The 45,617-nt window shown below is 61.8% G+C and carries 41 protein-coding genes, 1 tRNA gene and 1 pseudogene; 22 read left to right on the top strand and 21 right to left on the bottom strand.

The features are described 5' to 3' along the window. The coding region (gene coaD / locus ACE04I_RS09940; RefSeq protein WP_487207006.1) for a pantetheine-phosphate adenylyltransferase at positions 1 to 423 on the bottom strand (423 nt) is incomplete at its 3' end. Between the two features lie 169 nt (positions 424 to 592). Here coaD and ACE04I_RS09945 point away from each other — a divergent pair. The 3 genes from ACE04I_RS09945 (at position 593) to ACE04I_RS09955 (ending at position 1,160) form a co-directional block, all read left to right on the top strand. Continuing rightward, positions 593 to 745, top strand: coding sequence for a hypothetical protein (locus ACE04I_RS09945; RefSeq protein WP_156176906.1), 153 nt, complete (start codon positions 593 to 595; stop codon positions 743 to 745). A 70-nt stretch (positions 746 to 815) separates the two neighbouring features. Then, positions 816 to 1,004, top strand: coding sequence for a hypothetical protein (locus ACE04I_RS09950; RefSeq protein WP_046792289.1), 189 nt, complete (start codon positions 816 to 818; stop codon positions 1,002 to 1,004). Between the two features lie 21 nt (positions 1,005 to 1,025). Further along, entirely contained in the window at positions 1,026 to 1,160 is a 135-nt protein-coding gene (locus ACE04I_RS09955) for a hypothetical protein (protein WP_280950033.1), read from the top strand. 120 nt (positions 1,161 to 1,280) lie between these two features. Here the strand turns inward: ACE04I_RS09955 and gyrA are convergent, their stop codons facing one another. Beyond that, entirely contained in the window at positions 1,281 to 4,094 is a 2,814-nt protein-coding gene (gyrA, locus tag ACE04I_RS09960; RefSeq protein ID WP_046792290.1) for a DNA gyrase subunit A, read from the bottom strand. Positions 4,095 to 4,322: 228 nt separating this feature from the next. Here gyrA and ACE04I_RS09965 point away from each other — a divergent pair, with 228 nt between their 5' ends. After that, positions 4,323 to 4,952, top strand: coding sequence for a MarC family protein (locus ACE04I_RS09965; RefSeq protein ID WP_046792291.1), 630 nt, complete (start codon positions 4,323 to 4,325; stop codon positions 4,950 to 4,952). Between the two features lie 94 nt (positions 4,953 to 5,046). Continuing rightward, positions 5,047 to 6,261, top strand: coding sequence for an HPP family protein (locus ACE04I_RS09970; protein ID WP_487207007.1), 1,215 nt, complete (start codon positions 5,047 to 5,049; stop codon positions 6,259 to 6,261). A gap of 102 nt (positions 6,262 to 6,363) precedes the next feature. On the opposite strand, the gene ACE04I_RS09975 is transcribed toward ACE04I_RS09970, so the two are convergent. Next, complete coding sequence (locus ACE04I_RS09975) at positions 6,364 to 6,906, bottom strand: single-stranded DNA-binding protein (protein ID WP_046792973.1); 543 nt, start codon at positions 6,904 to 6,906, stop codon at positions 6,364 to 6,366. 250 nt (positions 6,907 to 7,156) lie between these two features. Between ACE04I_RS09975 and uvrA the strand changes: the two genes are divergently transcribed. After that, positions 7,157 to 10,078: an excinuclease ABC subunit UvrA gene (uvrA, locus tag ACE04I_RS09980; RefSeq protein WP_487207008.1), complete on the top strand. Its 2,922-nt coding sequence runs from the start codon at positions 7,157 to 7,159 to the stop codon at positions 10,076 to 10,078. A gap of 23 nt (positions 10,079 to 10,101) precedes the next feature. After that, positions 10,102 to 10,908, top strand: a complete 807-nt coding sequence (locus ACE04I_RS09985) for a DUF72 domain-containing protein (protein ID WP_046792293.1) — start codon at positions 10,102 to 10,104, stop codon at positions 10,906 to 10,908. Between the two features lie 3 nt (positions 10,909 to 10,911). On the opposite strand, the gene ACE04I_RS09990 is transcribed toward ACE04I_RS09985, so the two are convergent. Then, positions 10,912 to 12,390: an NAD(P)H-hydrate dehydratase gene (locus tag ACE04I_RS09990; protein ID WP_046792975.1), complete on the bottom strand. Its 1,479-nt coding sequence runs from the start codon at positions 12,388 to 12,390 to the stop codon at positions 10,912 to 10,914. Between the two features lie 344 nt (positions 12,391 to 12,734). On the opposite strand from ACE04I_RS09990, the gene ACE04I_RS09995 reads away from it, so the two are divergent. Both ACE04I_RS09995 and glnA read left to right on the top strand, forming a co-directional pair. Then, the gene (locus tag ACE04I_RS09995; RefSeq protein WP_011975544.1) at positions 12,735 to 13,073 is read left to right on the top strand and encodes a P-II family nitrogen regulator; all 339 of its coding nucleotides are present in this window, start codon (positions 12,735 to 12,737) and stop codon (positions 13,071 to 13,073) included. A gap of 71 nt (positions 13,074 to 13,144) precedes the next feature. Next, entirely contained in the window at positions 13,145 to 14,554 is a 1,410-nt protein-coding gene (gene glnA / locus ACE04I_RS10000; protein ID WP_046792294.1) for a type I glutamate--ammonia ligase, read from the top strand. 130 nt (positions 14,555 to 14,684) lie between these two features. Here glnA and ACE04I_RS10005 read toward each other — a convergent pair whose 3' ends face one another. Continuing rightward, entirely contained in the window at positions 14,685 to 15,185 is a 501-nt protein-coding gene (locus ACE04I_RS10005; RefSeq protein WP_046792295.1) for a lysozyme inhibitor LprI family protein, read from the bottom strand. A 248-nt stretch (positions 15,186 to 15,433) separates the two neighbouring features. Here ACE04I_RS10005 and hspQ point away from each other — a divergent pair, with 248 nt between their 5' ends. Continuing rightward, entirely contained in the window at positions 15,434 to 15,763 is a 330-nt protein-coding gene (gene hspQ, locus ACE04I_RS10010; RefSeq protein ID WP_046792296.1) for a heat shock protein HspQ, read from the top strand. Between the two features lie 117 nt (positions 15,764 to 15,880). Here hspQ and ACE04I_RS10015 read toward each other — a convergent pair whose 3' ends face one another. Next, positions 15,881 to 16,525: an invasion associated locus B family protein gene (locus ACE04I_RS10015; RefSeq protein WP_046792297.1), complete on the bottom strand. Its 645-nt coding sequence runs from the start codon at positions 16,523 to 16,525 to the stop codon at positions 15,881 to 15,883. A 280-nt stretch (positions 16,526 to 16,805) separates the two neighbouring features. Here ACE04I_RS10015 and ACE04I_RS10020 point away from each other — a divergent pair, with 280 nt between their 5' ends. Genes ACE04I_RS10020 through ACE04I_RS10030 form a run of 3 tightly spaced genes read left to right on the top strand, consistent with a single transcriptional unit; the run spans position 16,806 to position 20,284 of the window. Further along, a complete protein-coding gene (locus tag ACE04I_RS10020; protein WP_046792298.1) occupies positions 16,806 to 18,611 on the top strand; it encodes an extracellular solute-binding protein in 1,806 nt (601 codons plus the stop codon). A 50-nt stretch (positions 18,612 to 18,661) separates the two neighbouring features. Continuing rightward, positions 18,662 to 19,333, top strand: coding sequence for a DsbA family oxidoreductase (locus tag ACE04I_RS10025; RefSeq protein WP_046792299.1), 672 nt, complete (start codon positions 18,662 to 18,664; stop codon positions 19,331 to 19,333). A gap of 12 nt (positions 19,334 to 19,345) precedes the next feature. Next, entirely contained in the window at positions 19,346 to 20,284 is a 939-nt protein-coding gene (locus ACE04I_RS10030) for a DMT family transporter (protein WP_046792300.1), read from the top strand. On the opposite strand, the gene mfd is transcribed toward ACE04I_RS10030, so the two are convergent. After that, the gene (mfd, locus tag ACE04I_RS10035; RefSeq protein ID WP_487207029.1) at positions 20,285 to 23,794 is read right to left on the bottom strand and encodes a transcription-repair coupling factor; all 3,510 of its coding nucleotides are present in this window, start codon (positions 23,792 to 23,794) and stop codon (positions 20,285 to 20,287) included. An 11-nt stretch (positions 23,795 to 23,805) separates the two neighbouring features. After that, positions 23,806 to 24,135 (bottom strand): FAD assembly factor SdhE, encoded by a 330-nt coding sequence (locus ACE04I_RS10040; RefSeq protein WP_046792301.1) that lies wholly within the window; start codon positions 24,133 to 24,135, stop codon positions 23,806 to 23,808. A gap of 88 nt (positions 24,136 to 24,223) precedes the next feature. Here ACE04I_RS10040 and recG point away from each other — a divergent pair, with 88 nt between their 5' ends. Beyond that, the gene (gene recG / locus ACE04I_RS10045) at positions 24,224 to 26,329 is read left to right on the top strand and encodes an ATP-dependent DNA helicase RecG (protein WP_046792977.1); all 2,106 of its coding nucleotides are present in this window, start codon (positions 24,224 to 24,226) and stop codon (positions 26,327 to 26,329) included. Positions 26,330 to 26,346: 17 nt separating this feature from the next. On the opposite strand, the gene ACE04I_RS10050 is transcribed toward recG, so the two are convergent. Genes ACE04I_RS10050 through glmS form a run of 3 tightly spaced genes read right to left on the bottom strand, consistent with a single transcriptional unit; the run spans position 26,347 to position 29,390 of the window. Continuing rightward, positions 26,347 to 27,048, bottom strand: coding sequence for a DUF502 domain-containing protein (locus ACE04I_RS10050; RefSeq protein ID WP_046792302.1), 702 nt, complete (start codon positions 27,046 to 27,048; stop codon positions 26,347 to 26,349). Between the two features lie 15 nt (positions 27,049 to 27,063). Next, positions 27,064 to 27,567: a GNAT family N-acetyltransferase gene (locus ACE04I_RS10055; RefSeq protein WP_046792303.1), complete on the bottom strand. Its 504-nt coding sequence runs from the start codon at positions 27,565 to 27,567 to the stop codon at positions 27,064 to 27,066. Further along, positions 27,564 to 29,390, bottom strand: a complete 1,827-nt coding sequence (gene glmS, locus ACE04I_RS10060) for a glutamine--fructose-6-phosphate transaminase (isomerizing) (protein ID WP_046792304.1) — start codon at positions 29,388 to 29,390, stop codon at positions 27,564 to 27,566. Before glmS ends, ACE04I_RS10055 begins: the two co-directional genes overlap by 4 nt. A 213-nt stretch (positions 29,391 to 29,603) precedes the next feature. Between glmS and ACE04I_RS10065 the strand changes: the two genes are divergently transcribed. Further along, the gene (locus ACE04I_RS10065) at positions 29,604 to 29,771 is read left to right on the top strand and encodes a hypothetical protein (protein WP_156176908.1); all 168 of its coding nucleotides are present in this window, start codon (positions 29,604 to 29,606) and stop codon (positions 29,769 to 29,771) included. Here ACE04I_RS10065 and glmU read toward each other — a convergent pair. From glmU to pcsA, 6 genes and pseudogenes are all read right to left on the bottom strand, one after another. Then, positions 29,768 to 31,129, bottom strand: a complete 1,362-nt coding sequence (gene glmU, locus ACE04I_RS10070) for a bifunctional UDP-N-acetylglucosamine diphosphorylase/glucosamine-1-phosphate N-acetyltransferase GlmU (protein ID WP_046792305.1) — start codon at positions 31,127 to 31,129, stop codon at positions 29,768 to 29,770. The two genes, ACE04I_RS10065 and glmU, sit on opposite strands and share 4 nt — an antisense overlap. A 143-nt stretch (positions 31,130 to 31,272) precedes the next feature. After that, complete coding sequence (locus ACE04I_RS10075; protein ID WP_046792306.1) at positions 31,273 to 32,346, bottom strand: BMP family ABC transporter substrate-binding protein; 1,074 nt, start codon at positions 32,344 to 32,346, stop codon at positions 31,273 to 31,275. 43 nt (positions 32,347 to 32,389) lie between these two features. Further along, positions 32,390 to 33,304, bottom strand: a complete 915-nt coding sequence (locus tag ACE04I_RS10080) for an ABC transporter permease (RefSeq protein WP_046792307.1) — start codon at positions 33,302 to 33,304, stop codon at positions 32,390 to 32,392. A gap of 1 nt (position 33,305) precedes the next feature. Beyond that, positions 33,306 to 34,394: an ABC transporter permease gene (locus tag ACE04I_RS10085; RefSeq protein ID WP_487207009.1), complete on the bottom strand. Its 1,089-nt coding sequence runs from the start codon at positions 34,392 to 34,394 to the stop codon at positions 33,306 to 33,308. Continuing rightward, a pseudogene (locus ACE04I_RS10090) lies at positions 34,384 to 35,960 on the bottom strand (ABC transporter ATP-binding protein). Before ACE04I_RS10090 ends, ACE04I_RS10085 begins: the two are co-directional and overlap by 11 nt. A gap of 162 nt (positions 35,961 to 36,122) precedes the next feature. Next, a complete protein-coding gene (gene pcsA, locus ACE04I_RS10095) occupies positions 36,123 to 36,851 on the bottom strand; it encodes a phosphatidylcholine synthase (RefSeq protein WP_170986293.1) in 729 nt (242 codons plus the stop codon). A gap of 220 nt (positions 36,852 to 37,071) precedes the next feature. Between pcsA and ACE04I_RS10100 the strand changes: the two genes are divergently transcribed. Further along, a complete protein-coding gene (locus tag ACE04I_RS10100) occupies positions 37,072 to 38,274 on the top strand; it encodes a UbiH/UbiF family hydroxylase (RefSeq protein ID WP_487207030.1) in 1,203 nt (400 codons plus the stop codon). On the opposite strand, the gene ACE04I_RS10105 is transcribed toward ACE04I_RS10100, so the two are convergent. Continuing rightward, entirely contained in the window at positions 38,251 to 39,210 is a 960-nt protein-coding gene (locus ACE04I_RS10105) for an AEC family transporter (RefSeq protein WP_487207010.1), read from the bottom strand. The two genes, ACE04I_RS10100 and ACE04I_RS10105, sit on opposite strands and share 24 nt — an antisense overlap. 46 nt (positions 39,211 to 39,256) lie before the next feature. Beyond that, positions 39,257 to 40,006 carry a cytochrome c biogenesis CcdA family protein gene (locus tag ACE04I_RS10110; RefSeq protein WP_046792980.1) on the bottom strand — a complete coding sequence of 250 codons (750 nt, stop codon included), beginning with the start codon at positions 40,004 to 40,006 and terminating at the stop codon, positions 39,257 to 39,259. A gap of 202 nt (positions 40,007 to 40,208) precedes the next feature. Here ACE04I_RS10110 and ACE04I_RS10115 point away from each other — a divergent pair. Beyond that, positions 40,209 to 40,284: transfer RNA gene (locus tag ACE04I_RS10115), tRNA-Lys, on the top strand. A 51-nt stretch (positions 40,285 to 40,335) separates the two neighbouring features. On the opposite strand, the gene ACE04I_RS10120 is transcribed toward ACE04I_RS10115, so the two are convergent. Beyond that, positions 40,336 to 40,587: a hypothetical protein gene (locus ACE04I_RS10120; protein ID WP_137326616.1), complete on the bottom strand. Its 252-nt coding sequence runs from the start codon at positions 40,585 to 40,587 to the stop codon at positions 40,336 to 40,338. Positions 40,588 to 40,699: 112 nt separating this feature from the next. On the opposite strand from ACE04I_RS10120, the gene ACE04I_RS10125 reads away from it, so the two are divergent. Both ACE04I_RS10125 and ACE04I_RS10130 read left to right on the top strand, forming a co-directional pair. Further along, positions 40,700 to 40,855, top strand: a complete 156-nt coding sequence (locus ACE04I_RS10125; RefSeq protein ID WP_156176910.1) for a hypothetical protein — start codon at positions 40,700 to 40,702, stop codon at positions 40,853 to 40,855. Positions 40,856 to 41,035: 180 nt separating this feature from the next. After that, the gene (locus ACE04I_RS10130) at positions 41,036 to 41,218 is read left to right on the top strand and encodes a hypothetical protein (protein WP_046792311.1); all 183 of its coding nucleotides are present in this window, start codon (positions 41,036 to 41,038) and stop codon (positions 41,216 to 41,218) included. A gap of 273 nt (positions 41,219 to 41,491) precedes the next feature. Here ACE04I_RS10130 and ACE04I_RS10135 read toward each other — a convergent pair whose 3' ends face one another. Continuing rightward, positions 41,492 to 42,025, bottom strand: a complete 534-nt coding sequence (locus ACE04I_RS10135) for a PAS domain-containing protein (RefSeq protein ID WP_052760317.1) — start codon at positions 42,023 to 42,025, stop codon at positions 41,492 to 41,494. Between the two features lie 316 nt (positions 42,026 to 42,341). Here ACE04I_RS10135 and ACE04I_RS10140 point away from each other — a divergent pair, with 316 nt between their 5' ends. From ACE04I_RS10140 to ACE04I_RS10150, 3 genes are read left to right on the top strand one after another with little or no spacing between them, the layout of a single operon-like run. Continuing rightward, positions 42,342 to 43,637: an efflux RND transporter periplasmic adaptor subunit gene (locus ACE04I_RS10140; RefSeq protein WP_487207011.1), complete on the top strand. Its 1,296-nt coding sequence runs from the start codon at positions 42,342 to 42,344 to the stop codon at positions 43,635 to 43,637. 10 nt (positions 43,638 to 43,647) lie between these two features. After that, positions 43,648 to 44,364, top strand: coding sequence for an ABC transporter ATP-binding protein (locus ACE04I_RS10145; protein WP_046792312.1), 717 nt, complete (start codon positions 43,648 to 43,650; stop codon positions 44,362 to 44,364). Next, the gene (locus ACE04I_RS10150) at positions 44,354 to 45,556 is read left to right on the top strand and encodes an ABC transporter permease (RefSeq protein ID WP_046792313.1); all 1,203 of its coding nucleotides are present in this window, start codon (positions 44,354 to 44,356) and stop codon (positions 45,554 to 45,556) included. The genes ACE04I_RS10145 and ACE04I_RS10150 overlap by 11 nt, the downstream gene beginning before the upstream one ends. Positions 45,557 to 45,617: the final 61 nt, after the last annotated feature.

Below are 45,617 nucleotides of genomic sequence, written 5' to 3' on the forward strand. Positions count from 1 at the left end.
GGCGGCGATCTGCCGGACCAATGTGGCCGTAATGGGCCGGGACGCGGTGCCTGCAGGCAGAAAGACGGTCTGAATATCCGGGGCCATCTGACGGTTCATTCCGGCCATCTGCATTTCATAATCGAGGTCGGTGCCGTCACGCAGGCCACGCACCAGAAGGCTCGCGCCGTGGGCGCGCGCGGCATCCACCACGAGTTTATCGAACGAGACGACCGAAATGTCCTTCGCCTTCTGCGGCAGGACTTCCGTCAGTGAGGCAAGGATCAGTTCCGCCCTCTCCTCGAAGCTGAACATCGGCGCCTTGCCGGGATGAATGCCTATTCCGACGATGACCGTGTCCGCGACGTTCAACGCCTGCACCAGCACATCGAGATGCCCATGGGTCATCGGATCGAAAGACCCGGGATAGAAAGCAGTCGTCATATGCAAGTCCAGGCTGGGTCAGCGATGAATTCCTGGGCCTTTTGTCACGGATGTTCCGGCACTGCAAGCATGAACGGCGGATGAATGGCGCGTTCAAGGGCGTTTCAGACCCGATATGTTTTCATGACCCCATAGCGAGCAACAAGACTCGCGATCACAGGAGAGAAAGATGCTGGCCGTTCTGGTGGCGATCGCCGTGGTTCTGTCGTTTGCCCTCGAGGCCGCACTTTCCCTTCTCGCCGAAGTCGAGGCCCTGGGCGATTCGAATCATGAACGCCAGATGAACGGGCCATTCAAAGACGCTTCAGCGCGGATGGGTTAATTCTCTCTCAAAATGCGGTGGAACCTGTGCGTGCACCCGCGCGTTCAGGCAAACGAGAAGGACAACGGAGATGCTCGCGAAAAGGAAAACGATCGCGCTCGACAAGATCACGATGATCAATGTGGTTTGGACGGCAATGATCGCAGCCATGCTGACAGCAACGGTGACCCTTTATCAAGACAATTCCGGGCAGGCAGACCTGAACTATCCGCAGCTGACCGGCCGTTACAACGACACGAATTATTATAACGGCGGATAACGCAAACAAGAAAGGATAGCCATGTTCGTGACACTGACTGTACTTGCAGGTTTGATCAGCATCATGTTCGTGGCATCCGTGGCCTCCACCATTGGAGCACTTCGTCGCGAAAACGAAGACATGAAGGATTTTGCCCGGCGTCACACCACGTTCTGAGGCATTCGAGTAGTGGAACTGCCTACGAGACTCTCCCGTCGCGTCGCAGTTCAAACAAAAGCCGGAGGATGAAAATCCTCCGGCTTTTTATGTTCACGAGACTTGAGGAGTAAGGCGCGACTATTCCGTCGCGCCTTCGCCGGTATCGCCGTTCTCCGGTGCGGCAGCGCCGAGATCGCCGGTCTCGGCATCGATCTCTTCCGGCAGGCCATTGCCGTTTTCCTCGTCGCCTTCCGGTTCGCTGATGCGCTCGACCGAAACCACCTTTTCGTCCTTGGCGGTCGAGAAGATCGTCACGCCCTTGGTGGCGCGGCTCGCGATGCGAATGCCGCCAACCGGCACGCGGATCAGGACGCCGCCATCGGACACCAGCATGATCTGGTCGTTGTCCTCGACGGGGAAGGCTGCGACGAGTTCGCCGATTTCCGCCGTCTTCGACGTATCCGTCGCGCGGATGCCCTTGCCGCCGCGGCCGGATGTACGGAAATCGTAGGAGGACGAGCGCTTGCCGAAGCCCTTTTCCGAAACCGTCAGCACGAATTGCTCGCGTACCTTCAGCTCTTCGTAGCGTTCGTCGGAAAGCTGTCCCTCCTCGGTGACTTCCTCGCCGACGAGAGCGATATCCTCTTCATCTACGCCTGCCGCGCGGCGCTCGGCAGCCGAGCGCTTGAGGTAGGCCGCACGCTCCCAAGGCTCCGCATCGACGTGGCCGACGATCGTCATGGAGATGATGCGGTCGCCGTCTCCCAGCGAGATGCCGCGAACGCCGATCGAATTACGGCCGGCGAAGACACGGACATCGTCCACCGAGAAGCGGATGCACTGGCCGAGTGCCGTCGTCAGCAGCACGTCGTCGCGATCGGTGCAGGTTTCGACGGAAAGGATCTCGTCTCCCTCATCGAGCTTCATGGCAATCTTGCCGTTGCGGTTCACCTGCACGAAGTCCGACAGCTTGTTGCGGCGAACCGTGCCGCGCGTCGTCGAGAACATCACGTCGAGGTTATCCCAGCTCGCCTCGTCCTCGGGCAGCGGCATGATCGTGGTTATGCGTTCGCCGGGCTCCAGCGGCAGCATGTTAATCAGCGCCTTGCCGCGGGACTGCGGGGTGCCGATCGGCAGGCGCCAGACCTTCTCCTTATAAACGATGCCGCGCGACGAGAAGAACAGCACCGGCGTATGGGTGTTCGCCACGAAGAGGCGCGTGACGAAATCCTCGTCGCGGGTGGCCATGCCGGAACGGCCCTTGCCGCCGCGGCGCTGCGCCCGATAGGTGCCGAGCGGCACGCGCTTGATATAGCCGAGATGCGAGACGGTAACGACCATGTCTTCGCGGGCGATGAGGTCCTCATCGTCCATGTCGAGGCCGGCATCGAGGATCTGCGTGCGGCGTGGCGTACCGAATTCGTCGCGAACAACGGCGAGTTCGTCCTTGACGATCGACTGGATGCGCAGGCGCGAAGACAGGATATCGAGATAGTCGCTGATTTCCGCGCCGATCTTGTTCAGCTCGTCCGCGATTTCGTCGCGGCCAAGGGCCGTGAGGCGGGCAAGACGCAGTTCGAGGATGGCGCGGGCCTGCTCTTCGGAAAGATTGTAGGTCGCGTCCTCGTTGATCTTGTGCCGCGGATCGTCGATCAGACGGATCAGCGCCTCGACGTCATGCGCCGGCCAGCGGCGGGTCATCAGCTGCTCTCGCGCCGTCTGCGGATCGGGCGCACGGCGAATGAGGGCGATGACTTCGTCGATGTTTGCAACGGCAATGGCGAGACCGACCAAGACGTGGGCGCGCTCGCGCGCCTTGCGCAGAAGATACTTCGTACGCCGGCTAACCACTTCCTCGCGGAACGAGACGAAGGCGCGCAGCATGTCGAGCAGCGTCAGCTGTTCCGGCTTGCCACCGTTCAGCGCCACCATGTTGCAGCCGAAGGAGGTCTGCAGCGGCGTGTAACGATAAAGCTGGTTGAGGATGACATCGGCATTGGCATCGCGCTTCAGCTCGATGACCACGCGATAGCCTTCGCGGTCGGACTCGTCGCGCAGGTCGGAAATACCCTCGATGCGCTTTTCCTTGACCAGTTCGGCCATCTTTTCGATCATCGTCGCCTTGTTCACCTGATAGGGAACTTCGGTGATGATGATCTGCTCGCGGTCACCGCGCATCGGCTCGACGGTGGCGACGCCACGCATCATCACCGAGCCGCGGCCGGTCTCGTAAGCCGATCGAATGCCGTGGCGGCCGAGAATCATCGCGCCGGTCGGGAAATCCGGACCAGGAATGATTTCCATCATTTCGGGCAGTTCGATTGCCGGATTGTCGATCAAGGCAATGCAGCCGTTGATGACCTCGACGAGATTGTGCGGCGGAATGTTGGTGGCCATGCCGACGGCGATGCCGCCCGCGCCGTTGACCAGCAGGTTCGGGAATTTTGCCGGAACCACGACAGGCTCCGACAACGTGCCGTCGTAGTTGTCGCGAAAATCGACCGTTTCCTTGTCGAGATCGTCGAGAAGCGAATGCGCCGCCTTCTCCAGCCGGCATTCCGTGTAGCGTTCGGCAGCCGGTGGGTCTCCGTCGATCGAGCCGAAATTGCCCTGGCCGTCGATCAGCGGCAGGCGGAGCGACCAGTCCTGCGCCATGCGGGCAAGCGCATCGTAAATCGCCGTATTGCCGTGGGGATGGTATTTACCCATCACATCCCCGGTAACGCGGGCGCATTTGACGTATTTCTTGTTCCAGTCGATGCCGAGTTCCGACATGCCGTAGAGGATGCGCCGGTGGACCGGCTTCAATCCATCACGGACATCGGGAAGCGCGCGGCTCACGATCACGCTCATCGCGTAATCGAGATAGGACCGCTGCATCTCTTCCATAATGGAAATGGGCTCGATGCCGGGGGGCAGCTTTCCGCCGCCGGGTGTGCTTTGCTCAGTCAAATCGGATCAGATCTCTGTTCGGAATCAGTTGCTTTGTCTATATCGGAAAGCGCTGCGAAGCGCCAATTTCCGGCAGGGTTTTGAACAGCTTTTGCGGCCTTTGCGAGGCGGTGGGACAGCGTGCGGAGCGCCTTCGACAGGAAAGCGTTACGGCAGGCTTTGCCTTCCCTGCCCGTCTGTCCTAACAATCTTCGCCATCACCCGCAAGGACTGCCGGCCGGAGGTTATATGGCGACGCCCGACATGCTGATCAACGCCCTGACGACCATGCTGGTCACGCTCGACCCGCCCGGTCTGGCACCGGTTTTCCTGGGGCTTACCGTGGGCATGACGGCGCTTCAGCGGCGGCAGGTCGCTTTCCGGGGTTCGCTGATCGGATTCGGCCTTCTGGCCGCTTTCGCGATATTCGGATCGGGGATACTCGGGCTGCTTGGGATTTCCATCGGCGCATTCCGCATCGCAGGCGGGCTGCTGCTCTTCTGGATATCCTTCGAAATGGTCTTCGAGAAACGCCAGGAGCGCAAGGAGAAGACCTCGCAGGCCGCGATAACCATCGACCACATCCACAATATCGCGGTCTTCCCGCTAGCCATTCCGCTTATCGCCGGGCCGGGAGCCATTTCCGCGACGGTACTTCTGGCCGGCACCTTTACCGGCGCCCTGGACCGGGTCCTGCTGATCGCGGTCATCGCGCTGATCATGCTGCTGGTCTATGCGACCTTGCTCATCGCGGAACGGCTGGATCGCTTTCTCGGCGTCACGGGGCGGGCGATCCTCACACGGCTGCTCGGCGTGATCCTCGCCGCCCTTTCCGTCCAGTTCGTGGTCGACGGGGTGCGCTCGGCCTTCAATCTTTGATTTTTTGACGCATCGGAGACTGTCGTTTTTCGAAGGGATGCGCTAAAGAGCCACCGCCTCAATCATCCCCCATCGAAATCGAAAGCTCGGATAAATGAGACGCTTGCTGCGGCGGTTCCTGCCGGAAGCCATCCTCATCAGCCAGAAGGAGCGGATACGCTCCGCGATCGGCGCACTGACAGGGATCCTGATTACCGGCCTGATCGGCGGGCTAGTCTTCAAGTCGGACCCGATGCTGCCGGCACTGATCGCACCGATGGGTGCGTCCGCCGTGCTGCTCTTTGCCGTGCCTTCGAGCCCGCTTGCCCAGCCATGGTCGGTGCTCGGCGGCAACATGCTCGCCGCAACGATCGGGGTCACGGTCGCGCTGCTCGTGCAGGATCCGCTGCTGGCGTCGGCACTGGCGATCGGCGTGGCGATCGCGGCGATGATGGCGTTGCGCTGCCTTCATCCGCCCGCCGGGGCGATCGCGCTGACCGCCGTGCTCGGCGGCCCGGCCATTCACGAGCTCGGTTATGGTTTCGTCATCTGGCCGGTCGCCGGCAATTCGCTGGCTATGGTTCTGCTGGCACTCGCTTTCAACAATCTTACCGGCCGCGCCTATCCGCATGCAATGAAGCCGCAGCAGACCGATCACGGCACGTCCGACCCGGCGCCGATCGAACGCATCGGCTTCCGCTCGGAGGATCTGGACGAGGTGCTGAAGGAATATGACCAGGTTCTCGACATCGACCGTGACGATCTCGAAACCATTCTCAGAAGGACGGAGCTGCGCTCCTACCGCAGGCGGGCCAGCGATCTGGTCTGCGCGAGCATCATGTCACGCGACGTGATCGCGGTAGCGCCGGACAACTCGCTGAAGGAAGCGCGAGATCTCATGCGGGCCCATCACATCAAGGCCCTGCCCGTCACCAACGACAGCGCCGAAGTCGTGGGCATCGTGACCCAGACCGATTTCCTCGACAAGACGAATTGGGTGAAGGGCCGGGCCACGATAGGCTTTGCCCAGAGGCTGCGCCTTGCCCTCAAGGGCGCGACCGCGCCGAACGATACCGTGAAGGATATCATGACGAGCCCGGTGACGACGGTCGGCCCCGACACGCCGGTTTCCGAGGCTATCGTGATCTTCGCGGAAGCGGGGCTGCATTACCTGCCGGTCACGCGGCAGAACGGCAAGCTCGTCGGCATCATCTCGCAATTCGACCTGCTCGTCGCCATGTTGGCCGACAAGGCCGAGACTGCCACCGGCCCGCTTTCCGCTCAAACAGAGCCGAAGGCTGAAAAATCAGCCATGCTGGTGGAAGCCTGACGCCCTCGTCTGCTCGTCTTCAAGCGCTGGAAATAAGAACGCCTCCCGCTCGCTGACGAACGGGAGGCGTGGAATGCTTTGGCTGCCGATCGGCAGGCCTGATCAAAACGGGATATCGTCGTCCAGATCGCGCGAGAAATTACCGCCGGACGATGCGCCGCGGCTCTGGCTGCCGCCGGCGGGGCGACGATCATAGTCATCCCCACCAGAGCCGCCGCCGAAATCACCTCCGCCGAAATCGCTGCCGCCCTTGTTGCCGCCGCCGAAGCCGCCACGATCGCCACCGCCCTCGCCGCGACCGTCCAGCATGGTCAGCGTCGAGTTGAACCCCTGCAGGACCACTTCGGTCGAGTAACGATCGTTACCGGTCTGGTCCTGCCACTTGCGGGTCTGGAGCTGCCCTTCGATGTAGAGCTTGGCGCCCTTCTTCACATACTGCTCGACGACCTTGCAGAGGCCTTCGTTGAAGACGACAACCGTATGCCATTCGGTCTTCTCGCGCCGCTCTCCGGAATTGCGGTCGCGCCAGCTTTCCGAAGTGGCAATGCGGAGGTTTGCAATGGGCCGGCCGTCCTGGGTCCGGCGGATCTCCGGATCGGCTCCCACATTCCCGACCAGGATGACCTTGTTTACGCTACCAGCCATAACTCTCACCTTGTCCGCCGCAACGAAAGCGGCCTTGAAATCCAATGCGGCACTTTAACCTATCGGCCCTTTCGATGGGGCCATGGCAAAGTTTAATCCACAAGCAAATTTGTTCTTTATTTGTTCTAGTTAATCCATATAGTGCTGTCAACCGACTCGGGAACGGCCCCTGCATAGCCGCAGTTTCGTCTCGACAGGCGCTGATCAATCACTACATAAGGACCTTCGATCCTCCCCGAAGAGCATGAAGATGAGCGAACTGAAGACCATATCCATCCGCGGCGCGCGCGAGCACAATTTGAAGGGCATAGATCTCGATCTGCCGCGCAATTCGCTGATCGTCATGACCGGCCTTTCCGGCTCCGGCAAGTCGTCGCTGGCATTCGACACCATCTATGCCGAGGGACAGCGGCGCTATGTCGAGAGCCTTTCAGCTTATGCGCGGCAGTTCCTCGAAATGATGCAGAAGCCGGACGTCGATCAGATCGACGGGCTTTCGCCGGCAATCTCGATCGAGCAGAAGACGACTTCGCGAAACCCGCGCTCCACGGTGGGCACCGTTACCGAAATCTACGACTATATGCGCCTGCTCTTCGCGCGCGTAGGTGTTCCATATTCACCGGCGACGGGCCTGCCGATCGAAAGCCAGACCGTCAGCCAGATGGTCGACCGCATCCTCGCCTTCGAGGAGGGAACGCGTCTTTATATATTGGCGCCGATGATCCGTGGCCGCAAGGGCGAGTACAAGAAGGAACTCGCCGACCTCATGAAGAAGGGGTTTCAGCGCGTAAAGGTCGACGGCCAGTTCTACGAGATCGCCGACGTGCCGGCGCTCGACAAGAAGTACAAGCACGACATCGACGTGGTGGTGGACCGCCTGGTCGTGCGGTCCGATATCGGCGCGCGCCTGGCAGACAGCCTCGAAACCTCGCTGAAGCTCGCGGATGGGCTGGCGGTCGCCGAATTCGCCGACAAGCCCCTGCCCGCCGAGGAGACGGCCGCCGGCGGATCCGCCAACAAGTCCCTCAACGAGACCCATGAGCGCGTACTCTTCTCGGAGAAGTTCGCCTGCCCAGTCTCAGGCTTCACCATTCCGGAAATCGAGCCGCGGCTCTTCTCCTTCAACAATCCGTTCGGAGCGTGTCCGACCTGCGACGGCCTCGGCTCGCAGCAGAAGGTGGATGCCGCCCTGATCGTGCCCGAGCCCGCGCGCACGCTGCGCGACGGCGCGATCGCGCCTTGGGCGAAATCGACGTCTCCTTACTACAACCAGACGCTCGAAGCGCTCGGCAAGGCGTTCGATTTCAAGCTCTCCAGCCGCTGGAACGAACTTTCCGAGGCGGCGCAGAACGCCATTCTCAACGGGACCGAGGAAAAGATCGAGTTCCACTATGCCGACGGCGCGCGCTCCTACAAGACGGTGAAGACCTTCGAAGGCATCGTTCCCAACCTCGAGCGACGCTGGAAGGAGACCGATTCGGCCTGGGCGCGCGAGGAGATCGAGCGCTACATGTCGGCAGCCCCCTGCCCGGCCTGCGCCGGCTATCGTTTGAAGCCGGAAGCGCTGGCGGTGAAGATCAACAAGCTGCATATCGGCGAAGTCACCAACATGTCGATCAAGCTGGCGCGCGATTGGTTCGAGGTTCTGCCCGAGGCGCTGAACGCCAAGCAGAACGAAATCGCGGTGCGCATCCTCAAGGAAATCCGCGAGCGGCTGCGATTCCTCAACGACGTGGGACTGGATTATCTCAGCCTGTCCCGGAATTCCGGCACGCTTTCGGGCGGTGAAAGTCAGCGCATCCGCCTTGCCTCACAGATCGGCTCCGGCCTGACGGGCGTGCTTTACGTGCTCGACGAACCTTCGATCGGCCTTCATCAGCGCGATAACGCGCGCCTTCTCGATACGCTGAAACACCTGCGCGACATCGGCAATACCGTGATCGTGGTGGAGCATGACGAAGACGCGATCCTGACGGCCGATTACGTGGTCGATATTGGCCCGGCCGCCGGCATCCATGGCGGCGAGGTGGTGGCGCAAGGCGCGCCTTCCGACATCATGGCCAACTCGAAGTCGCTCACCGGAAAATATCTTGCCGGCGAACTCGGCGTTCCGGTTCCGGCCGAGCGCCGCAAACCGAAGAAGGGCAAGGAGATCAAGGTCGTCGGCGCCAGGGGCCACAACCTCAAGAATGTCACGGCTTCCGTTCCGCTTGGCGTATTCACCGCGGTAACCGGCGTTTCGGGCGGCGGGAAGTCGACCTTCCTCATCGAAACGCTCTACAAAGCCGCTGCCCGACGCGTCATGGGCGCGCGCGAAATCCCAGCCGAGCACGACCGGATCGACGGATTCGAGTTCATCGACAAGGTGATCGATATCGATCAGTCGCCGATCGGCCGCACGCCGCGCTCCAACCCGGCGACCTATACGGGGGCGTTTACGCCGATCCGCGACTGGTTCGCTGGCCTGCCGGAGGCGAAGGCCCGCGGCTATGCGCCGGGCCGCTTCTCCTTCAACGTCAAGGGCGGGCGCTGCGAGGCCTGCCAGGGCGACGGCGTCATCAAGATCGAGATGCACTTCCTGCCGGACGTCTACGTCACCTGCGACGTCTGCCACGGCAAGCGCTACAATCGCGAGACGCTCGACGTGCATTTCAAGGGCAAGTCGATCGCCGATGTGCTGGACATGACGGTCGAGGAAGGCGTCGAATTCTTCTCGGCGGTGCCCGCCGTGCGCGACAAGCTGCAGGCGCTCTTCGATGTCGGCCTCGGCTATATCAAGGTCGGTCAGCAGGCCAATACGCTTTCGGGTGGCGAGGCGCAGCGCGTCAAGCTAGCCAAGGAACTGTCGAAGCGCTCGACCGGACGCACGCTCTACATTCTGGACGAACCGACGACGGGACTGCATTTCCATGACGTCGCCAAGCTTCTGGAAATGCTGCAGGAACTGGTGAACCAGGGCAACTCCGTGGTGGTGATCGAGCACAATCTCGAAGTCATCAAGACGGCCGACTGGATCATCGACATCGGCCCGGAAGGCGGAACCGGCGGCGGCGAAATCGTCGCGTCGGGTACGCCAGAGCAGGTCGTCCAGGAAAGGCGCTCCTATACCGGCCATTTCCTGAAGGAGCTTCTGGATCGGCGTCCGGCGAAGAAGGTGGAAGCGGCGGAATAGATCGCCATTTCAGGGAGGAATTGATGACGAAATCCGGCACGATCCGCACGGGCATTGGAGGCTGGACCTTCGAGCCGTGGGAAGGCACGTTCTATCCCGACAAGCTGCCGAAGAAGAAGCAGCTCGAATATGCCGCGAGCAAGCTGAAGGTCATCGAGGTCAACGGCACCTATTACGGCTCGCAGAAGCCGGAAACTTTCGCCAAATGGGCGTCCGAAGTGCCGGACGGGTTCATATTCTCGCTGAAGGCGAGCCGCTTCACCACCAACCGCAAGGTTCTGGCCGAGGCCGGGGAATCGATCGAGAAGTTTCTCGGTCAGGGGCTGACGGAGCTTGGAGATCATCTCGGTCCCCTGCTCTGGCAGTTCGCACCGACGAAGAAGTTCGAGCCGGAGGATTTCGAAGCCTTCCTGAAGCTTTTGCCGAACAAGCTGGATGGATTGAAGCTGACGCATGTAGTCGAGGTCCGGCACGACAGTTTCAAGGTGCCGGAGTTCGTCGCCCTGCTTGAGAAATACAACATCGCGCCCGTCTGCGCCGAGCATTTCGACTATCCGATGATTGCGGACGTGACCGCCGATTTCGTCTATGCGCGCCTGCAGAAGGGCTCGGACGACATCAAGACCTGCTATTCGGAAAAGGACTTGAAGGCCTGGGCGAAACGGCTGCAGACCTGGGCCGAGGGCGGCGTGCCGGACGATCTGCCGCTGATCGACGAGAAGCGCGAGGTCAAGAAACAGCCGCGTGACGTCTTCGCCTTCTTCATCCACGAAGGCAAAGTGAACGCGCCTTATGGCGCCATGGCGATGACAGAGATGCTGGAGCGTTAAAAGCTAGAGGGCTAAACTGCCGACATGGGTTATGAGGTCTTCGGCTGTCATTCCCCTGCCCGCCTGCTTGGCGGCTTCGCCGTGCTGGTAGACCGCGGCCGCTGCAGCTTCGAAGGCCGGCATGCCCTGCGCAAGCAATGCGCCGATCATGCCTGCCAGCACATCCCCCGAGCCGGCTGTCGCAAGCCAGGGCGGCGCATTGGTGTTGATGGCGGCGCGCCCGTCCGGGGCGGCGATCACCGTATCGGCTCCCTTGTAGACGATGGCGGCATGAGCGCGCCCGGCTGCTTTAATCGCCTTTTCCACCTTGCTGAGGTTCTCGTCGTCCGCCAGGTCCGGGAAAAGTCTCGCGAATTCTCCTTCGTGCGGCGTAAGCACGAGGCGGGTCTCGCCTGCTGCAAAGGCCTCGAAGAGCAGAGCGGGATCGTCCTTGAAGGAGGTGATGCCGTCGGCATCGAGCACGAGCGGCCGATCCTTGAGCGCGAGGACGAATTGGCGGCCCTTTTCTCCAACACCGAAACCGGGGCCGAGCACGAAGGCGGACAACTTGGCCGAATTCAGCCAATCGTTCAGATCGTCGACTGTTTCCACCTCGTGCAGCATGACCGCAGTCAGCGAAGCCGCGTTCACCGCCATGGCATCCCGCGGCGAAGCCACGGTGACCAACCCTGCCCCGTTCCGAAGACCTGCGGCCGCGGAAAGGCGGGCCGCGCCCGTCCTGCTCCCCTCGCCGGAGAAGACCGCGAGATGCCCGCGGCGGTATTTGTGCGCATTCGGGCCGGGTTGCGGCAGATGCTCCCGCCAGAGTTCCGGCCGGTTCTCGCTGATCTTTCCGGCGATGCTTTTCAGGATACGTTTCGGAATTCCGATATCGAAAACCTCGATGTCACCGCAAAGTGACCGTCCAGGCATCAGCAGATGTCCCGGCTTCCGCGACATGAAGGTGACGGTGAGTTCGGCTTGAAACGCCGCACCCAGCGGCTTGCCGCGCCGTCCGCAAAGGCCGGAGGGCAGATCCACGGCAACGACAGGAAGGCCGGTGGCCTCCACCTTGCGGATCACCTGAATCACGTCTTCCGTCAAGGCGCGGGCCAGCCCCGCCCCGAAGAGAGCATCGATGACCACATCGTTCGCCTCGGGCTCGTAAGCCTTCAGTAGCGCGCCCGCGACAGGACAAAGATCGAAGGCGCGGCGCGCATCACCTTTCAATTTCGCCGGATCGGAAAGATGGAAAACCGCGACCGTGGCGCCAGCCTCCAGAAGCGCCCTGGCGGCGACATAGCCATCGCCGCCATTGTTACCGGGACCGCAAAGCACGACGAAACGATGCGCCTGGGGAAACCGCTTCAGCGCTGCCGCAGCCACCGCCTGGCCGGCCCGCTCCATCAGGCCGAAGGATAGGATGCCGGAACGGGCGGCCTCGGCATCTGCCGCGGCCATTTCTTCGGGCGTGAGAAGCATGGTTTCGGTGCCGGAGGTCATGGTCCCCATTGAAAGGAATCGTGCACAGAAAACAAGCCGTCAATTAGAATCGCAATCGCCTATATACTAGGCATTTGATTGATAATTAATCACTTGTGTGACTTGAAAGCTGATCATCTCACATGTGGAAAATCGATGAAATTTTTCCGAAATGAACTCTTCATCGTCGCATTTTGCGGAATTCCTGGTCGGTTTTACCCTGAAACCAGGCCATTCGACACGTTCGCACCTGCAAAATGCGAGTTTTCTGCAAATTCGGCTTTCCAGACTGGCACGATATCTGCATTAAGTAGGCCAAGCGGGTCATGTCCCGCTTCAAGGGAGAAGCGGAGAGATATTTTCTCATGAAAAAGATCGAAGCGATCATCAAGCCTTTCAAGCTGGATGAAGTGAAGGAAGCCCTGCAGGAGGTCGGTCTTCAGGGCATCACCGTAACCGAAGCGAAGGGCTTCGGGCGGCAGAAGGGGCATACCGAGCTCTATCGCGGCGCCGAATACGTCGTCGATTTCCTGCCGAAGGTGAAAGTCGAAGTCGTGCTGGCGGACGAGAATGCGGAAGCGGTCATCGAGGCCATCCGCAATGCCGCCCAGACCGGCCGCATCGGCGACGGAAAGATTTTCGTCTCCAATGTGGAGGAGGTCATCCGCATCCGCACCGGCGAAACCGGCATCGACGCCATCTGATCGACACCTTTAATCGACTGGCCGCTCGGGTCAGGGTTCAACTCGTCATCTTGCAATCGAGGAAACGTTAAATGACGACCGCAAGCGAAATCATGAAACAGATCAAGGAAAACGACGTGAAGTTCGTGGACCTGCGCTTCACCGATCCCCGGGGAAAGCTGCAGCACGTCACCATGGACATTTCCGCCGTTGACGAAGACATGTTCGCCGATGGCGTCATGTTCGACGGCTCCTCGATCGCCGGCTGGAAGGCAATCAACGAGTCCGACATGGTGCTGATGCCCGACCCGGCAACGGTCCACATGGACCCCTTCTTCGCCCAGTCGACCATGGTCATCTTCTGCGACATCCTCGATCCGATCTCCGGCGAGGCTTACAACCGCGATCCGCGTGGCACGGCCAAGAAGGCCGAAGCCTATCTGAAGGCGTCGGGCATCGGCGATACGGTCTTCGTGGGTCCCGAGCCGGAATTCTTCGTCTTCGACGACGTCAAGTACAAGGCCGACCCCTACAACACCGGCTTCAAGCTCGATTCTTCCGAGCTGCCGTCGAACGACGACACGGATTACGAGACCGGCAACCTCGGCCACCGCCCGCGTGTCAAGGGCGGCTACTTCCCGGTTCCGCCGGTCGACAGCCTGCAGGACATGCGCTCCGAAATGCTGACCGTGCTCACCGAAATGGGCGTCGTCGTCGAAAAGCACCACCACGAAGTGGCCTCGGCCCAGCATGAGCTCGGCGTCAAGTTCGACACCCTGGTGCGCAACGCCGACAAGATGCAGATCTACAAATACGTCGTGCATCAGGTCGCGAATGCCTATGGCAAGACCGCAACCTTCATGCCGAAGCCGGTCTTCGGCGACAACGGCTCCGGCATGCACGTTCACCAGTCGATCTGGAAGGATGGCAAGCCGACCTTCGCCGGTGACGAATATGCGGGTCTTTCCGAGAGCTGCCTCTATTACATCGGCGGCATCATCAAGCATGCCAAGGCCATCAACGCCTTCACCAACCCGACGACGAACTCCTATAAGCGCCTCGTTCCGGGTTACGAAGCGCCGGTGCTGCTCGCCTATTCGGCCCGCAACCGCTCGGCTTCGTGCCGCATTCCGTTCGGCTCCTCGCCGAAGGCAAAGCGTGTCGAAGTCCGCTTCCCGGACCCGGCGCAGAACCCCTATCTCGGCTTTGCTGCCATGCTGATGGCCGGCCTCGACGGCATCAAGAACAAGATCCATCCCGGCAAGGCCATGGACAAGGATCTCTACGACCTCCCCCCGAAGGAGCTCAAGAAGATCCCAACGGTTTGCGGCTCTCTTCGCGAAGCTCTGGAAAGCCTCGACAAGGACCGCAAGTTCCTGACCGCCGGCGGAGTCTTCGATGACGACCAGATCGACGCCTATATCGAACTCAAGATGACCGAGGTCATGCGCTTCGAAATGACGCCGCACCCGGTCGAGTTCGACATGTACTATTCGGCGTAACGGCCGGATTCGCTTGACTTCAACGACAAAACGGCGGGCTTTGGCCCGCCGTTTTCCTTTTTATGCATCTCTTCCGCGCGGCAAACAGGCGAGCCCCTCGCCTGTTCCGCTCCTGGCTGAACGCGCCGAACTACCGGTAGTCGCGGCAGAACGAAGGTCCGCCAGTTCCCAATATCCTGCAGGACCTCTTGATTTCCGAGGTGATGAGTTCGCACGAGTTCTGCACATTGCAGGGCGGCCGCGTTGCCGTCGTGACGGCCATGCACTTGCGGACCATCTCGGCAGCGACTTTCCGGCCCGCGACGGATTCGCAGCTCGCAGATGCCCCGTCACTCCCGGCGTCGGCAAGCCAATCCAATTGCTGCGAGAGGTCTTTTGCTCTTTCTCGCGTGAGAGCTCTTTGACAATCGGAAGCCGAGGTCATGCTGGGAAAATTCGCCTGTCGATAACGGCATTCCGCATCGCGATACCGCTCCCACGCCCGCTGGGCTTCAAGCAGTTGGCGCTTGCCGCTTTCCTGTAGGCCGGAAGCAATCCTCGACTTCATGACGTCGACGTCCTTGATGGTTTGGGCAGTCGAAATCGATGCACTCGATATCAGAAGAAGGGCGATGGTAGCTAAGCGTTTCATGATCCGTCACCGGTTGTTTGAACTGGTTCGGAATGTAGCCGATTTTCGCCACCTTGCGGCAGGAGATGGTCCCAAACCGGAGGCATTCTCACAGGTCTGAAAGGGAAGGCTATGCCCCTGATCTTCCGAGAGGCAGAACGACCTTCAATCGCCCGAGAGCATATGGAACGATATTTGCTTCGTCGCATTGCAACTCTTGATGCGGAATGAATTCATTCCCACATCAGGATGCGAAAGGACATCGCACCATGAAACAACGCCACGCAAAATTCAGGATCGGAGAAGTGGTTCGCCACAAGGTGTTTCCGTTCCGGGGCGTCGTGTTCGACGTGGACCCGGAATACTCCAACACCGAGGAATGGTGGAATGCCATCCCCGCGGAGATCCGCCCCAACAAGGACCAGCCCTTCTATCATCTGCTGGCCGAAAATGACGAGACGGAATATGTCGCCTATGTCTCGGAACAGAACCTCGAGCACGACGAGAGCGACACACCGCTGAGAAATCCGCAAGTTGCTCAGATCTTCGACCGCGGTCCGTCCGGGCAGTTGAAGCCGAAGGTGATTCTGGCGCACTGACTTCCGATAGATATTCGAGAATCGAAGGCGCCGGGCCTCCCACCGGCGCCTTTTTGATTCCGGAATCAAAAAGCCCGGCGCGAGGCCGGGCTTTTGAAACTTCAAGAACTTGAGAGCTTAGTTGCCCTGCTTTGCAGCGTTCTGGGCGTCTTCCAGCTTCTTGCGGGCTTCTTCGGCCTTGCGCTGCATTCCCTCTTCGAGATTGCGCTGGCTTTCGGCGAGCTGCGCCTGCGGCATGGCCGGACCGTCGAAGGCGCCGGTGAAGCCCTGCAGCGAAATGCGGATCGGGTTCGGCGCACGGCGGAAGTTGATCGAGGTGAAGGTCACTTCGCCGCCCTTCTTGAGGCTTGCGATCATGGGATCGGTGAGCGGCACTTCGGCGGTGCACTTGTCGGGCAGGCAGACGGCATAGTCGAGCTTCTGGCCCTTGCCGCCGTCGATCTGCATGACGATGCCCGGCGGGATGAGGCGCGCGGTGGGCACCGAAACCTGCAGGATCTTGCGGTTCACCTTGCCTTCCACTGTGATCAGGCCTACGGCGGTGATGAGCTGGCCGTTCTGTGCGAGAAGCACGTTCTGCACGACACAGAGATCGCTATCGTCCTGCTTGGTGCAGGTCTTGAACCAGCCGAGCGGCGGGGCGCCCGGAGCGCCGGCAGCCGGGGCCTGTGCGGCGGCCGTGATGGGCAGCGCGCTCGCGCCGATCGAAAGAGCGAGAGCGGACATCGCCGTCCGCATAACCTTGGTTGCCTTGAGCTTCATAACGAAATCCGTCTCCTGAAATCCGTTCGGGGCGACGTCCGCCGCCTCCCTCGGGGTGTCCTATTGCCTTTCACCTGTCGGTCAAATGAGGCAATTGAATGACCCGCCGTCCGGCCACCCTGTTACATCGCAGCCGCTCCGATATCCAGCCCTCATCACGTATTTTTTGGCGATTACCAGGGCTTTCAGGCCCATCTTTCCACCTAGTCGCGGTTGGTCACCCCATCTCGATCAGGTATTTTGCAGCGAATCAGAGACTATTTCCATTGTAGGATGGACCATGCGCCGCATCGTTCCGCTCATCGCCGCACTTGCCCTTGCCGGACAGGCTTTCAGCCAACCTCTGCACGGGATCGCCATGCATGGTGAGCCGGCGCTCCCCGCCGACTACAAGTATTTCGACTATGTCGATCCGAACGTGAAGAAGGGCGGACGCGTGCGGTACGGCGTCGTCGGCACTTTCGACAGCCTCAACCCGTTCAACCTGAAGAGTATACGCACGACCGCTCGCGGCATCTGGGACAATATCTTCGGCAATCTCATCTACGAACCGCTGATGCAGCGCTCCGGCGACGAACCCTTTTCGCTTTACGGCTTGCTTGCCGAAACGGTGGAGTGGGACGAGGAGCGCAGTTTCATCCAGTTCAACCTCAACCCCAAGGCAAGGTGGTCGGACGGGCTGCCGGTAACGCCGGAAGACGTGATCTTCACTTTCGAGGTGCTGCGGGACAGAGGCAGGATTCCCTTCTCCAACCGTCTCGACACCGTCGAGAAGATGGAGAAGGTCGGCGAGCGCAGCATACGCTTCACCTTCAACGAGAAGGCGGACCGCGAAATCCCACTGATCATTGCCTATGCGACGCCGATTCTGCCGAAACATGCGATCGATCCGGCCACCTTCGAGCAGTCCACGCTCAAATTCCCCGTCGGTTCAGGCCCTTACAAGGTGAAGTCGGTGGCACCCGGCGAGCGGATCGTCTACGAGCGCAATCCCGATTATTGGGGCAAGGATGTTCCGTCCAAGGTGGGTCTCGACAACTACGACGAAATCACCGTCGAATATTTCCTGCAGGAGAACACCCTGTTCGAGGCCTTCAAGAAGGGTGTGCTCGATATCTACCTGGATGGCAGCCCGACGCATTGGGCGCGCGCCTACGACTTCCCGGCGGTCCATAGCGGCGCGGCCGTGAAGGACACGTTCAAGCCGGATCTGCCGACGGGCATGCTCGGCTTCGCCTTCAATACGCGCCGGCCGGTCTTTGCCGACCGCAATGTCCGGGCGGGCCTTTCGCTGGCCTTCGATTTCGAATGGGCGAACAGAAACCTTTTCGAGAACTCCTATACCCGTACCGAAAGCTTCTGGCAGAATTCCAGCCTCTCCTCCTTGGGGAAGCCGGCGAGCGAGCGCGAGCTTGCGATCCTTGGGCCCATCAAGGACCGGATCGAACCGGACGTGCTCGACGGCACCTATCGCCTGCCGAAGACGGACGGCACCGGCGCGGACCGCAAGGTGTTGCGCAAGGCCGTGGACCTCCTGGAGGCCGGCGGATACACGATCAGGAACGGCCGTATGTCGGACGCCTCGGGAAGGCCGCTTGCCTTCGAGGTGATGACCCAAAACCAGGACCAGGAGAAGCTGGCGATCGCCTATCAGCGGACCCTGCGCATGATCGGCGTGGAGATGATAATCCGCACCGTGGACGATGCGCAGTATCAGGCGCGTTCGGGCAATTTCGACTATGACATGATCCTGAAATCCTACCCCTCCTCCTTGTCTCCGGGTATTGAACAGGTCGGCCGCTGGGGCTCGGCCTCGCGTGATCGGCAGGGCAGCTTCAATTTCGCCGGCACCGCCGATCCCGATCTGGACAAGCTCATCGAAGCCATGCTCGGCGCACGCAGCAAGGAGGATTTCGAGGCGGCGGTCCGAGCCTATGACAGGATGCTGATTTCCGGCCACTATCTCGTGCCACTCTACCATGTGGCGGAACAATGGGTGGCGCGCCGCAGCCATATCGGCTATCCGGAAAAGGTGCCGCTCTACGGCTACCAGCTTCCCGCCTGGTTCGACAAGCGGGCCCAATGATCTAGAGCAAAGGACGCCCAAGAGCGGCTTTCCGAAGAAAGGATGCGCCCATGGAACGGGTAACCATCGACGTCGTTTCGGACGTCGTCTGCCCCTGGTGTTATCTCGGCAAGGCGCGGCTGGAGCTGGCGATCGCCGAAGTACAGGACGAGGTTGGCGTCGACGTCAACTGGCGCCCCTATCGCCTCAATCCCGATTATCCGCCGGAAGGCGTGGACCAGCAGCAGGCCCTGATCGCCAAGCTCGGCGGCGCGGAAGCCGTGGAGCGTGCGCACGCCATGCTGAGCAAGCTCGGCGAAGAGGTCGGCATCCGTTACGATTTCGACGCGATCAAGATCGGCCCCAATACGCTGGACGCCCACCGTCTCCTGCATTGGGCGCTGGTGGAAGACCGCGAGGTGCAGGACCGGGTGGCGACCGCTCTTTTCAAGGCGAATTTCGAGGAAGGCAGGAATGTCGGCGATCAAACCGTTCTGCTCGACATTGCCGAGGAATGCGGCCTGGAACGGAAAGTCATCGAGAGCCTGCTCGCTAGCGATGCCGACAAGGATACGGTTCTCGGCGAGATAGAGGCGGCCCAGAAGATGGGCGTCAACGGCGTGCCCTTCTTCATTCTCGACGGTCAGTATGCGGTCAGCGGTGCGCAGACGCCGGAAGTCCTCGTCAATGCGCTCCGGGAGATCGCACAGATGAAGGCCGAAGCCCGTAAAGGCATGATCTGACCGGAGGTTCATGTGAATACGGACCACACGACGAAGGGCGTGCTCCTCGCCTTCGCCTCCTTTGCTGCGTTTGCCTTCAGCGATGCGGCCGTCAAGATGATCGAAGGCGCATTGCCGCCTTATGAAACGGCGTTCCTGGGAGCCATTTTCGGCCTTGCCGGCTTGCCGTTCCTGCTGAAAGCCGGCGACCGATGGACGGATATCTTCCGGACGACGAACCGGCCGCTCTGGCTTCTCCGATTCGTCGCCAACAGCCTCGGCGTGCTCGGCAGCGTCATCGCGTTTACGCATCTCTCGATGGCGGAAGCCTTCGCGCTGATCTTCCTGCTGCCCTCCTTCGTCACCATCATGTCGGTGATCTTCCTGAAGGAGAGTGTGGGAATCCGGCGGTGGAGCGCTGTCCTCATCGGCTTTGCGGGCGTACTGATCGTCCTTCGTCCAGGCTTTCGGGAGCTTTCAATCGGGCATCTCGGCGCGATCTTCGGCGGCCTTTCCGGTGCGATCTCGATCGTCATCTTCCGGGCGATCGGCCCTTCGGAGAAGAACATATCGCTCTATGGCGCGGGCGTGCTGGGCGTGCTCTTCATCTGCGGCCTGCTGATGATCCCCGATTTCAGGGTGCCGGTCGCAACCGAATGGGTGATGCTGGCAGGCTATGGCCTGCTTGCGGCGCTGGCGACCGTGCTCTTGATGTATGCCGCCAATCATGCGCCGGCGGCGGTGATCGGCCCCACCCAATACAGTCAGATGCTATGGGCCGTGCTCTTCGGCTATCTCATCTTCGGGGACACGATCGACCTGCCGATGCTGATCGGCATCGTGCTCATCATCGGGTCGGGGCTTCTGACGCTTGCCCGTGAAAAGGCGCGAAACGTTCCGCTGCCGCGGTCCGTCGCGACCGATCCGCAGGCATCGGTCGTCACCAAGCCGGAAATCGAAGCCGATCGCTGATCAGCTCTCTTTGGCGAGCTCGGCGAATTGGGTCATCACCTGGGCGGCGGCGGTGAGCCGCTTTTCCGGTGACGGCAGGTCGCGCGTCAGGAACACGCTCTGATCCGGCCGGATCTTCGCGAGCGTGCCCTGCCTGGCGATATAGCCGACGAGCGCTGCCGGATTGGGGAACTGCTTGTCGCGGAAGGAAACGACGATCCCTTTCGGGCCGGCATCGAGCTTCTCGACATTCGCCTTGCGGCAGAGCGACTTGATGTAGACGACCTTCAGGAGGTTCTGCACCTCGACCGGCATGGGGCCGAACCGGTCCACCATCTCCGCGCCGAAGCCGTCTATCTCCGGAAGCTCCGTCACTTCGCCCAGACGGCGGTAGAGGCCCATGCGCAGATGCAGGTCCGGCACGTAAGTGTCCGGGATCATCACCGTGATGCCGACCGAAATTTGCGGCGACCAGCCGGTATCGACGATTTCATCCTCGCCCTTCACCTCGGCGACGGCCTCCTCCAGCATCTGCTGGTAGAGTTCGAAACCGACTTCCTTGATATGACCGGACTGCTCCTCGCCCAGCAGGTTGCCGGCCCCGCGGATATCGAGATCGTGGCTTGCGAGCTGGAATCCGGCGCCCAGGGTGTCGAGCGACTGCAGCACCTTGAGGCGGCGCTCGGCGGTCGTTGTCAGCGGCTTGTTGACGGGCAGCGTGAAGAGAGCGAAGGCGCGCACCTTGGAACGGCCGACGCGGCCGCGAAGCTGATAGAGCTGCGCCAGACCGAACATGTCTGCGCGATGGACGATCAGCGTGTTGGCCGTCGGCACGTCGAGCCCGGATTCGACGATCGTCGTCGAAAGCAGAACATCGTATTTGCCGTCATAGAAGGCGTTCATGATGTCTTCCAGCTCGCCCGCCGGCATCTGGCCATGGGCGATGGCGACTTTCAGCTCCGGCACGTCCGATTGCAGGAAGGCTTGTATTTCCGGAAGATCGGCAAGACGCGGGCAGACATAGAAACTCTGGCCGCCGCGATAATGCTCGCGCATCAGCGTCTCGCGGATCACCAGCGGATCGAACGGCGAGATGAAGGTGCGCACTGCCATGCGGTCGACCGGCGGCGTGGTGATCAGCGACAGCTCGCGCACGCCCGTCATGGCAAGCTGCAGGGTGCGCGGGATCGGGGTCGCCGAAAGCGTCAGAACGTGAACGTCGCTCTTCAGCTCCTTCAGCCGCTCCTTGTGCTTGACACCGAAATGCTGTTCCTCATCGATGATGAGAAGGCTCAGGTTCGCGAACTTGATGCCTGATCCGAGCAGCGCATGGGTGCCGACAACAATGTCCACCTTGCCCTCGGCAAGGTCCTTCTTCGTCTGGGCAAGCTCCTTTGCGGGAACGAGGCGCGAGGCTTGGGCGATGGTAATCGGCAGGCCGCGGAAACGATCCCTGAACGTCTTGTAATGCTGACGGGCAAGCAGCGTCGTCGGCACGACCACCGCGACTTGCGCTCCGTTCATCGCCGCGAAGAAGGCAGCGCGCAGCGCCACTTCCGTCTTGCCGAAGCCGACGTCGCCGCAGACGAGGCGATCCATCGGACGACCGGCGCCGAGATCCTCACGGACCGAATCGATGGCGTTCGCCTGGTCGTCCGTTTCGTCATAGGGGAAGCGCGCGGCGAATTCGTCATAGAGCCCTTCGGGCGTCGTCAGAACCGGCGCGCGGCGGGTAATGCGCGCTGCCGCGATGCGGATGAGGGCATCCGCCATGTCGAGCAGACGCTTCTTGAGCTTGGCCTTGCGCGCCTGCCAGGCGCCGCCTCCGAGCCTGTCGAGCTGCGCTTCGGCCGCATCCGAACCGTAACGTGAGAGCAGGTCGATGTTTTCGACGGGCAGGAAAAGCTTTGCCTGATCGGCATAATGAAGTTCGAGGCAGGCGCGGGGGGCGCCGGCGGCCTCGATGGTGACGAGGCCGACGAAGCGGCCGATGCCATGCTCGGCATGGACCACGAGCGAGCCTTCATCGAGACCCGCCACCTCGGTCAGGAAATCAGCGCCACGCTTGCGGCGCTTGCCGCGGCGGACCATACGGTCGCCGAGAATGTCCTGTTCGCCGATGATAGCGATCCGGTCGGTCTCGAAACCCGCCTCGAGACTCAGGATGGCGGAAGCCGCCTCCCCTTTATCCAACTTGTCGAGATCGGCGAGTTTTTCGATCGGCCTGACACGCTGAAGCCCACGCTCCTCCAGCACCTGCATCAACCGGTCGAGTGAGCCTGCCGACCAGCCGGTAATCAGCACCTTGACGCCTTCGGCGCGCTTATCGGCGATGTGCTTGACCACCAGGTCGAAGACATTGATGCGTTCGCCGCGATCCTTGTCCTCGGCCTGCGCCTTTGCCCAGCGCGGACCCGCATGGGCATCGAGCGTCACCACCGGGCGACCCTCGGCATCGATCTCGTTGAACGGGGTCAGCCGCAGCGCGTCGCACGCGTCGAGCGCGGCGGAAAAAGCCTTGCCGTCGAGATAGAGCTGTCCGGGTGATACCGGCTTGTAGGGCGTGGCCTGTGCGGCCGCTCCCTTGCCCTGCGTGCCGCTGTCGCGCCGGGCGTCGTAATAATCGAGCACCAGCTTGGAGCGCTCGTTCGCCGCCTCGCGCGCCGTGTGATCCGTGACGATGCGGAAGCCCTTGAGGTAGTCGAAAGCGGTTTCCAGCCGCTCATAGAAAAGCGGCAGCCAATGTTCCATGCCGGCATAGCGCCGGCCTTCCGAGACGGCCTGATACAGCGCATCGTCGCGGGTCGCCGCGCCGAAGAGCGACAGATAGTTCTTGCGGAAACGGCTGATCGTATCGGGCGTCAGCGTCACCTCGCTCATGGGATTGAGGTCGAGGGAGCGGGCCTGTCCGGTCGTGCGCTGGCTTGCCGGGTCGAAGGAACGGATCGATTCCAGCGTGTCGCCGAAGAAATCGAGGCGCACCGGTTCTTCCGTGCCGGGCACGAAGACATCGAGGATGCCGCCGCGCACCGCGAATTCACCGACTTCCCGCACAGTGGAGACGCGCTCGAAGCCGTTACGCTCCAGGCGTGCGGCGAGGTCGTCCATGCGGATCTGGTTACCGGGCTTCGCCGAGAAGGCGAGGCTTTCGATCACCTCGGAAGGCGCGATCTTCTGCAGCATGGCATTGACCGTGACGAGCACGATTGCCGGATGCGGCTTTCTGGCGTGCGCGATAAGGCCGGAAAGCGCTGAAAGTCTCCGGGCGGAGACATCCGCGCTCGGCGAGACCCGGTCATAGGGAAGACAGTCCCAGGCCGGCAGCGTCAGGACCGGGATATCCGGCGCCACGAAGGACAGCATCTGTTCGAGATCGGGCATGCTCTGCCCGTCTGACATCACATAGGCGACGGACTGGCCGGCGCGCGCGAGTTCCGCCAGCAGGAGCGGCTCCATGCCGGGCGGCACATTGCCGACCGTCAGCGAGCTTCCGACCGTCGCTATCCGTGCTGCATCGAAACCTGGGATCATCGGGATGGAATTCATGGGGTCTGCTTGAGCCTCGCTTCCAACGAGGCCCTGGTCACCGGATCGAAATCCGGCTTGTAGGCGGCGACACGCTCGTAAAGCGGCGTCTGCAGGTGGTTCGGCAAAGGCCTGGCGCCGGTGATCCAGGCATGCAGATCGTGATCGTCCTCGCTCATGATCGCCTCGAATTCATCGAGCTCCGCATCCGAGAGGGTGCCGATCTCGGCCTCGGCGAAACTGCCGAAGACGAGGTCCATTTCCCGGATGCCGCGATGCCAGCAACGATAGAGGATGCGCCGGCGGCGAGGATCGAGATCGGCGCTCGTGCGCGCAAGTCCAGTCATGTCCGTATCCTTTGTTGCGGTTCATATAGGATGCTTTTCCGCCCCCGTCACCTTGCCAAATCGCCAAAATCCATCGCATTTTGCTGCCATGCGCCCCGCAGTCCTTGACCCACTATTCTCTTCCGTCGCGTCGCTTGCGGGCGTCGGTCCCAAGCTTGCCGAATTGATCGCGCGTGTTACCGGCCGCGAAGACGCGGACGACTGCCGGGTCATCGACCTGCTTTTCCACGCCCCCTATTCCCTCATCGACCGGCGCAATCGCCCCGGCATCGCGCTGGCACCCCAGGGGGCCATCGTCACGATCGAGGGCCGTGTCGACCGGCATCAGCCGCCGCCGCGCGGCAAGCCGAACGTCCCCTATCGCGTCTTCCTGCATGACGAGACCGGCGAGTTGGCGTTGACGTTCTTCCGGGCCAAGGGCGATTGGCTGCAGAAATCGCTGCCGCTCGATGAAACGGTGATGGTCAGCGGCAAGGTCGACTGGTTCAACGGCCGGCCTTCCATGGTCCATCCGGACTTCATCGTGAAAGCGTCCGAGGCGGAAAGCCTGCCGCTGATCGAGCCTGTCTATCCGCTGACCGCCGGCCTTTCGCCGAAAGTGCTGCGAAAGGCGATCGACGGCGCAATCGCGCGACTTCCGGCCTTGCCGGAGTGGATCGACGAAGCCCTTTTCCAGCGCCAGGGATTCCTGTCCGCCGGCGACAGCTTTCGCCGATTGCATGATCCGCGCGACGAGGCGGATATCGACCCGCAGTCCCCTGCCCGGCGCAGGCTCGCCTATGACGAGTTTCTAGCCGGCCAGGTATCGCTCTCCCTCGTGCGCCAGCGGCTGCGCCGGGTTCCCGGAGAGCCGATCAGGGTCAAGGGCGATCTTGCCGCGAAGATCATCGCTGATCTGCCCTTTTCGCTGACGCCAAGTCAGAAGAGCGCCGTCGAAGACATATTGAAGGACATGGCGGGCGACACCCGCATGCTGCGCCTGCTGCAGGGCGATGTCGGCGCGGGAAAAACACTGGTCGCGCTGCTTTCCATGGCGGCAGCGGTCGAGGCCGGCGGACAGGCCGTGTTGATGGCGCCGACTGAAATCCTGGCCAGGCAACATTTCCAGACGATTTCCAAACTGGCCGGGGCGGCCGGCATCAATGTCGAAGTTCTGACCGGCCGTACCAAGGGCCGCGAGCGCGATGCGATTGCGGAAAGGATCGCCTCCGGCGAGGCGCAGATCGTCATCGGTACTCACGCGCTTTTCCAGGATGCGATCAATTATCACAATCTTCTTCTGGCCGTGGTGGACGAACAGCATCGCTTCGGGGTGCATCAGCGTCTTCGGCTGACTGCGAAAGGCATTTCACCGCATATGCTGGTGATGACCGCAACCCCCATTCCCCGTACGCTGGTGCTTGCCGCCTTCGGCGACATGGATGTTTCGAAGCTCACCGAAAAACCGGCCGGCCGCAAGCCGATCCAGACGGTGACGATACCGACCGAACGCATCGGCGAGATCGTTTCACGGCTGCGAGCCGCCATCGCCGAGGGAAAGAAGGCCTATTGGATATGCCCTCTCGTCGAGGAGTCGGACGTTTCCGAACTGATGTCAGTCGAAGAGCGGCATGCGGTTCTCGCCAAGGAGCTCGGCCGCGACGTCGGCCTCGTTCATGGGCGCATGTCCGGGCCCGAAAAGGACGCGGTGATGACCGCCTTCAAGAGCGGCGAAATCCGGCTGCTGGTGGCGACGACCGTGGTAGAAGTGGGCGTCGACGTGCCCGATGCGACAATCATGGTCATCGAACATGCCGAGCGGTTCGGGCTTGCCCAGCTTCACCAGCTTCGCGGCCGTGTCGGGCGCGGAGACGAGGCCTCGACCTGTATCCTGCTCTACAAGGGGCCGCTCAGCGAAACCGGAAAGGCTCGTCTTTCCATCCTGCGCGATAGCGAGGACGGCTTCCTGATCGCCGAGGAGGACTTGCGTCTTCGCGGCGAAGGCGAACTCCTCGGCACCCGCCAGTCCGGCACGCCGGGCTTCAGGATCGCCAGTCTGGAAGCACATGCAGACCTGCTCGAGATCGCCCGCAAGGATGCCGCCTATCTTCTGGAGCGCGATCCGGAACTCACGAGCGACCGCGGCCAGAACATGCGCGTGCTCCTCTACCTTCATCGACGCGACGAGGCGATCCGGTTCCTGCGGGCGGGATGAATGTAGCTCCCCGACGATCAGGAGCCGGAAGGTTCCGGCGGGCTTGGAATTACCGCGGTGGGCGCGGCCTTCCTAGGCTTGTATTCCGGAGCGATCAGGCCGCCTGAGATCAGGAGCTTCGCCCCTTCCTCCGGCGTCATGTCGAGCATGATGATCTTGCTTTTCGGCACAAACATCAGGAAGCCGGCAGTCGGAACCGGCGTCGGTGCCAGGAACACGGCCATCATTTCCTCGCCTTGCGCGTTGAGACGCGCGGCTACCTCACCCTGCGCGTTGCCGGCTATGAAAACCAGCGCCCAGGTGCCGGGGCTCGGAAATTCGATCAGACCGACCTTCTTGAAAGAGGTCGACTGCTCCTTCAGCACGGTCTCGAAGATCTGCTTCAAGCTCTTGTAGATCGTCCGGACGAGCGGCATCCGGTGCAGCAGGGATTCGCCGAAATTGACGATCGAGCGGCCGATCAGGTTCTTGCCGAGAAAACCGATGATGGTGATGAACACCACCGCGATCAGCAGGCCCGTGCCGGGAATAGTGATGTTGAAATAATATTGGGGGTCGTAGCGCTGCGGAATATAGGGCGTGACCCAGCTGTCGGCCCAGTCGATCAGCGCGAAAGTCAGCCATACAGTGATGGCAAGCGGCGCGCAGATGATGAGACCTGCCAGGAAATTATTCCGGATGCGCCCGGCCAGCGAAATTCTTTCCGGACTGTCGTTCATCCGCGTTCCGTCATGTCATGCTGTGTCGCCGTAAAAGGCCTTGTGATAGGTGACAATGCCGGATGCCATCGACCCATGCAAGGCCAGCGCCATGAAATAGTCAGGCGGGAAATCGGGCAGCACAAGCTCGTCGTTCCGGTTGAAACCGAAGCGGCCGTAATAGGCCGGATCGCCGGCCACCACGCAACCCTTAGCACCGATTGCGCGAAGCTCATCCAGGCCTTTCCGGATCAATGCGCTGCCGATCCCCTCGCCTTGCCGTTGCGGGTGAACGGAAACCGGACCCAGGCCATACCAGTCCGCCGCGCCATCGGATATCTGCACACGGGAAAAAGCGGCATGACCGAGGATTTTCCCCTCTTCCTCCGCTACCACGGAGAAAGCCAGGGCACCGGCTTTGCGCAACCGATCGACGATCAACGGCTCGCTGCCGTCGCTGTGCGGATGGCCGGCGAAAGCCAGTTCCGTCACCGAATGAATCGCGGCCTCGTCGCCCGGATTTTCCGGCCGGATGATCATTCCACCGTCACCGATTTGGCGAGGTTGCGCGGCTGGTCGACATCGGTCCCCATGAAGACGGCCGTGTGATAGGCAAGCAACTGGATGGGCAGCGAGAAGATCATCGGAGCGATGATCTCGTCGACGTTCGGCAGCGTGATGGTCGCCATGGTCGGCAGCTTGGAGGCGGCTGCGCCCTTCTCGTCGGTAATGAAGATGATCCTGCCGCCGCGCGCGGCCACTTCCTGCATGTTCGAGACTGTCTTTTCGAAGAAGCGGTCATGCGGGGCGATGACGATGACCGGCATGTTCTCGTCGATGAGCGCGATCGGCCCGTGCTTCAGCTCGCCCGCGGCATAGCCTTCGGCATGAATATAGGAGATTTCCTTGAGCTTCAGAGCACCCTCGAGCGCCAGCGGATAGCTGGTGCCGCGGCCGAGATAGAGCACATCCTTGAAGCGGGAGAGATCGCGCGAGAGAGATTCTATCTGAGGCTGAACCTCGTTCAGTACCCGGCTCATGATGCGTGGCATCTCGGCGAGATGGCGAACCATTGCCGTTTCCTGCTCTGCCGATACGGTTCCGCGCGCACGGCCGGCGCCGATCGCGAGTGCGGCCAGAACGGCGAGCTGGCAGGTGAAGGCCTTGGTGGAAGCGACGCCGATTTCCGGTCCGGCCAGGATCGGGAAGATCGCATCGGATTCGCGGGCGATCGTGGATTCCCTGACATTCACGATCGCGCCGATCTTCAGCCCTTCCTGCTTGCAGTAGCGCAATGAGGCAAGCGTGTCGGCGGTCTCGCCGGACTGCGAGATGAAGAGCGCTGCCTGGGAGGGTGAAAGCGGCAATTCGCGATAGCGGAATTCCGAGGCGACATCGATCTCGACCGGCAGACGCGCATAGCGCTCGAACCAGTATTTGCCGATGAGGCCGGAAAGATAGGCCGTGCCGCAGGCGGAGATCGCAAGGCCGGAGACCTTGCCGAAATCGATCTCGGTCTCGTTCCTCTTCACCGTGTTTGCGGCAAAATCGATATAGTGGCTCAATGCGTGCGAGATGATCTCCGGCTGCTCATAGATTTCCTTCTCCATGAAGTGCCGGTGGTTGCCCTTGTCCACCATGAAGGCAGATGCCTGAGAAATCTGGCTGCGCCGCTGCACTGGTCTGCCGGAGTAATCGACGATCTCGACGCCTTTTGCTGTCATGATGGCGCAGTCGCCGTCGACCAGGTAAGTGATCTCGTTGGTGAAGGGAGAGAGCGCGATCGCATCCGAGCCCAGGAACATCTCGCCCTGGCCATGTCCGATTGCGAGCGGCGGCCCGAAACGGGCGGCCATGATCGTACCCGGATCATCCTCGAACATCACCACCAGCGCATAGGCGCCGGCGACGCGATTCAGCATGGCAAGCATCGCAGCGCGGCGGTCCAGGCCCTGACGCAGGTATTTGGCCAGGAGATGAGCGACCACTTCCGTATCGGTCTGGCTCTCGAAAACCGCGCCTTCGGAAAGAAGTTCATCCTTCAGTTCGGAGAAGTTCTCGATGATGCCGTTGTGGACGACGGCGACACCCCCCACGAAATGCGGATGGGCATTGGTCTCGTTCGGCACGCCATGGGTGGCCCAGCGGGTATGGGCAATGCCGATCACGCCCGGCAGCGGCTCGGCATCAAGCCTTTTCTCCAGATTGAAGAGCTTTCCTTCGGCGCGGCGCCGGTCCATCCTGCCGCCGTGGATCGTCGCGACGCCGGCGGAATCATAACCGCGATATTCGAGCCGCCGCAGCGCATCGACGAGCCGCCCCGCCACCGCTTCCCTTCCGACGATCCCGACAATCCCGCACATGAACAATCTCTCCGTTTGGTTGAACCGGGCGAATTCCTAGCGGATTGCCCGCTTTGCGCAATCTGCCTGCCGGTCACTTTCGATATCTGAAAGTAACGCGAACGCTTTAACGCCACCTTTCAGTCTAAGCCTCACCGCCCGGTGACATCACACCAGGGAACCACCGGCGCTTCCATGCGGTTAGTATCAACGTAACGCAACCGGTCGAGGGCCATGACCAACCAGGACAACGACCCCATCGTTCAGCCGAGCGATCCGCCGGCCGAAAAAGCTGTGAAAAGACAGGCAGGCCGCGGTCTGGTGCTGTTCATCATCGGTGTCGGCGTCGCGGCGTTCGTGCTTTATCTGACGATCATCCTCTACGCCGCAATTACGGGTTAGCCTTTCGCCTTCTTCGCGGCCTTGAAGGCAAGCGCCCGCTCGCGAATGACCTTCGCACGCTCCGGCTTCACCTCCTGCCTTGCTCGACCTAGTGCCAGGGCGTCGGCGGGGACATCGGCGGTGATGACGCTGCCGGAGGCTACATAGGCTCCGTCACCGATGGAGATCGGCGCGACGAGGGCGGAATTCGAGCCGATGAAGGCATTCGCGCCAATGCGGGTCACATGCTTGTTCACACCATCGTAGTTGCAGGTGATGGTACCGGCACCGATGTTCGAGTGCGCGCCCACAAAGGCGTCGCCGATATAGGTCAGGTGGTTGACCTTGGCGCCTTCGCCGATCTCGGCCTTCTTCACCTCGCAGAAATTGCCGACCTTGGAGCCGGCGGCAAGATGCGCACCGGGACGCAGCCGCGCGAACGGCCCGACAGTAGCGCCGGCGCTCACATGCGCGCCTTCCAGATGCGAGAAGGCATGAACGACAGCGCCACCCTCGACCGTGACGCCCGGCCCGAAGACCACATTCGGCTCGATCACCGCGTCCTGGCCGATCTCCGTGTCATAGGCAAGGAAAACGGTTTCCGGTGCGATCATCGTCACGCCCGAGAGCATCAGTTCATAACGGCGGCGCTCCTGCCAGAGCTTTTCGATCTGGGCGAGTTCGGCGCGGTTGTTGCAGCCGGTCAGTTCGGCCTCCGGCGCATCCACCGCGACGACCCTGCCGCCGGCCGCGCGGGCGATCTCGACGAGATCGGTCAGATAATATTCGCCCTTGGCGTTGTCGTTGCCGATCTTTTCCAGAAGCGCGAGCGCCTTGCGGCCATTAATCGCCATCAGCCCACTATTGCACCAGGTGACCTTGCGCTCTTCCTCGGTCGCGTCCTTCTCCTCGCGGATCGCAACGAGTTCGCCATTTTCGACCAGCAGGCGGCCATAGCCGGTCGGCTTGTCGGTATGAAAGCCGATCACCACCACGTCCGCCCCCTCGGCGAGCTTCTGCCGTGCCGCCAGAAAGGGTCCCGACGTAATCAGAGGCACGTCGCCATAGGCGACGAGGACGTCGTCATAGCCGCGAGCGATCGCATCCTTCGCCGCCAGTACCGCATGGCCCGTTCCGAGGCGTTCGGTCTGCAGGAAGGCCTCCACCGTGACGTCTTCGACGGCGCCGGCCTTCGCAACGGCATCCGCATCGCGCCCGACCACCAGCGCCGCATCCGTCATGCCCGCGGAGGCCACCGCCGCCATCACATGCGCGATCATCGGCCGGCTGGCAATCGGGTGCAGCACTTTCGACATGGAGGATTTCATGCGGGTGCTGTCGCCGGCGGCGAGGATCACGGCAAGGCAGGAGCGGCTCATCAGGAATCTCCGATTCAATCCATTTCGCGGGCTTTTAGCAGCAAGACGGTTGAAGGGCGATAAACAGCTTGTATCCCCAAGAAACAAAAAGGGCGCCCGAAGGCGCCCTTCACTCACCCCTCGAAGGAGGGGTGAGCCAAGTATTACTGCGGAAGCTTGTCGTCCACGCCTTCGACGTAGAAGTTCATGCCGAGCAGCACGCCGTCCTCCGGCTTCTCGCCGGCCGCGAGCCAGGGCGAACCGTCCTGCTTGTTGATCGGGCCGGTGAAGGGGTGCAGCTCGCCCGACTTGATCTTGGCTTCGGTCTCCTCCGCCATCGCCTTCACGTCATCCGGCATGTTGGTATAGGGCGCCATGGTGAGAATGCCGTCCTTGAGACCATCCCAGATCTGCTCGGATTTCCAGGTGCCGTCGAGGAGCGCGTTGGTGCGCTTGATGTAATAGGCGCCCCAGGTATCGACGATCGCGGTGAGCTGCGTCTTCGGGCCGGCGGCGATCATGTCGGATGCCTGACCGAAGGCGAGAATGCCACGCTCGGCCGCAACCTGCATCGGTGCCGTCGTGTCGGTGTGCTGGGTCAGGATATCGACGCCCTGGTCGATCAGAGCCTTGGCGGCATCGGCTTCCTTGCCGGGATCGAACCAGGTGTTGGCCCAGACGACCTTCAGCTTGAAATCGGGGTTGATGGACTTCGCGCCGAGTTCGAAGGCATTGATGCCCATCACCACTTCCGGGATCGGGAAGGATGCGATGTAGCCGGCAAGGCCCTTCTTCGACATCTTTGCGGCGATCTGGCCCTGGATATAGCGGCCTTCATAGAAGCGGGAATTATAGGTCGCGACATTCGGCGCGGCCTTGAAGCCGGTGGCGTGCTCGAACTTTATGTCCGGGAATTTTTCAGCGACCTTGATCGTCGCGTCCATGAAGCCGAACGAGGTCGTGAAGATCAGCGCGCAACCGGAACGGGCCATGCGCTCGATCGCGCGCTCCGCATCCGGGCCTTCCGGCACGCTTTCCAGGAACGGCGTCTCGATCTTCTCGCCGAGCGCCTTCTGAAGCTCCTGACGGCCGATGTCATGAGCCTGCGTCCAGCCGCCATCCGTCTTCGAACCGACGTAGATGAAGCAGACCTTGGTCTTGTCCTGGGCGGACGCGCCGGTCGCAAGCCCACCCAACAGGGCTGCCGAGGCGGCAAGGGCGATAATCAGTTTCTTCATTTCTAACCTCTATTGGCGTGAAGACGGGTTGTTTCTACCGCGGTTACCGGTCGGGAACGAATGGTTTCCCGAGCGAAGCCGGCGTATTGATGAGCGTCGTGCGGCGATTATGCGAGATGATGATCAGCACGACAATAGTAGCCGCATAAGGAAGTGCGGAGAGAAGCTGGGTGGGCACGCCGATGCCGAAAGCCTGTGCGTGCAACTGCCCGATCGTCACCGTGCCGAAGAGATAGCCGCCCGCCAGAACCCTCCACGGCCTCCAGGAGGCGAACACGACGAGCGCGAGCGCGATCCAGCCGCGGCCGGCGGACATGTTCTCCACCCATTGCGGCGTGTAGACGAGCGAAAGCTGCGCGCCCGCCAGGCCCGCACAGGCGCCCCCGAACATGACGGCCAGATAGCGCATGCGGATGACATGGATGCCGAGCGCATGGGCGGAACCGTGATTGTCGCCGATTGCGCGCAGCTTCAAGCCTGCGCGGCTGCGGAACAGGAACCAGTGGATACCGATGATCAGGGCAATCGAGAGATAGAAGATCAGATCCTGACTGAAGAGCACCTTTCCGAGGAACGGGATTTCCGAGAGGAGCGGAATTACGATCGGCTGCAGCTTGATGCCGGGCTGGCCGACGAAGCTCTCGCCGATCTGTCCGGAAAGCCCGAGCCCCAGGATGGTGAGCGCAAGACCCGTCGCGACCTGGTTGGCGACGAGCGTCAGCGTCAGAAAACCGAAAAGCAGGGAAAACAGCGCCCCGCCGGCAATGCCGGCGAGAATACCGATATAGGGCGAGCCGGTGTACCGGGTGGCGGCGAAGGCGAAAACGGCGCCCATGATCATCATCCCCTCGACGCCGAGGTTCAGGACGCCGGAACGCTCCGCCACCAGCTCGCCGAGCGCGGCGACGACCAGGGGGGTGGATGCGGTGATGACCGTCAGGAGGATCGCTTCGAACATGTCAGCCCCTCGCCTCCGCCGGCTTGGCTCCAGCGAATATCAGCCTGATGCGATAGTGGATGAGCGTATCGCAGGAGAGCACAAAGAAGAGCAGCAATCCCTGGAAGACGCGCGCCACCTTGTCGGAAATGCCGATGGATAGCTGCGCCGCCTCGCCTCCGAGATAGGTGAGCGCCAGCACCAGGCCGGCGGCGATGATGCCGAGCGGGTTCAGGCGGCCGAGAAAGGCGACGATGATGGCGGTGAAACCGTAGCCCGGCGAGATGATCGGCTGCAGATGGCCTATCGAACCGGAGACTTCCGAAATCCCGGCCAGGCCGGCGAGCGCGCCCGACAGCAGCATGGAAAACCAGACCATCCGCCTGGCCGAGAAGCCGGCGAAACGCCCTGCCCGCTCCGACTGGCCGAGCACCGAGACCTCGAAGCCCTTCAGCATGAAGCGCATCATGAACCAGACGGCAATCGCCGCGACGATCGCGAAAATAAATGCCCAATGCGCCCGGCCGGAGGCAAGGATTTCCGGAAGCACCGCCTCGGTGACGAAGGCCTTGGTCTGCGGGAAGTTGTAGCCTTGCGGATCGCGCCAAGGCCCGCGCGTCAGCCAATCCAGATAGAGCTGGGCGATATAGACGAGCATCAGGCTCGTCAGAATTTCATTTGTGTTGAAGCGCGTCTTGAGAAGGGCCGGAATGCCGGCGTAGAGAGCGCCGCCGATCATGCCCATGACGAGCATCAGCGGAAGGATCATCGGCGAATGCCATTCGGGGTTCATGACCGGCAGGATCGAGCCGGCAATGGCGCCCATGGTGAACTGGCCCTCGGCGCCGATATTCCAGTTGTTCGAGCGAAAGCAGACCGAAAGGCCGACCGCGATGAGGATCAGCGGTGCAGCCTTGATCGCGAGTTCATGCAGCGACCAGACTTCCAGCAGCGACTCTACGAAGAAGCTGTAGAGCGCATCGATCGGGTCCTTGCCGAGCAGGCTGAACATGATCGCCCCGAACACCAGCGTCAACGCAAGCGCGAGCAGCGGCGAGAGGCTCGAAAACAGGCCGGAGATGCGGGGGCGTTTCTCGAGCTCAATGCGCATCGGCGGCCTCCGGCATCGAATGACTTTCATGAATGCCGCCCATCATGAGGCCGATGCGCTCCAGCGTCAGTGCCCCGGCCGCATGAGGCTTGGACAGCCTGCCTTCGGAGATGACGGCGATACTGGTCGCCACCTCGAAAATCTCATCGAGATCCTGGCTGATGACGACGACGGCGGAACCCGCCTTGGCGAGATCGATCAGGGCCTGACGGATATGACTTGCGGCACCGGCATCCACGCCCCAGGTCGGCTGGTTGACCACCAGAACCGCAGGCTGACGGTCGAGCTCGCGTCCGACGATGAATTTCTGCAGATTGCCGCCGGAAAGCGAGCCGGCCTGCGGGTCCTCGCCGCTTTTGCGAACATCCATGGCCTGACAGATGCGCCGTGTGGCGGAGCGGACAGCATCGTGACGGATGACCGACATGCCGCCGCCCGTCAGGAAAGCCCGTTTGTCCGACTGGCTGCGGGCAAGCAGCAGATTGTCGGAAAGCGGCATCGCGGCGACCGCCGCATGGCCATGCCGTTCCTCCGGCACGAAGCCCGCGCCCAGCAATCTGCGACCGTTGATGCCGAGCCGTCCGACCGGCTTGCCCCGTAGCCGGATCGCATTGTCGTCCGCCACCGGATATTCGCCGGAAAGCGCATCGAAAAGCTCGCCCTGGCCGTTTCCGGCGACGCCCGCAATCGCCAGGATCTCGCCGGCGCGAACCTTCATGGAGATGTTCTTCAGCGATACGGCGAAAGGCGTCCGCGCAGCGACGGAAAGACTATCCATCTCGATCTGCACGTCGCCCAGCTTCGCCGTCTCGTCGCGATGCACCTCCGCCACGTCGGAGCCGACCATCATGCGGGCTAGCGAGGCCGGCGTCTCCTTCTTCGGATCGCAGGCTCCCCTTACCTTGCCGTGGCGCAGGACGGTGGCGCGGTCGCAGATGCGGCGCACCTCCTCCAGCCTGTGGCTGATATAGAGGACCGAGCGCCCCTCATCCTTGAGCTTGAACAGCGTTTCGAACAACCTGTCGGCTTCCTGCGGCGTCAGCACCGAAGTCGGCTCGTCCAAGATGATGAGGCTCGGATTCTGTAGAAGCGCCCGCACGATCTCGATGCGCTGGCGCTCTCCGACGGAAAGGTCGGCCACATGCGCCTTTGGATCGAGCGGCAGGCCGTAAGCCTTGGAAAGGGAGGCCGCCTCGTCGGAAATCCTCGAAAGCGATATCTTTGGATCGAGCGACAGCGCGATATTTTCGGCGACTGTCAGCGCCTCGAATAGTGAGAAATGTTGGAACACCATGCCGATGCCGCGGCGGCGCGCCTCGCCCGGGGAACGGATCGTGACGGGGGCGCCGTTCCAGAGCTGATCTGGCCGGCTGTCGGCTCGAGCACGCCGAACAGCATCTTCACGAGAGTGGATTTGCCGGCGCCGTTTTCCCCGAGCAGAGCGTGAATTTCACCGGCCGCAACATCCAGTTCTATCGCGTCGCAAGCGGCAAAATTGCCGAAAAGCTTGGTCAATCCCCGCACCGATAAGAGCGGAACTGCCGCCGGACCTTCGGATACAGTCACTGAACCCCCTCGTTCGCTTCGTTCCCGCCTTCTTCGAGGCTTTGGTCGATACGAAGCGCATTGTTTTGAACGCCGCCCGGCCCTTCAATCCGGACGTTTCATTGATAACGTTTTTGTTGCTACGCACAACTCTAAAGAAAGACTTCCCGGAGAAACGTTCGATTATCCACCGAGCTTGGGGAAGAGCTGCAGCACCGCGCCGATGCAGTAGAGGTAGATACCCGTCACGACGACGCCGAGAACCAGCCAGGACGGCGAGTCGAAGTGCAGAAGCAGCGAATAGCCGCCCATGGCGCACCACAGGAGAAAGATGCCGAGGTTCAATATTCTCAACCGCTTGACCCGAACCGGGTGCAGGAAATTGATCGGCAGGAAGGTGAGCACGACGGATATGGAAACCACGACCATTGCCGTGACCGCGCTCGCCTGGATCACGAAGAGGGTGAAGACAACCATGTTCCAGACGACCGGAAAGCCGGAAAAGAAGTATTCGTCCGTCTTCATGCCCGTGTCGGCGTAGTAGATCGCGCTCGACACCACGATCATCCCGGCCGCGACGAATGACCAGGGCTCGCCGATCATGCCGCTCTGATAGAGCGCGAAGGCCGGCAGCAGCACATAGGTGACGTAGTCGATGATGTTGTCGAGCGTATCGCCGGACCAGTTCGGCAGAACCTCCTTGACCCGCACCTTGCGGGCGATCGGTCCGTCGATCCCATCGACGAGCAGCGCCAGTCCCAGCCACCAGAACATGTCCACGAAACGCCGCTCGGCCGCAGCAACCACGCCGAGGAAAGCGAGGAACGACCCCGACGCGGTCAGCAGATGGACGCTGAAGGCCCGAATTTCGGCATAGGGCACATTCCGGTAATTGAAGATTCGTCTGATCACGCGTCAGCCCCGCCTTTCCTCGATTGTTCGAGGTATGCGGCCAATCAGGGCGCTTTGCAACGGTCAGCACCCGCAACGTTCGGTTCCACCACAGCAAATTGGCGGTTTTTCCACGGCGTGCCGACTTGTCCCATGGATATGGCGGGCGTCAGGCTCTAGATAGCGGTCAAGCGAATCCCCATCGCGTAGGTCGCGCGAAGGGTCGAACGGGATGAAGGATATGCAGGATTTCGAGATCACGGTCGTGGGCGGAGGACTTGCCGGTTCGATAGCTGCGCTGGCGCTCGCCCGCGGCGGACGCAAGGTCGCCTTGATCGCGCCGGCTGCGGAAAAAGCCGACGAACGCACCACCGCGCTGATGGACCAGTCGATCCGTCTGCTCGAACGGCTCGGCCTCTGGGACAGAATAGCGCCGCTCGCCGCCCCCCTCTCCGTCATGCAGATCATCGACGCCACGAACCGTCTATTGCGCGCGCCGACGGCTCAGTTCCGCGCCGCCGACGTCGAGCTCTACGCCTTCGGCTACAACATCCCCAACCGTGTCCTCCTGGAGACGCTCCAGGCAGGGGTAGCCGCGGAGGCGAACATCACCCGCCTCGACGAAAGCGTCGTCGTGCTCGACCATTCCCCCGAGCGCGTGACGCTGACGCTTGCCGGCGGCGAGACGATTGCAGCCGCATTCGTGATCGGAGCGGATGGGCGCAATTCCAAAGTCAGGGAAAGCGCCGGGATTGGCGCACGCCGCTGGTCCTATCGCCAGTCCGCTGTCGTGCTGAACTTCTCCCACACGCTGCCGCACGGTAATGTCTCGACGGAATTTCACACCGAGACCGGTCCTTTCACGCAAGTGCCGCTTCCGGGCCTGCGCTCCAGTCTCGTCTGGGTCGTGAAGCCGGAGGAAGCCGAGCGGCTGATGGCTTTGCCGATCGAGGAGTTGTCCCGGGAGGTCGAGGCTCGCATGCAGTCGATGCTCGGCAAGGTTACCGTGGAACCCGGTGCCCAGACCTGGCCGCTATCGAGCCTGATGGCCGACCGTTTCGGCAAGGACCGCATCGCGCTGGTCGGCGAGGCCGCGCACGCCTTTCCGCCGATCGGTGCGCAGGGCCTCAATCTTTCGCTGCGCGACGTGATCACGCTTTCGGAACTGCTTACCGCCGCCGCGGATCGGCCGATCCCCGCCGATGCGGGCAACCGTTTCAACCGCCGCCGCCGGGCGGACATCATGAGCCGCACATTCGGCGTGGATCTCCTCAACCGGTCGCTGCTCAGCGATTTCTTGCCCACGCAGATGGTGCGCGCCGCCGGCCTTCACATCCTCAACAGCGCGCCGCCCTTCCGCAATCTCTTGATGCGCGAGGGGCTCGAACCCGGCGGGGGCTTTCGAGCCATCTTCGAAACTTTACGGAAAGAGGTCCGGCGGTAAGAAACCGCTGGTGATCAGATAAAGCAGGACGGGTAGCGTCAGGACCGAAAGCGCCGTCGTGATCAGCACGGTCGCCGAGGCCCGCTCCTGCCATACGCCATATTGCTGGCTGATGACGAAGACATTGGTGGCCGTGGGCAGACCCGCGAGCAGCACGGCCGAATAGACCCATACAGGATCGAAATCTCCTGCCGCCGACAGGACCACATAGACGGTGGCAGGCAGGAGAACGAGTTTCACTAGCGAAAGATAACCGATCTCCACCGGCACCCGCTTCAAGGGCCGAAGAGCCAGCGTGACGCCCATGGCAAAGAGCGCGCATGGCGCGGCGGCCTGAGCGAGATAATCCACCAGCCGCTGGAATGCGAGCGGCGGCTCGAGGCCGGAAGCCGCCACGAGAAAACCCAGCGCCGTGGAAAGAATGAACGGGTGAAGCGCCACTTTCCGCACCACCTCGAAGCCCACCTGCGCGGGTGGACGCTTGTCGCCGCCGGCAACCGCCATCATCGCCGGGGCGACGATGAAGTGCATGGCGTTCTCGAAGCAGACGATCAGCGCGACCGGAACGGCCGCCCCCTCTCCGAAGGCGAGCAGCGCCAGCCCCGGGCCCATATAGCCGATATTGCCATAGGCGCCGGCAAAGGCCTGGATGGTGGAATCACCGAAGGAATTGCGCCGCAACCAGGCAATCAGGAATAGGGCGGCATAGACGAGATAGGTCGCCGCGATATCCGTGGCGATGAAATCGATCCGCGCCAGGTCCTCGATCGGGGTTCGCGAGACAAGCTTGAAGAACAGCGCCGGCAGGGCCGCATAGATGATGAACGTGTTCATCCAGCCGAGCGCCTCGGCAGGCTGCCTGGTGATCCTGGCTGCGAGATAGCCGATGAGGATCAGCCCGAAGAAGGGCAGCAGGAGGGCTATGATAGCGGCCATCGGTTCCTTCCGTGAGGATCACGGGGTGTGTTCGGAAGAACTTCCGTTAGCCGATTTGCATCAGGATTGGAAAGGTCTGCTGGAACCAGATCGCGACGGAACTGACGAAACCGAAGATGAAAGCGAGACCGGTCAATATCAGGAAGACACCCATGATCTTTTCCACCGTTCCGAGATGGTGGCGGAAACGGGTGAGGAAACGCATGAACGCACCGGAAAAACCCGCGGCGATCCAGAACGGTACCGCGAGGCCGAGGGAATAGATGGCGAGCAGCGTCGCCCCCTCGCCCACCGTGTCGCGGGAGGCCGCCACGCCGAGGATCGCTCCGAGCACCGGGCCGATGCAGGGCGTCCAGCCGAAAGCGAAGGCAAGCCCCATGAGATAGGCGCCGGACAGGCTCGCCGGCCTGCCCGAACCCTGGAACCGCGCCTCGCGGGCCAGAAGACCGATTCGGAAGACCCCGAGGAAATTGAGGCCCATGATGATGATGATGACGCCGCCGATCTTCGACAAGAGATCGAGATGCTGGCGCAGGAGCACACCGATGGAAGACGCGCCGGCCCCGAGCGCGACGAAGACGGTGGCAAATCCGAGCGTGAAGAAAAGCGCCGAAGTCAGCACCGCGCGGCGTGTGGTGGCAGCAGCGACCTGCGTTTGACCGCCACGGAACTGATCGACCGAGATGCCCGCCATATAGCAGAGATAAGGCGGCACGAGCGGCAGAACGCAGGGAGAAAGGAAGGACAGTGCGCCTGCCAGAAGCGCACTCAGCAGGGATATTTCGGCAATCGACACGTCTTGCTCCGAACGGCGAACCTTCAAGGCTCCGATGCCCGCCCTCCTAAACAACGTAAGCGGCGAATGCCAATCACCTTTTCGCGCGAGCGGGCAAAAGCGGCAAGAAGCCGCATTTTTGCTGTTTTTCCGGGTTGACCGCAAAGGGCCGTCTGCATATGTTCCGCGCACTTTCGGGGACGCGCCAAGGCGCACCCAGCGTGAGAGCGTAGCTCAGTTGGTAGAGCAACTGACTTTTAATCAGTAGGTCCAGGGTTCGAATCCCTGCGCTCTCACCATTTTTCCGAACTTTATTTCCGCGCCGAAACGGTTGTGCAACTGCAACGTCCTTATCCACCAGGCGTCGACGGATTGATGGGAGGCGTCGATGGTCCGGCCGGAGCCGGCTCGTTCGGGTCCGGAGGCGATGTCGTGGTCGATTGACGGGTCGAATCGCGTCCCTCGTCGCCGACTTGCGCCCATATCACCACCCCCGCGAGCGCAATCAGGATGACGGCTATCCAGGCGCCCCACCTGGAGCGGCGGCGGAGCTCCGGTCCCGCATCGCTATCGTATCTGGTCCGATCCGGATCGTGGCTCACATTCATCTCCTATCTGGCACCTCCTATCTCAGGCACCTCCCATCTGGGGCGAACCGTTCAAGGGATCGCATGTTCCGAGGGAACCTCGAAGCGCCGGCGCGGTTCTTCGGTCATGGACGAGCGAGAAAAGCAATTGAAGGACACCGATCGGACGGCCGGCTTCAACATGATGAAGTTCGTCGCGATCATTTTCGTGATCGCACTGGCGATCGCCGCGATCTGGTTTTTCGTTCTGACGCCGGCCGATCCCAATGCCGTATCGGGCTGACAAGGTTAGAGACATGTTTGAAGGAAACATTCCGCTCATAGCCATGGCGGGAGTTGTCGTTTTGCTTTGCGGGGCCATCGGCTATTGGACCCTGCGTTCAAGGGACAAATGACACCCAATCTCTGGAACAGGAACCCCGGAGCACTCCGCCGCGTTTTGGATCGCAAGGGAGTATTCGTCATGGGCACGAAGAACGGATTTCTCACCCTGGCTATCGCCTTCGCCGCAGGTTTCGTCATTGCGCTCGCCTTGTTGCGGGCTCCGGGACCCGTCACGACCGAGAAGACGGATCGGCTTGCAGGCTCCTCCGTCGAAACGGCGTTCCTGCCGGAGCGATTCGGCGTACCGCCGCGCAATCCGTGAAGACCGAGCGAGCGTTACACCTGAACAAGGTAGGTTGAGGACGCATATATTTTGGTGAAATGGCACGTCAAACGGCAAAGAGATGCCAGGAGAAGCTCGAATGGATGGGCTAGGAGCCCATTCGAGAGTTTCGACGCCGCAGGTCGAAGCCGTTTGCGTGTCCGAAGGATGTGGGCGCTCCGGCGATCTACTTCGTTGAAAAGCCTCGCCGATGCCAAACATCGGCTGCGTTTTTCGCCTCGTATCTCATCCGGATCGCCTCACACCATTTCGTCAAAATATATGGGCCCTCAACCTAAGCTCCGGAACGCCAAGCGCCCGCAGAGCCTCGAGCAGCCTGGCGGCGACTTCTTCGTTTCCTTCCTGCACGGCAAGTTCGTAGGCCGCCATGCAGCGCCATGCCAGTTCGCGCGGAACCGACGGCGCTACCGGCAAGGGGCATAATACGCCGGCGTAATGAGCGGGCTCCCCCATCTGGTTGCGAAAGCAACGCCCGAAGGCCAGGACGTTCATCACCGAACCGTCACGATGCACCGTCCGAAACTCCTCGCGATAAGGTTCGCCGGTTATCACCGCCTCGCGAATCGCATGCGCCACCCGCTTGCGATCATCCTCGTGCATTCGATCCATGAACATCCCGAGCGGCAGGCCATGCGCGGCTTCCCGCTCGTCCAGGTCGAAGTAGCGGGCGACCGCGCTATCGCAATAGACCGCATCGATGGACAGATCCCAGGTAAAGATACCGGGCTCTTCATAGGCGTGCCCGTTCACAGGACCGTCTCGGTCGTTTCCGGCTTCAGATGCCATCCTCTTCTCCGACTCGGGCTTCAACGGGCGGAAGTCTAAGTCAGTAGATTACAGTCTCAAGTGGTGCTCAATCAGCAAATAGAAGGGTGGAGATACGGAAGATGACGTAGGTTCCGCCCCCCTCGTCTGCGCTTCTCCATCGCAACGAAGGCTACGCACCGGGTCGCCGCATTACCGATTATTCACTAGGTTCCCGCCGTTCCTCATGGCATTGAAAACCGCATGCAGCCGCCGGTAGAAGATCGAATCCTATGCCTTCCCTTGGCTTCGGTGCGCCTGCGCTTATTTAGATCGGGTCTCAACGAGGGTCATAGACGTGAACGTGCAGAAGAATATCGATGCGGCCGGCAAAGCGGACAAGAGCGCGGACCTTGCCGCGGTTCTTGCGGCTTCTGGCAATCGCCGCTCGCGTTCGCGTCTCGGTCTCTGGCTCATTCTTCTGGCGCTCGTCGCGGGCGGCGGCGCGGCGGCCTATTTCTTCTTCGGCGGCAGCGGGCCGCGCTATGACTACACCACCCAGCCGGTGAACCGCGGCGACCTCTCCGTCATCGTGACGGCTACCGGATCGGTGCAGCCGACGGACCAGATCGATATTTCCAGCGAACTTTCCGGCACCGTGCGCAAGGTCAACGTCAGCTATAACAGCGACGTAAAGGCTGGCGACGTGCTGGCCGAGCTCGACACCAACAAGCAGGAGGCCGACGTCCAGAGCGCGCGGGCCCAGCTCGCCTCCGCAAAGGCGAACGTGCTGAAGGCCGAAGCCGAGGCCGCATCGGCAAAGACCACGTTCGACCGCCTTTCGGGCCTCGTCAGCAACCGGGTTTCCACCCAGCAGGAATTGGATGCCGCGCGTTTCGCTCATGACGCGGCGCTCGCGACGAAGGCGGTCAACGAGGCGTCGGTTCTCTCCGCCGAAGCGAACCTTCGCCTTGCGGAAGTGAACCTCTCCAAGCTCAAGATCATCTCGCCGATTGATGGAATCGTGTTGACCCGCGATGTCGAACCCGGCCAGACGGTCGCCTCCTCCCTCAACGCGCCCGTGCTTTTCACCATCGCGGGCGATCTGCGCCAGATGGAACTGCAGGTGGCGGTCGACGAGGCCGATGTCGGCCAGGTGCGGGAGGGCCAGAAGGCGACGTTTTCGGTCGATGCCTATCCCGAGCGCAGTTTCCCCGCCTCCATAGAGGCCGTGCGCTTCGCTTCGGAGACCGTTTCCAACGTGGTCACCTACAAGGGGATACTCACCGTCGACAATGCCGATCTCCTGCTGCGACCTGGAATGACGGCGACCGCCGATATCGTGGTCGAGGAGGTTTCGGACGCCTTGCTCATTCCGAATGCGGCGCTGCGCTTTTCCCCGCCCGCGGCGAACGCCCGCGGTCGCGGCAATTTCCTGACGCGGCTGTTTTCGCCGCCGCGCCGCGGCAGCCGGGGAGCCGGTGCGGAGGGAACAGCGGGCAACGGCCGCGCCGTATGGGTGCTGCGCAACGGCGCGCCGCAGCACGTGGCGGTCGAGGCCGGCGCGACGGACGGACAGTTCACGGTTTTGCGCTCGGGCGAATTGAAGGAGGGCGATCTCCTGATAACCGATGCGGCCATCCGCGCGAGCTAAAGGAAAGGCGATGACCGAAGCTCCCCTCATCGAATTCAGGCAGGTCTCGAAATTCTACGGCCATGGCGAGGCGACCATCCGCGCGCTCGACCGGATCGACCTGTCGATCGCCCGCGGGGAGTTCGTCGCCATCATGGGACCGTCGGGCTCGGGAAAGTCGACGGCGATGAACATCATCGGCGGGCTCGATATCCCCTCCTCCGGCGAATATCTCTTCCAGGGCATCCCGACGACCAGTTTCGACCGGTCGCAGCTGACGCTGCTTCGCCGGCACATGCTGGGCTTCGTCTTCCAGGGCTTCAACCTGCTCGCGCGCACCTCGGCCGTCGAAAACGTCGAATTGCCGCTCGTCTATCGCGGCATGGATGCGCGCGAACGGCGCGAGCGGGCGCTTGTCGCGCTTGCCCAGGTGGGCTTAAGAGGCCGTGAGGGCCACACGACGCAGGAACTTTCCGGCGGCCAGCAGCAGCGCGTCGCGATCGCCCGCGCCATCGTCACCGATCCGGCAGTCCTGCTGGCCGACGAGCCCACCGGCAATCTCGATACCAAAACCAGCACCGAGATCATGGAGCTCATCACCAGCCTCAACCGCGATCGCGGCATCACCGTCATCATGGTCACCCATGAGGAGGACATCGCCGCCTATGGCAAGCGGCTGCTGCGCTTCGTCGACGGGCATCTCTCGTCCGACCAGTTGCAGGCGAAGGAGGCCGACCATGTTCTTTGAGACGGCCAAGCTCGCCTGGCGTGCGATCAGCCGCAACATGCTGCGCTCCTTCCTGACCGTGCTCGGCGTCGTGATCGGCGTGGCCGCGGTCATTGCCATGGTGACCGTCGGCAACGGCACGACGGCCAAGGTGCAGCAGGAGCTTTCGCGCCTTGGCACGAACACGCTCTTCGTCCGTCCCGGCCAATGGGGACCGGGGCGCGCGAGCACGGAAGCCAAGCGTTTCACCGACAAGGACATAGTGGCGATCCGCAACCAGGTGAACGGATTGCGGGCCGTCGCGCCCGTCAATCGCGGAACGGCAACGGCGATCGCCGGCGGACGCAATCATTCCACGAGCGTGATCGGCACCAATAACGATTATCTGATTGCCCAGGACTGGGAGATCGGGCTCGGCCGCAATTTCCTCGCCGCAGAGGAGCGCGGTCAGGCCGCCTGCGTCATAGGCGAAACCGTACGGCGGGAGCTTTTCGGCACCGCCAACCCCGTCGGCCAGAACATCCGCGTCAGCAATATCGCCTGCCCGGTCATCGGCGTGCTCGCCGTCAAGGGCCAGTCCGGCATGGGCGACGACCAGGACGACACGATCATCATGCCGCTCAAGCTGCATCAGCGGCGGATCGGTGGCACGACGACGATTTCCAGCATCATCCTCTCCGCGCAGGACGGCGTCTCCACCGCCAAGGTCCAGTCGGATGTCGAGAGCCTGCTGCGGGAGCGGCGGCGCATCGCCATCGGCCGCGAGGACGATTTCTCGGTCAACGACATGACCCAGATGGCCGCTGCGATGACGGGTACCACGGTCCTGCTCACCGGTCTTCTCGGCGCTGTCGCGGCCGTCAGCCTGCTCGTCGGCGGCATCGGCATCATGAACATCATGCTGGTTTCGGTGACCGAACGAACCCGCGAGATCGGCATAAGACTGGCGATCGGCGCGCTGGAAAACCAGGTGCTGACCCAATTCCTCGTGGAGGCGGTCATGCTGTCGATCTTCGGCGGCGTGACCGGAATCATTGCCGGGCTGGCGCTCGCCTACGGCGTCGTCAGCTTCCTCGGCGTGCCTTTCGTGGCGAGCCCCACGATCATCCTGCTCGCCTTCGCCTTTTCCGCGGCGATCGGCATGATCTTCGGCTATTTCCCGGCACGCCGGGCGGCGCAGCTCAACCCGATCGAGGCGTTGCGTCACGAGTGATTGAATCAAAAGACGGCAGCTGTCCGTCATGCTCGTCCTCGGGTTTAAACCCGAGGACGAG

Source organism: Rhizobium moroccans (genome assembly GCF_057559155.1).

What these genes read in the sequence shown, in the direction of transcription:
- ACE04I_RS09945 (WP_156176906.1), top strand. Translation starts at nt 593, where the DNA reads ATGCTGGCCGTTCTGGTGGCGATCGCCGTGGTTCTGTCGTTTGCCCTC.
- ACE04I_RS09950 (WP_046792289.1), top strand. Translation starts at nt 816, where the DNA reads ATGCTCGCGAAAAGGAAAACGATCGCGCTCGACAAGATCACGATGATC.
- ACE04I_RS09955 (WP_280950033.1), top strand. Translation starts at nt 1,026, where the DNA reads ATGTTCGTGACACTGACTGTACTTGCAGGTTTGATCAGCATCATGTTC.
- ACE04I_RS09965 (WP_046792291.1), top strand. Translation starts at nt 4,323, where the DNA reads ATGGCGACGCCCGACATGCTGATCAACGCCCTGACGACCATGCTGGTC.
- ACE04I_RS09970 (WP_487207007.1), top strand. Translation starts at nt 5,047, where the DNA reads ATGAGACGCTTGCTGCGGCGGTTCCTGCCGGAAGCCATCCTCATCAGC.
- ACE04I_RS09975 (WP_046792973.1), bottom strand. Translation starts at nt 6,906, where the DNA reads ATGGCTGGTAGCGTAAACAAGGTCATCCTGGTCGGGAATGTGGGAGCC.
- uvrA (WP_487207008.1), top strand. Translation starts at nt 7,157, where the DNA reads ATGAGCGAACTGAAGACCATATCCATCCGCGGCGCGCGCGAGCACAAT.
- ACE04I_RS09985 (WP_046792293.1), top strand. Translation starts at nt 10,102, where the DNA reads ATGACGAAATCCGGCACGATCCGCACGGGCATTGGAGGCTGGACCTTC.
- ACE04I_RS09990 (WP_046792975.1), bottom strand. Translation starts at nt 12,390, where the DNA reads ATGACCTCCGGCACCGAAACCATGCTTCTCACGCCCGAAGAAATGGCC.
- ACE04I_RS09995 (WP_011975544.1), top strand. Translation starts at nt 12,735, where the DNA reads ATGAAAAAGATCGAAGCGATCATCAAGCCTTTCAAGCTGGATGAAGTG.
- glnA (WP_046792294.1), top strand. Translation starts at nt 13,145, where the DNA reads ATGACGACCGCAAGCGAAATCATGAAACAGATCAAGGAAAACGACGTG.
- ACE04I_RS10005 (WP_046792295.1), bottom strand. Translation starts at nt 15,185, where the DNA reads ATGAAACGCTTAGCTACCATCGCCCTTCTTCTGATATCGAGTGCATCG.
- hspQ (WP_046792296.1), top strand. Translation starts at nt 15,434, where the DNA reads ATGAAACAACGCCACGCAAAATTCAGGATCGGAGAAGTGGTTCGCCAC.
- ACE04I_RS10015 (WP_046792297.1), bottom strand. Translation starts at nt 16,525, where the DNA reads ATGAAGCTCAAGGCAACCAAGGTTATGCGGACGGCGATGTCCGCTCTC.
- ACE04I_RS10020 (WP_046792298.1), top strand. Translation starts at nt 16,806, where the DNA reads ATGCGCCGCATCGTTCCGCTCATCGCCGCACTTGCCCTTGCCGGACAG.
- ACE04I_RS10025 (WP_046792299.1), top strand. Translation starts at nt 18,662, where the DNA reads ATGGAACGGGTAACCATCGACGTCGTTTCGGACGTCGTCTGCCCCTGG.
- mfd (WP_487207029.1), bottom strand. Translation starts at nt 23,794, where the DNA reads ATGATCCCAGGTTTCGATGCAGCACGGATAGCGACGGTCGGAAGCTCG.
- ACE04I_RS10040 (WP_046792301.1), bottom strand. Translation starts at nt 24,135, where the DNA reads ATGACTGGACTTGCGCGCACGAGCGCCGATCTCGATCCTCGCCGCCGG.
- recG (WP_046792977.1), top strand. Translation starts at nt 24,224, where the DNA reads ATGCGCCCCGCAGTCCTTGACCCACTATTCTCTTCCGTCGCGTCGCTT.
- ACE04I_RS10050 (WP_046792302.1), bottom strand. Translation starts at nt 27,048, where the DNA reads ATGAACGACAGTCCGGAAAGAATTTCGCTGGCCGGGCGCATCCGGAAT.
- ACE04I_RS10055 (WP_046792303.1), bottom strand. Translation starts at nt 27,567, where the DNA reads ATGATCATCCGGCCGGAAAATCCGGGCGACGAGGCCGCGATTCATTCG.
- glmS (WP_046792304.1), bottom strand. Translation starts at nt 29,390, where the DNA reads ATGTGCGGGATTGTCGGGATCGTCGGAAGGGAAGCGGTGGCGGGGCGG.
- ACE04I_RS10065 (WP_156176908.1), top strand. Translation starts at nt 29,604, where the DNA reads ATGACCAACCAGGACAACGACCCCATCGTTCAGCCGAGCGATCCGCCG.
- glmU (WP_046792305.1), bottom strand. Translation starts at nt 31,129, where the DNA reads ATGAGCCGCTCCTGCCTTGCCGTGATCCTCGCCGCCGGCGACAGCACC.
- ACE04I_RS10075 (WP_046792306.1), bottom strand. Translation starts at nt 32,346, where the DNA reads ATGAAGAAACTGATTATCGCCCTTGCCGCCTCGGCAGCCCTGTTGGGT.
- ACE04I_RS10080 (WP_046792307.1), bottom strand. Translation starts at nt 33,304, where the DNA reads ATGTTCGAAGCGATCCTCCTGACGGTCATCACCGCATCCACCCCCCTG.
- ACE04I_RS10085 (WP_487207009.1), bottom strand. Translation starts at nt 34,394, where the DNA reads ATGCGCATTGAGCTCGAGAAACGCCCCCGCATCTCCGGCCTGTTTTCG.
- ACE04I_RS10100 (WP_487207030.1), top strand. Translation starts at nt 37,072, where the DNA reads ATGCAGGATTTCGAGATCACGGTCGTGGGCGGAGGACTTGCCGGTTCG.
- ACE04I_RS10105 (WP_487207010.1), bottom strand. Translation starts at nt 39,210, where the DNA reads ATGGCCGCTATCATAGCCCTCCTGCTGCCCTTCTTCGGGCTGATCCTC.
- ACE04I_RS10125 (WP_156176910.1), top strand. Translation starts at nt 40,700, where the DNA reads ATGGACGAGCGAGAAAAGCAATTGAAGGACACCGATCGGACGGCCGGC.
- ACE04I_RS10130 (WP_046792311.1), top strand. Translation starts at nt 41,036, where the DNA reads ATGGGCACGAAGAACGGATTTCTCACCCTGGCTATCGCCTTCGCCGCA.
- ACE04I_RS10135 (WP_052760317.1), bottom strand. Translation starts at nt 42,025, where the DNA reads ATGGCATCTGAAGCCGGAAACGACCGAGACGGTCCTGTGAACGGGCAC.
- ACE04I_RS10145 (WP_046792312.1), top strand. Translation starts at nt 43,648, where the DNA reads ATGACCGAAGCTCCCCTCATCGAATTCAGGCAGGTCTCGAAATTCTAC.
- ACE04I_RS10150 (WP_046792313.1), top strand. Translation starts at nt 44,354, where the DNA reads ATGTTCTTTGAGACGGCCAAGCTCGCCTGGCGTGCGATCAGCCGCAAC.